Below are 55,704 nucleotides of genomic sequence, written 5' to 3'. Positions count from 1 at the left end.
TTCCATTATTTTGGGTCTTAGCTACACTTTTAGGAGTGGCTGGCTTGTGGATTAGTTTTTTTGTAGCTCCAGCTGATGCTGTTCAAGGCCAGGGTTATCGAATTATTTTTGTACATGTACCAGCCTCCTGGATGTCGATGTTCATTTATATGGTGATGGCCGCCTGGGCTGCGATCGGCTTAATTTTTAATACAAGACTGTCGGCAATGATGGCTCAGGCACTGGCACCCACGGGCGCCTTGATGGCTTTTCTCTCCCTTTGGACGGGTGCTTTTTGGGGTAAGCCGATGTGGGGCGCATGGTGGGTGTGGGACGCCCGTCTTACCTCGGAATTAATCTTATTGTTTCTTTTTTTGGGATTCATGGCTTTGCAGGCATCAATTGATGATGCAAGGCGTGCAGATAAAGCGGGCGCAATTTTGGCCTTAGTAGGTATTGTCAATGTGCCTATTATTTATTTTTCAGTAAAGTGGTGGAACACTTTGCATCAGGGGTCATCTGTTTCAATGACTAAGGCTCCAGCGATGGCGCATACGATGTTGTGGGGAATGCTCTTAATGGCACTCTGTTTTTGGATGTATTCGATTGCGATCGCCCTCATGCGAGTGCGCGTCATTATTTTGGAGCGTGAATCACATTCAGACTGGGTGAAGAATTTAAAGGTGCTCCAATCATGATTTGGGATTCAGTTGGCGATTTTTTTGCCATGGGTGGTTACGCCCTGTATGTCTGGAGTAGTTTTGGTATGTGCGCGCTCGTATTAATTGCTGAGTTAGTTGGCATTAGCATGCGTCACCAAGCAATTGTGAAGCGATTGCAATATGAAATTCGTGCTGAGAAATTTGATCAAGAAGGAATGAAGTGAAGCCACGACATAAGCGGGCGCTATTAATTTTAGGTGCCTTAGGCGCATTGGCAATTGCCGCCGTTCTGATATTAAATGCCCTCAACAGTAATATCGCCTTGTATGTCACTCCTAGTGAGGTGGCTGCTGGCAAGGCGCCGCAAGGTCAAGCCTTTCGGATTGGTGGTCTGGTAAAAGCAGGCTCATTAAGGCGTGATGAATTGGTAGTGCACTTTGTGATTACTGACCTGGTGAAAGAAATCCCTGTTTCTTATAAAGGCATCCTGCCTGATTTATTTAAAGAAGGTAAGGGAGCGGTTGTTCAGGGTAAGCTTGATGCGGATGGTCAGTTTGTGGCAACTGAAGTGCTGGCTAAACATGATGAGAATTACATGCCTCCAGAGGCAAAACATGCCTTAGAGCAAGCCCAGAAGAATGGAGCTAAATAATGTGGCAACTCACCATTCCTGAGATTGGTCATTTCGCCTTAATTCTTGCGCTCGGGGTTTCTCTCATTCAGGGAATTATTCCTTTGGTTGGCGCACAGCAAGGACGTCAAGAGTGGCTCATGCTCGCAAGGCCAGCCACTCAGATTTCATTTGCTTTATTGGCGATTGCATTTGGAGTGTTGACTTGGTCTTTTTATGTCAATGACTTCTCAGTGCTTTATGTGGCCGAGCATTCCAATGCTTTGTTACCTACCGTTTATCGAATTGGTGCGGTCTGGGGCGGTCACGAAGGTTCGCTTCTGCTGTGGATTTTCTTGCTGACTGGCTGGGCTTTTGCGGTTGCACAACTATCAAAAACCTTAGATGAGTTCATGATCGCGCGCGTACTGAGTGTATTGGGCCTGATTGCATCGGGTTTGCTATTGTTTGTATTAGCTACTTCAAACCCCTTTGAGCGTTTATTACCAGCAGCACAAGATGGACGTTCTTTAAATCCACTTTTGCAAGACCCTGGTTTGGTATTTCACCCACCCATGCTGTATATGGGCTATGTTGGTTTTTCTGTAGCCTTTGCCTTTGCAATTGCCTCTTTGCTCTCTGGAAAATTAGATGCAGCATGGGCGCGTTGGTCGCGCCCTTGGACCACTACAGCGTGGATCTTCCTAACCCTTGGAATTGCTTTAGGTTCTTGGTGGGCGTATTACGAATTGGGTTGGGGCGGTTGGTGGTTCTGGGATCCAGTGGAGAATGCCTCTTTTATGCCTTGGTTAATTGGCACCGCCTTACTCCATTCTTTAGCGGTCACTGAAAAGCGCGGCGGCTTTAAAAATTGGACTGTGTTATTGGCCATCATCGCGTTCTCAATGTCATTACTGGGAACTTTCTTGGTGCGCTCAGGAGTATTGACCTCAGTTCATGCCTTTGCTACGGACCCTCGTCGTGGCATCTTTATTTTGATTTTGCTTACTCTGGTAGTGGGCTCTTCTTTGCTGCTCTACGCGCTGCGCGCACCAAAGAGCACTCTTGGTGGTGCATTTGCATTAATGTCTCGCGAGACCTTTATTTTGTTAGGCAATGTCTTCTTGGTCGTTGCTTCCGGTTCAGTGTTGCTCGGAACGCTTTACCCCTTGCTAATTGATTCATTAAATTTAGGCAAGATTTCGGTTGGCCCTCCATACTTTAATGCGGTGTTTGTACCCATCATGATTCCGGTGTTATTCCTATTGGCAGTTGGTCCATGGGCGAATTGGAAGAGTACCAGCTTAAATCAGCTTGTAAAACGTTTGTGGGGCGCAGCGGTCGTAGCGTTTGTTGCGGCGATCTTGATTCCCCGCATGATGGGCGAATTCACCCTGTTGACTGGTTTGGGTTTCTTGCTGTCTTTTTGGATTATTGCTTCCGGTGTGTTGCAGATTGTTCGTCAAGTCAGGGTTGGTAAACCTACCGGTTCCTTTATTGGTATGCAGTTGGGTCACATTGGTATTGCTGTATTTGTGATTGGCGTCACGATGGTCGGTGCATATCAAGAGGAAAAAGATGTGCGTATGGCGCCGAATGATACTGTGATGGTTGGTGGTTATCAGATTCGTTTGATCGATGTGGGGCCAGCCCAAGGACCAAACTACCAAGCAACTCGCGGCAACTTTGAGGTAAGCCGTCATGGCAATGTAGAGCGAATTTTATCCCCTGAAAAACGGAACTATGACTCTTCGGCAATGCCGATGACTGAGGCGGCGATTGATGCTGGGTTCACGAGGGATATTTACGTTTCCTTGGGTGAGCCCTTAGATAATCATGCTTGGGCTGTCCGGGTGTACTACAAACCATTTGTTGACTGGATCTGGGGCGGTTGTTTATTAATGGCCCTAGGTGGATTGTTTGCGGTAATGGATAAGCGTTATCGCTTGCGTATCAAGAATTAATTTAAAAATAATCGATCAGGCATGAAGGCAAAGTTCATTATTCCCTTGATCCTATTTGTGGTTTTAATAGGGTTCTTACTGGTTGGATTAAATAGGGATCCGCATGAGGTCCCATCCCCATTAATTAATAAGCCAGCCCCTGCTTTTAATGTTCCTCAGCTGGCTAAGCCCACTGTATCTTTCTCTCCAGAGCAAATGAAGGGTCAGGTATGGATCTTGAATGTATGGGCCTCTTGGTGCATTGCTTGTAGAGAAGAGCATCCGATGTTGATAGAGCTTGGAAAAGCTAATGTGGCGCCATTAATTGGCTTGGATTACAAGGATAAGCGCCCTGATGCAATTGCAATGTTAGCGGAGCGAGGCAATCCATATCTACTTTCAGCCTTTGATGCAGATGGTCGTGTTGGCATTAATTATGGGGTTTATGGTGTGCCTGAAACCTACATCATCGACAAGGCAGGGGTGATTCGCTTCAAACAAATTGGACCAATTACTCCCGAGATATTGGAGAAGTTGATTTATCCAACCATCGCTAAATTGAAAAGCGAATAAGTAATGATCAAACAATTACTAATTTCGATCTTCATCTGCAGTGTAGCCAGCGCATCTCTAGCGAATGAAGCAGCTCCTCTGGCGCAAGATCCGATAGTCGAGCAGCGTCTGATTGCTATTTCAGAAGAAATGCGTTGTTTGGTATGTCAGAATGAATCGCTTGCCGGATCACGCTCTGATTTGGCGCAAGATTTGCGCAGGGAAATTCGTGAGCAAATACAACAGGGTAAATCGGATCAGCAGATCAGGGAATTTATGGTTGAGCGCTATGGTGACTTTGTGCTCTACCGCCCACCAGTCAAACCGCTCACTTGGGTGCTCTGGGTCGGGCCTTTTGTATTGTTGCTTGGTGGTTTGATTGCCCTTTTGTTATACGTACGTCGCAGAAAGACTGCGGCCCCTAAAATATCGCTTTCTGATGTTGATAACCAACGCATTGATGAACTATTGCGGGAAGAAAAATGATTCCTTTTTATATTGCCGCTGCAGCACTAACCTCCTTAGTTTTATTGTGGTTATTTCATCCCTATTTATGGAAATTAAAAAGTTCACGCGCTACTCGGCAGCAATTAAATGCTGCTATATATCGTGATGAGCTTTCAAAATTAGAGGCGGATCAAAAAGAGGGGCTGATCGATCAAGATACATACAGCCTGGCGCTTGCTGAGATTCGTCAGCGCCTGCATCAGGATACTGTCGAGGTAGAGAAAGTGTTGGTCTTACACTCGCCTAAAAAGACCATGATTGCAATTGGTTTATTTATTCCTTTATTTGCAGTCTTAATGTATTGGTGGCTTGGGAGTGCACAGCAAATAGCCCAAGTATCCAATCGGCCACAAATGAGTCAACAAGATGTTGAAAAAATGGTGTCAGCACTCTCTGTGAAGATGGAGCAAAACCCCGGCGATCTAAAAGGCTGGGTCATTTTGGCTCGCTCTTATAAAGCATTGGGACGTATTGGGGATTCTGAAAAAGCGTTTGAACGTGCAGGCGCTTACATTGATAATGATCCGCAATTATTAGCCGACTATGCTGATGTGGCTGCCAATAATGCGAATGGAAATTTTACTGGCAAGCCGCAAGCTTTGATTAATAAAGCCCTCAAACTTGATCCCAATAATATGATGGCGCTGTGGCTGGCAGGCGCGGCGGCTTTTAGTAAGAATGATTTTCGTGGGGCAGTTCAATTTTGGGAGCATCTAGTTCAGAGGTTCCCACCGAATTCTGAGGATGCAAAAATTATTGAGAGCTCGATTGCCGAGGCTCGCGATAAAGGACATTTACCGGGTGCTGCCAAGCAGGCTTCATCAAGCAGTCAAAGTGTGAGTGGAATCGTGGAGTTAAAGGCTGATCTGAAATCAAAAGTGAAGCCTGATTATGTTGTCATGGTAATTGCAAAGGCACCTGGCGTCAGAATGCCTGTTGCTATTATGCAGGCGCACGCTTCAGAGCTGCCCTTGCAATTTGTTTTAAATGATTCTTTGGCGATGACTCCTAGCGCTTTGATTTCCAATTTAAAAGAGGTCACGCTTGAGGTCAGGATCTCCAAGACTGGGCAGGCAATGCCAGAGCCAGGAGATCTTTATTCGACGACGCAGACTGTTAAAGTAGGGGCAAAGAATCTAAAAGTATTGGTAGACCAGATTCGACCGTAGAGATTTCTTTTTTAGAAATTCCCTAAGCGCAACTGCTACCCTCTCCCAACAAAAGGCATATTAGTTGCCATAATTGTCATTGAAAGAATATTGCTTTCTAGGGGTAGCTGAGCCATGTGCAAGACTGCTTCCCCTACATGATTGACATCCATGCGAGGCTCTACCTTGATGGAGTGATCTGCCTGCAAAATACCAGCTGCCATACGCTCAGTCATTTCAGTGGCGGCATTACCAATATCAATTTGCCCGCAGGCAATATTGAAAGGTCGCCCGTCTAAGGCAATGGATTTCGTTAAACCGCTGATAGCATGTTTGGTTGCAGTATAAGGAGCCGAGAAAGGGCGTGGTGCTGAAGCTGAAATCGATCCATTATTGATGATGCGGCCACCTTGGGGTGTTTGGTCTTTCATCATGCGAATTGCTGCTTGGGAGCATAAAAAGGCTCCCGTCAGATTGGCATTAACTACGCTAGTCCATTGCTCGTAGCTTAAATCTTCCATGGGAATGGCTGGGGCGCCCATGCCAGCGTTATTAAAAAGTACATCAATGCGCCCAAACTTCACTTTTAGGGATTCAAAAAGATGTTTTACATCCCCAGGCTTGCCAACATCACAGCCGACTGCTAAGCAGTTTTCGCTGTTACCGCCGATATCTGTAATGGCCTTTTCGAGCTTGTCTAGAGTGCGACCAGTAAGAACCACTTGATACCCTCCTTGAAGCAGTGCTTTGGCTGCAGCCTTACCAATTCCGGTGCCTGCGCCTGTGATGAGGGCAACTCTATTTTGTGCTGTAGTCATTGATATCGCCAGAAGAGCCTAAAAAGCATTATCTTATCTTGATTTTGTGACTCCTTTTGAATCGAGATCTGATCTGATGAAGCGGGCATAATTAAAAGAAAAAGAGACCTTATGAACATGATTCGACGCTATCGACGTAATCCTATTGCCATTGGAGTGGCGATCTTGGTATTGATTGGCTTATTGTTTAGTGCTTTGTGGATCATGATTCCACCACCACCCAAGAAGATTGAAATTGCTACGGGCTTTCCAACTGGGCTGTACTACCACTTTGGTGAACGGCTGAAGCAAGAATTAGCCAAGGAAAGTGTCGAGCTCAAAGTGCGCTCGACAGGCGGCACCTTAGATAATTTGAAACTTTTAAGTGACCCAAAGTCAAAAGTTGATTTTGCATTAATTCAGGGTGGGGTAGCAGACGTAGCCCACTACCCGCATTTAGTTTCTATTGCAGGCATGTTTTATGAGCCTATGTGGGTTTGGTATAGGCCATCGTCTTTCGCTCAGGAAAAAGGCGAATTAAGTGTCTTAAGTCAGCTAAAAGGAAAGCGTGTTTCTATAGGTAATATCGGGAGTGGTACTCTGGTATTGAGTAATGCATTGCTTCATGAGGGTGGGCTTGAAAAAAGTGATTTTCATGCGGAGATGCTAAACCCTGAAAAAGCCCTAGAGCAATTCAAGAGGGGGGAGCTCGATGTGGTGATGTTGGTTAGCGCTGCCGAGGCGCCCTTGCTGCAAGAGTTTTACAAAGTCCCAGGCATTCGTCTGATGAGCTTTGATCAGGCTGAGGCTTATTCAAGGCGCTTGCCTTATTTAGCCCGAGTCAATGTGCCTCGCGGCTTATTAAGTATTGAGCATGATCTTCCAAGTCGAGATATCACAGTGCTTGCTCCTACGGCTACTTTAGTGGGGCATGATGATATGAGTCCGGCTTTGGTCACGCTTTTGTTAAGCAATACCTACGATATTCTCAAAACATATTCGCATTTACAAAAAGCACATCAATTCCCTTCCGGTGAAAACTTGGATTTTCCATTACAGGCTGATGCAGAAATTTACCTCAATGATGGTCCCTCATTCTTGCATCGTCATTTGCCATTCTGGACTGCAGTTTGGGTGGGGCGTTTTGTCAAAATTGTTATTCCTCTTTTGGTTATTTTGATCCCCGTATTTACCTATGTGCCTGCAATCAAAAATTTTGCTTTACGTCTAAAGCTTTCTAGAGTGTACGAAGAGCTTAAGGCGGTTGAAAAAAATGCTAGCAATCTGAATATCGAAATTGAGAACTATCAAAAAATTGCTGACATTGAGCGTCGTGTTGACAATATCAAGGTATCTGCCTTAGATGCCAAAGAGCTCTATGACTTAAAGGGGCATGTTGCCAATGTCCGTGTCAGACTCAATTTATATAGCGCAGCGAATCAAACGCCTGCTATGTTTAAAAACGATGAATAGGCGCTTATTGAAGCCCTTACTGATTGCCCTAAAATAAGCCCATGACTATCGCAAACTTAGCGCCTCTCTTGACTCCAGTTGGCGAGATCATTCCCTCCTTAAAAAGCCAGGGCTATGTAATCATCGGCGCTGATAGTGTCGCGCAAATAACACATACCTCTCTAGCCGATCTCCAAAGTCTTGCAGTTACCTGGGAAGGTATGCCCCGTGACCCTTATTTACGAGATGGTGGGCGTTACCGTTATCGTCGCCATGGAAGTTATGAGGTTAAGAGTGGCGTTTTACAGAGGGTGCCACATCGAGCCCATTGGCAGTCTGTTTCTTATAATGCCCTGCATGGTGGGATAGAGCGGTGGTTCGATCCCATCTCGCCTGATGTCGAAAATAATTCGGCCTGGCAATCTCTATTATTGGGAATGGCTCATCTCTTGAGCAGTCTTAAGCCAGTAAATACGTGGTTTATCGAGGCCCATCAATTTCGGATAGATACAACCGATGGAATCGGTAGGCCAACTCCAGAGGGGGCTCATCGCGATGGCGTTGATTTTGTAGCAGTATTTTTGCTTGATCGAGTCAATATTAAGGGTGGCGAAACTCGTATCTTTGAATCTGCTGGATCAGCTGGCTTACGTTTTACCTTAACTGAACCTTGGTCTTTATTGTTAATGAATGACGAACGCATGATTCATGAGTCCACGCCAATTCAGCCAATTGGGGATTATGGACACCGAGACACCTTGGTGCTTACTTTTAGATCCAACGGTTTTCAAGATTCACCCAAGAGTAGCCAGCAATAAATACGATGCGTTTTCGCTCTATTGGGTATACCCCTTTTATGCTCCTGGCACAAACCTGTGGCTTGCTTGGTTTTGGGTGTTATGCAGTAGTTCTCATGCCCTTGCAAGTGGAATGGCAATTAAGTAATTTGCAGTCAGGTTTAATAGCAAGCGCCTTCTTTTTTGGTTATATGCTGATTGTTCCATTGGCTACCGCACTAACTGATCGGATTGATGCACGCAAGGTCTATCTGCTTGGCGCGCTATCAGCTAGTGCTGGCTTGCTTGGAATGGGTTTATTTGCAAGTGGCTTTAAAACAGGGCTCTGTTTTATGGTGTTAAATGGGGCTGGTCTAGCGGGCACCTATATGCCGGGATTGAAAATATTATCCGATCGTATTCAGGCTGGTGAACTAACGCGCCATATTGCCTTTTACACTGCGTTTTTTGGTATTGGTACAGGTATCTCTTATTTAGCATCCGGCTGGATCTTGCATGGACTGGGTTGGCGTTATGTCTTTGGCTTGATTGCTCTGGGCCCTCTAAGTGCTTTTTTGATCGTTCTTTGCTTTATACCTGCCCTTACCCATGAAAAATGGAATGGCCCCATACATATTCGTTTGCGCGATATTTTCCCGATTGCTAAATGGCGGGAGGTGTTAAAAGATAAAAATGCAGCTGGTTTTATATTTGGGTATACCGCCCACTGTATTGAACTCTTTGCATCTCGCAGTTGGATCGTAGCCTTTTTTGGATTTTGCGCTACTGTATCCGGTGATGGTTTTATTTTTGCTGCTACCACCTTGGCTGGTTTAGTCAATTTCTTTGGCGTTCCTTCCTCTATTCTTGGAAATGAAATGGCCTTACGTATGGGTCGGCAAAAATGGATCTGCCTAGTGATGCTTGGCAGCGCAGTGATGGGTATCGTTCTCGCCTTATCCACCGGCCAATCTTGGTGGGTGATTGTGGTGCTTGCAATAGCGCATACTGTTTTCATCATGGCTGATTCTGCAACACTGACTGCTGGCCTGGTGATTAGCGCTCAGGAAAATATCAAAGGCGCTGCAATGGGCCTGCACTCCCTGATGGGATTTGGTGGCGGTATGCTGGGGCCTGCACTATTTGGTTTTGTATTGGATCTGTCCGCCTCAAAACATTCACAAATCTCTTGGGTATGGGCTTATTTTTCGGTTGTGATTTGGGGTGTTTTATTTGTTCTCTATGAACGTCGTCATGGTTGGTCAGGTAGGTTGAAAACGAATTCATGAAAGATTCTTTTGCGCCCAGCTCTTGTTATCACTGCGGTGGATTGGTTTTACCGCAGGATGAATATAAGGCGCAATTCGGAGGTATTTCTAGGATTTTCTGTTGTGCTGGCTGCATGGCAATTGCGCAAACAATTCATGGGGAAGGTCTAGAAGTGTTTTATGCCAGGCGCGCACAAAGTAGTGAGAAGCCGGCTGAGTATTTAGCTCGTAACGAAATTCCTGCAAGCTTATTGGCATATGACGATCTCTCTTTACGGGGGCGTTATACCCGTCCAAGTGGTGAGTTAGGATTGCTTGAGACGACACTGCGCTTAGAAAAAATTCGCTGTGCTGCTTGTGTCTGGTTATGTGAGCAGCATTTACGTAGGATATTGGGGGTGCGTGATGTGCAAATTAATTACGTTACCCAAAAAGCAAAAGTGATTTATGAGTCAGACAAAACAAGTTTGGCGCGCTTGTTATTTGAGATAGAGCGTATTGGATACGAGGCATGGCCATTCGAACCTTCTCTCTCGCAAGAAAAGGCTAAAAAGGAAAAGCGTCAACTCCTCACTAGAGTCGGGGTAGCGCTATTGGGCATGATGCAGGTCATGATGTATGCCTGGCCAACTTATGTTAGTCAGGAGCGTATTCCAGCCGAATACGATCTGCTATTAGGTTGGACAAGCTGGGTTTTAACTGTGCCAGTGATGGTGTATTCAGCTGGCCCTATATTCCAATCGGCATGGCGCAGTGTTCATTCATTTGCGCGAACACACATGTTGGGTATGGATGTGCCAATCGCTTTAGCCTTGGCTCTCGCATTTTTGGCTGGAACAATTAACCTCTTGACGGGTTTGGGTCAAAGTTACTTTGATTCAATCACTATGTTTGTAGCATTTATCTTGGCAGCGCGTTATGTGGAGTTGTTGGCTCGGCAAGATGCCCAAGGCGGGGCAGAGGCCTTAGCAAAACAGTTGCCCGCTACTTGCGAGCGGACTTTGGCATATCCTGACTTAAAAACGATTGAAGTCGTTCCGGTTGTCAACTGCCATCCTGGAGAGGTACTACGTGTTTCTCCTGGTGAGATTATTCCAGCGGATGGAATTTTGTTGGAATCAGAAAGTGCTGTAGATGAATCATTATTAACTGGTGAATCTAAGCCGATTGATAAAAAAGTGGGGGATTGTTTGTATGCTGGCACCCACAACATCCTCAATCCAATCTTTATGAGAATTGATGCGGTGGGGCAATCTACTCGAATTGCAGGAATTGCCTCACTTCTTGATCAGGCATTGATTGCAAAGCCTTTAATGGTTAGCCTTGCTGAAAAGTGGGCTGCTTATTTTGTGTGTTTTTTGTTATTCAGTGCAGTGCTCTCCTCCTTAATTTGGCTATATATAGATCCAAGTCGTGCATGGACTGTATTGGTAGCGGTATTAGTAGCGAGTTGCCCATGTGCCTTGTCCTTGGCCGTTCCTACCGCCATGGCTGCAGCCCAAGGCGCAGTTACCCGCTTGGGCTTGCTGATTGTGAGGGGGCATGTCTTGGAAGGCTTGGTGAAGACAACTGACCTGGTGTTGGACAAGACGGGAACATTGACGATGGGTGAGCCAGAACTTACGCAAATTATGAATCTGCGCAATGACTATACCGAGCAAGATGCGCTCGCGCTTGCCAGTGCGATGGAAGTGGGTCAACGCCATCCTTTGGCTCTATCTTTATTGCGCGCCACCCAGCTACGTCGACTGAATCTACCAATTCTCAGAGATGAAATCACCAATCAATTGGGTAAGGGTTTAAGGTGTGGGGCTTATCGCTTGGGTAGCGCAGCATGGACTGGCGTCATGCAAGATCCTGCTGCAGGTCAATATGGGCAGGTGCACTTGGTTGATGAGCGAGGCCTGATTGCCAGCTTTGTTTTCTTGGATACCCCGAGAGCAGGGTTAAGTGATTTATTGAATGCTGCAAAATCGAGAAAAATTACTATTCACTTAATATCGGGCGATGACCTTGCCACCGTCGCTTGGTGGGCTGAGAAGCTCAACATTACAAGTTACCGTGGTGGATGTAGTCCTGAGGATAAGTATGACTTCATCAAGGCGCTGCAAACAGAAGGGCGCCTTGTTTGGGCTATTGGCGATGGCGTTAATGATGCTCCTTTGCTTGCTAAGGCGGATGTTTCGATCGCTGTTGGATCTGGTGCACCGCTTGCATCAGCAGGTGCTGACGCAATCTTGACAGCCAGTTCCTTGAGTCCTTTGGCTAAAACACTTTTATTGGCTGATAAAACGCAGTTCATCATTAAAGAGAATTTAATCTGGGCATTTGTTTATAACGCATTGGCTATTCCGGCGGCCATGATGGGGTGGGTCAATCCTTGGGTAGCTGGCATCGGCATGTCACTATCGTCTTTAGCGGTTACTTTAAATGCCTGGCGTTTAAGAAAGGCTTAGACTACTCACATGGAAAGTCTGTATTTGCTCATTCCCTTGTCTTTAGGTTTAGTGGCCTTTTCTGCCTGGTTACTACGCTGGTCAGTAAAAAGTGGTCAGTATGACGACGTCAATGGACCTGGCCAAGCTATTTTGATGGATGACGATACGCCTGATTTAAAGCAGGTAAAAGAGAACCCAGATCAATTACCCGACTAATCTCCTTGGCTTTGCTTAGATTGATTAGGGTTTTCCATCAAATTTGTATTAGTCCCATCCTGTTTGATATAGATCAAACCGGCTCCAAGACCTTGCTTTGATAATCAATCCAGTCTATTTGGATTATGTCGCTGTTTGGTCACAACAAAAGGAGAGACCATGGGAATTACCGTGGGGAGTAATCAAGATACCTTTAACTACAAGGTTGTCAGTCAATTTGCCATGGTTACCGTACTTTGGGGAATTGTTGGCATGCTGGTGGGGCTTATCATCGCAGCCCAACTCATCTGGCCAGAAATTACTTTTAACATCCCTTGGCTTAGTTTTGGACGTTTGCGCCCATTACATACCAATGCAGTGATTTTTGCGTTTGGTGGCTCAGGCTTATTTGCCGCGTCCTACTATATTGTTCAGCGAACCTGTCAAACGCGACTGTTCTGCGATAAATTGGCTGCCTTTACTTTTTGGGGTTGGCAAGCAGTCATCGTTTTAGCAGCAGTGACTTTGCCGCTGGGTATTACCTCCTCCAAAGAATATGCCGAGCTTGAATGGCCTATCGACTTATTGATTACCGTTGTGTGGGTTGCATATGCAATTGTTTTTTTTGGCACGATTATTCAACGCAAAACAAAACATATTTATGTATCGAATTGGTTCTTCGGTGCTTATATCTTGGTAATTGCCATTCTTCATATTTTTAATAATTTGGAGATGCCTGCAAGTCTTTGGAAATCCTATTCCGCATACTCGGGAGTGCAAGATGCGATGGTTGAGTGGTGGTATGGTCATAATGCAGTTGGTTTTATGTTGACTACGAGCTTCTTGGGGATGATGTATTACTTCATTCCAAAGGAAGCTGAGCGCCCCATCTACTCCTATCGTTTATCAGTTGTCCACTTTTGGGCCTTAACCTTTACATATATGTGGGCAGGCCCTCACCATCTGCAGCACACTTCATTGCCTGACTGGACCCAGTCTCTTGGTACTGTTTTCTCTTTGATTTTGTTGGCACCATCATGGGGTGGCATGATCAACGGCATCATGACTTTGTCGGGTGCCTGGTATAAATTACGTAGCGACCCTATCTTAAAGTTCTTAGTAGTGGCTTTGTCCTTCTACGGCATGTCTACGTTTGAAGGTTCAATGATGTCGATTAAGACCGTCAATAGTCTGTCTCACTACACAGACTGGACGATTGGTCACGTGCACTCTGGTGCACTGGGCTGGGTTGGCATGATCACAATTGGCTCTTTGTACTATTTAATTCCCCGCTTAGTGGGTCAAAAAGATATGTACAGCACCCGTTGGATTGAGTTGCATTTCTGGATCGCAACAATCGGTGTGGTTTTATATATTGCTGCAATGTGGATCGCAGGTGTCATGCAAGGTTTGATGTGGAGAGCTTTTGAGCCTGATGGAACTTTGACTTATAGCTTTGTTGAGTCTGTCAAAGCGACCTATCCCTTCTATGTCATTCGTTTAGTTGGGGGGCTTTGCTACTTCGCAGGCATGCTATTGATGGCTTACAACGTATTTAAAACCGTTCAAGGTAAAAAGTTCGTGAATCCTCCAATCCCATTAACCATTCAACACTAATCAGGAGAAGAAAATGTCTCAAGAAAATAAATTCTTTTCCCATGAAACCATTGAAAAGAATGTGGGTTGGTTAATCATTTGCACAATCATTGCTGTTTCTTTTGCTGGCTTAGTGCAAATTATCCCTTTGTTCTTCCAGCACTCCACTACAGAGCCAAGCCCAGGTGTAGTGCCTTACACTGCACTGCGTTTAGCTGGGCGTGATGTGTATCAGCGGGAAGGTTGCGTGAACTGCCACTCGCAGCAAATTCGTACTCTGCGATCTGAGGTTGAGCGTTATGGGCCTTACTCCTTGGCTGGTGAATCTGTATTTGATCATCCATTCTTGTGGGGTAGTAAGCGTACCGGTCCAGATTTGGCGCGTGTTGGAGGGCGCTACTCCGATGAGTGGCATCAAATTCATTTAAATAATCCGCGGGATGTAGTGCCCGAGTCCATCATGCCAAGCTACCCCTGGTTGGCCAAGAGTCCTGCTGATGCATCTAGTATTTCGTCACACATGCTGGCGATGCGTCGATTGGGTGTTCCTTATACCGATGATGAGATTGCCAATGCATCCAAGGAGCTGGAAGGCAAGACAGAGTTAGATGCTTTAATTGCCTACCTTCAGGGACTTGGAATTAATCGCCGTTACATCACTATAGATGAGGTGGTTGTTAAGTAGCTACTTAACAACTAAATAGTCATGCAAGACATAACCCCCTATTTATCCGCCGCTTCCACGGTTATTGGTTTGATTTTTTTTATAGGAATTGTGTGGTGGGCTTGGTCGTCTAAAAGACAGACGGCCAATCAAGAGTCTGCCGAACTTCCATTCGATATTCCAGATGAATTTAGTAAGGACGAATCATGAGTGACTTTCTTAGTAGTGGCTGGAGTACTTACATTGCCTTAGTGGCTCTATTAGGTATTTTTTGGTGTATTTGGCTCTTATTTTCTCAACGCAAAGTCAAGGTCGTTCATACGCCGGATGGCGAAGTGGCAGATACCGGCCACGTATGGGATGGAGATTTACGGGAGTTAAATAACCCATTGCCACGTTGGTGGATGTGGATGTTCTTGTTCTCCTGTATTTTTGGCTTGGTATATTTAGTACTCTTTCCAGGTCTAGGCTCTTTTCCTGGAATCATGGGCTATAGCACCCGTGGCTCTTTGATGCAGTCGATGGAAACATCGAATGAGGAGTTAAAGCCGGTGATGTCCAAGTACGTCAATATGGATATTGTTGACGTAGCTGCCGATCCAAAAGCCCTCGAAATGGGTCAGCGTTTATTCTTAAATTCATGTGCCCAGTGCCATGGTTCTGATGCCGGTGGAGCTAAAGGCTTTCCAAACCTCGCCGATGGTGACTGGCTTTATGGCGGTTCTCCAGAGAACATTAAGGCAACAATTACTTATGGCCGCGGAGGAGCAATGCCTGCATTTGGAGCGGTTCTCACTAGTGCACAAATTAAAGATGTTGCAAATTACATTCGTAGCCTCTCCGGTCTGCCTGTAGATGATTTAAAAGCAGCTAGGGGTGCTGAAGTGTTTAAGACATATTGCGTTGCTTGCCATGGCGCAGATGCTAAGGGCAATATTGTTATTGGCGCACCTAACTTAACCGATAAAACATGGTTATACGGTAGCTCTGAGAATACTATTACCGAAACACTGCTCAAAGGCAGAAATGGTGTGATGCCCGCTCAAGACAAAGTATTAAGTCCTGAAAAAATTCAACTCTTAACTGCTTATGTATGGAGTCTCTCTAACAATAAGCCCTCTCAATCAAAGCAATAAATGTTAGAAAATTCGCCGGTGGGGAAGCCCATTCCAATTGATGTAATAGAGGAATCTCTTTATGAGGTCCGGCGAAAGATTTACCCTCGTTCTGTTTCAGGCCTCTTTGCGCGTTGGCGTCTTATCCTAGTCATTGCTACCCAGTTACTCTTTTATGGATTACCTTGGGTAAGTTGGAATGGTCGTCAAGCTATTCTCTTTGATTTGGTGCAGCGTAAGTTTTATATCTTTGGCCTGGTGTTGTGGCCACAGGATATTATTTACCTGACTCTACTGTTGATTCTTTCAGCTCTTGCGCTCTTCCTATTTACGGCAATCGCAGGACGCCTGTTTTGTGGTTACGCATGTCCGCAAACGGTCTATACCGAAATTTTTATGTGGATCGAGCGCCAGGTTGAGGGCGATCGTTTTGCCCGCATCCGCCTAGATGGGGAGGAATGGCCATGGAGTTTCCGGAAGTGGCGTTTAAAGGTCACCAAGCATTTCCTCTGGCTTCTCATCGCTTTTTGGACTGGGTTTACTTTTATAGGGTACTTCACCCCAATCGATAGTTTGGGTGCGGCGCTTGTGCACCTGACGCTTGGACCTTGGCAGACTTTCTGGCTTTGTTTTTATGCTTTTGCAACTTGGGGCAATGCAGGCTTTATGCGCGAGCAGGTTTGTAAATATATGTGCCCCTATGCGCGCTTCCAGAGTGTGATGGTTGATAAGGATACGTTTTTAGTTACATACGATAAGGTACGCGGCGATCCGCGTGGGAGTCGCAGCAAGTCCGTAGATCATACTGCCTTAGGTTTGGGTGATTGTGTTGATTGCAGCATCTGCGTTCAGGTATGTCCCACGGGCATTGATATTCGGGATGGCTTGCAATATATGTGCATCGGATGCGGAGCTTGCATTGATGCCTGCAATCAGGTGATGGAAAAAGTCAACTATCCAAAAGGTTTAATTCGCTACACCACCGAGAATGCAGTTGAGTTTAAGGAGTCCAATCAAAGCGCAATTCGACATATTTTGCGACCACGTGTATTGATTTATACCGCCTTTATTGTGATATTAACGTCGGCGTTCATGTTTTCTCTCGTGACCCGTAATCCCTTGAGAGTCGATGTGATGCGTGATCGCGGAGCTTTGGCACGCGAGGTGGATGGTGCTCGCATTGAGAATGTCTATCGAATTCAGATGATGAATGCATCTGAGCATCCACTGAAGGTGAGCATGCAAGCCAAGGGGCTGGAGGATCTGATGATTCTCAATTCGCAAGGCAATGAAGTGAAAGAAATCATTGTTGAGCCAGCAAGCAACCAACTATTGCCGGTTAAAGTAAGCGCAAAGATTGGTCAAGATGCGCCGGGAACTTACCCAATTCAGTTTGATGTTAGTGCGCAAGAGCAGGATGGTGCAAAATTAATCATTCATACGCGTGATGAAAAATCTAGTTTTATTATTCCCCGTTAAGCCTTACAGCGAAAGATGGAGAGGTGAGCATGTCATATCAAGAGAGCAATAAACCCTGGTGGAAACAGCTTTGGCCTTGGCTATTAATTAGTGGACCAGCAATAGCTGTGATTGGCTGCGCAATTACTATTTGGTTGGCTTATAACCTTTACGCAGATGTTTCCTTGCATGAGGGGATCGTCAAGCAGGGTCTTAAAGTTGAGCAGGTTAGCAAGTGAAATACCGCATCCTCCTTTGGATTCTTTGGCCATCCTTTTTGGTTTCTGGTCTCGCAGAGGGATTTCTATTTAGCTTTGTCCAGCCCGACGATTTGGTATTTTTTGGTCATCATCCGAATATTTCTGATGAGGGTATTTATACCTTGGGATTTTTTGCTATTTGGATTTTCTGCGCGCTTTCAAGCGCCTTAACCACTTATATATTGCCTGGAATTGATACCGATAGTGCTGGAAAAGATCGAGGGCTCTTGTAGGGCTTACGGTATTTTTTTGAGGATACGGGCTCGTTCAGGATTTGGTATTCCGGCAAGTTCGTAGAGTCCGTCCACATCAATGAGTTTGATGTGACGCTGTTTGATTTGCACTAACCCCGATTCAGCAAAACGAGAAAGCATGCGGCTTACAGTCTCAATCTGAATTCCCAGATAGCTAGCAATTTCCACGCGACTCATTGGTAAATCAAATTCATGATTGAGGTAGCCTCGGGCAGCTAAACGTTGTGATAAATTGAGCAAAAAAGCTGCCAAGCGCTCTTCAGCGCGCATGGTTCCTAGGGAGAGTAGGTGGCGTTGGTCTTGTGTGAGTTCGCGACTCAGAATGCGGTGAAATTGCTGTTGCAGTGCCGGTATTTGGCGAGCCAGGTCCTCAAAAGCTTCGTAGCGAATAATGCAGACTTCGCTTTCCTCTACCGCAATTGCTTCGGATTGATACTGACCCTCACCAATGCCATCTAAGCCGATAATTTCACCCGGTAGATGAAATCCAATGACTTGTTGGCGTCCGTCTTCTAGAGCATATTCTGTTTTCAGAGTACCAAAGCGCACACTGTAAACTGAGCTGAGCGGATCACCATGGCGATATAGACTTTCCCCTTTTTTGAGGTGTACTCTTTCTTTGACGAGCGTATCAATTTTGCTGATATCACTTGCAGTAATTCCGACTGGTAAGCAAAACTGTCCCAATACACATACTGAGCATTTGCTGGCGGGATTATCAGAGTGATAGAAATTCATGATGGATCTAATTATCAGACAAGTTTATGCTATTAGGGTGAATCCTAACCTTTCATTAATGCATATTTCGACAGGTATTTATGCTCACTAGCAGTCTACTATTGGCGGTTTTCCTGGGTGCCCTCGTGAGTGGTTGGCATTGCGCCTTAATGTGCGGTGGGATTGCGGCAGCAATTGAGCGACCTATTCAGATTGCTAGGCCGCTCCAAACCCCCTCTCAACTGTTTTATCTTCAATTAATCATGCACTTAGGGCGTTTAACCACCTACGTCTTATTGGGCTCGATCGCTGCAGCGATTGGCGTGGCAGTATGGCAGCAAAATATCATTCCCCTACAGAGACCCTTATTTGCTTTCACTTCTGTCATTTTGATATTCATGGCCTATCGCTTGCTACAACAAAGACCGAGCAGATCTTTGCCGGGTAGTCGGTGGTTTAGTTCAACAGTGGCCGGTTATTGGGCTAAATATCTGGGGCATTTCGCTAGCGGTTCGTCTCGCTGGTTTAGCGGTATGTTGTGGGGTTTGGTTCCTTGCGGGCTGGTTTATAGCGTTCTGCCCTTGGCATTTTTATCTGGGGATGTATTGACTGGCGCCACTTTAATGCTAGCTTTTGGTTTGGGTACACTGCCTAACTTACTGCTCATCTCTAAATTTTCAGCGGTCTTAACTCAATTTGCTCAATATAGTTGGGTGCGTTATTTAGCGGCGAGTTTATTGTTCGCTGCAGGCGCTTTTGGTTTATATCGAGCTTGGGTACTTCCTGTGGCTTTATTAAAAGGTGGCTTCTGTATTACTTAGGGCTGCTTCAATACCATTTTTTAGGTTCGCAAATAAACAATTGGGCGCCAAAGACTCAATGAAGCCACTGCGCACTGATATACCATGAGGTTGATGTTCTAGGCCGCAAATAATCAGTTTGATTTGATTGGCTTTGCACAGACGGTTTAATTCAAGAATCGCCTCCATGCCTGATGAGTCAATATAGATCACATTCTTCAAATCTAGAATGAGCGCATCACTAGGTAAATTGTCTTCAATGGTTTCTACTAATTTGACCGCACCAAAAAAGATAGCGCCATAAATTCGATATGCGTCTATTTTTCCTTGTTGATTTTCTAATTCAGGAAAATCATGGGTATTCGTACGCTCGCAGCGAGAAAGGCTAGAGATGCGGTAAATGAAAGTGACAAACGCTAACAATAGACCTACTTGAACTGCTACTGTGAGATCAAGTATGACGGTTAAGAAAAATACGCTGAGCATAGTGAGGCGATAAGGCAGGCGAAATTGCCTGAGCTCAAAAAACTTTTTCCATTCGCCCATATTCCAGGCTACATACATCAAGATAGCGGCAAGACAGGCGAGGGGGATTTCTTTCGCTAATGGTGCTGCTAATAACACAATGATCAACAGGGTAAGAGAGTGCACGATACCAGCGATGGGGGTGGTGGCACCACTTTGTATATTGGTGACGGTGCGTGCAATGGTGCCGGTGGCCGGCATACCGCCAAAGAAGGGGCAAATCAAGTTGGCGATGCCTTGCGCCATTAACTCTTGATTGGAGTTGTGCCGGTCATGTATGAGGCCGTCTGCAACCCTGGCACACAGCAGGGATTCAATTGCGCCAAGTAATGCAAGAGTGAGTGCGGGTGTAATGACAAATTGTGAAGTACTCCAGTTGATCGGAATCCACTCAAAGCTTGGTAAGCCAGATGGAATACCGCCAAAGCGACTTCCTATAGTGTCAACCGGCAAACTAAATGCGGCAGTGATGATGGTGGCAAAGATCATCGCAATGACAGTTCCTGGAATATGCCCTAACCATCCTAAACGGCTCTGAAATACCCGCCAAATCACCAAAATAGCAAGACTGGCCAGCGCAAGTGTTAATGCAAAAGGATTTAATGTATCGGCAGCAGCATACAGGGCATGGATTGCATTAAAAAATTCAGCGGGCATCTTGGCAATTGATAAACCAAAGAACTCTTTGATCTGAGATAAACCAATTAAGAATGCAATGCCATTAGTAAAACCAATAATCACCGCAATCGGTATAAAGCGAACCAATGTACCGAGACGAAACACACCCATCAAAAATAAAAAAATACCCGACATGGCCGTGGCCAGCAAGAGGTTGGAGACGCCATAGCGATCGACAATGCCATAGACAATCACAATAAAGGCCCCGGCTGGGCCGCCAATTTGCACGCGACTGCCACCCAGTAGGGCAATGAATCCACCTGCAATAATGGCTGTAAAAATGCCTGCTTCAGGTTTTAGTCCGCTGGCAATCGCAAAAGCCATTGCTAGCGGAAGTGCCACTACGCCAACAGTTAAGCCAGCAAAAACATCTTTTAAAAAGAGCGCTCGATCATAGCCCTTAAAGGAGTTGACTATTTTTGGGTAAAAGAACATGAATGACGGATGAGAAAGAGGCTCTTTATTAGCCCATTCGATTACCCAGGTGATATGCAATCAGAGCTGCTAATGCAGAAACGCAACTGCCCCAAACCATATCAATGATGGCCAGCCTGGTTGAAAAATCTCGTATCACGGCCAAGCAGGTTAAGTCGTAAGTCATGTAACAGAAGAAGCCAAACAGGGCGCCATATTGCAAGGCGGATAACCAAGACTGTTTTGAGAGGGCCGGAATGATGACAAAAATACTTGCGCCCAACGCATACAGAATATAAAAGGCGAGGCCAGCAAATAGTTTGGGCTCACCAGACATGAGGGTGCCCATGTCATCTCGATAGAGATTTTTAGCTATTCCCAAAAGCCAAATTAAATCAATGGCAACTAGGCTCACTAGGAAGGAAAAATAAACCGTAAGGTATGTCAGCACTTTCGATTTCCTTTGCGCAATAAAGGGGACATAATTAACATTATGAGGTATGGATGTGTTTCATAGTTGAATTTACAGGAGGTTTATATGTTTAAGCATTTATTGGTACCGGTAGATGGTTCAGATGTAAGCAAAAAAGCACTCAAAAAAGTAGCTGCCTTAGCAAAAAGTGATGGCGCATTAATTACCTTGGTATATGTTTCAGATCCCACGCCTCCCTTGGTTTATTCCGATAGCACCATGGGCTACAGCATTACCCAGAAGGAGCACTTAAGCGCTTGCGATGCTTTTGCTAAAGAGGTTTTTAAAAAGGCTAGCGCTCAATTGGGTGCCGAGATAAATGCTAAATCAGTACACATCTCGAATTCAAATTTAGCAGAAGGCATTTTGGATGGCGCCAAGAAAGCAAAAGCAGATGTGATCGTCATGGCATCCCATAAGCGTACCGGCATTACAGGATTCCTCTTGGGCAGTGAAACACATGAGGTCATCGTACACTCCAAGCTACCAGTCTTGGTTTTAGGGTAGGGCAGAATAGTTCTTAATGGGGGTGCCCAGCAGCAGAATTTCTCGTGTGAGGCCGCTACTATCTCCATCTCGCATTGACCAGAGATCGAGCTGCATGCGAGGAGAGTAAGGGTCAACATATACCCCATCTTTTCTTAATTCAAAATGTAGGTGTGGCCCAGTTGATCTTCCAGTGGTTCCAACGGAGCCGATTTCAACGCCACGCCTCACTTCATTGCCCATCTCTAGTTCTGGATTAAAACTGCTCAGATGGGCATAGTAAGTGTGATAGCCGCCGGCATGTTCCAGAACAATCAAATTGCCATACGCACCGCTATACCCAAGGTGAACCACTTTGCCATTTGCTACGCTAAATACAGGCGTACCAATTGGAGCGGCGTAATCAATCCCCATATGAGCACGATAGCGCTGACCAGGTGGATTACCCATTTTGGTTTTGCTTGAGGCAACAACAGTTGATTTAGTTGATTTGGATGATTTTCTACTGCCAGTTACTGGAACTTGTCCTACACCTCTAGAGATCCTTCGATAGCTTAAGGGGTTTGTCCAGAAAGAGCGTTCCAGAGCTTCACCGGTGGCGGTATAAAAACCACCTGGAATGTCGCCGCGTTCCAGCCAGTAGGCACTTGAAAATACTTCACCATTGGATGGGTCAATAATTTCAGCCGCCCAAATTTGCGCCCAATGTTCACGATCACCAAAATCAACAATTAATCTCACAACACTGTTGGTATTTTCAAGAGAATTACTATCCTCAGGGTAAATTTGTTTTATTAAAGAATTTAGTTCCCAAACAAGTTCAACAGGCAGTTTGTCGCCCACCTTTCGAGGGTCATATAAAACATCGCGTAAGGAGATATCTATTTCGGTGAAACGCTTTGCTTCATCTTTGAGATAGTCTTGCTCAATTAGATAGCCACCGGCAGCAAGCGGAGTAAAAGTCCAAATCTCGGTTTTGCTATCTTGGATAGGGCCATTCATGATGCTCAGAGAGTCAAAGCGATTGCGAGTGCCAAATGCCACTGCATAAGGAATGCAGTTACCACGCATATGATCAAAAAAAGTTTTGGTTTGCTCTTTAAAAAACTCAGAAAATGGTTTGTCGGTAATGCCAACCTTAGCGGGTAAATTATCTTCAAAGAAGCTTCTAGCTAGGCAGCCGCGTTCAATTCGATAATCCAAATTCCCATCGATATCGCCCGTTAAGGAGTTGGCGCTTTTGCGCTGGAATAATTCGGGATTGAGGCTCATGCTCATGGCTGGGGCGCGCGACGATAAGTCCTTGAGACCCATTTGCTTAGTGCTTTGACTATGGGTGCGCTTATGAACCTGTGGTTTTTTATTATCTATCGTGGTTTGAGCCAGTGCACGATTAAAAACACCTATACCAATGAATTGAATTAGGGCAAATGTACATGCTACTAAAAGCTGTAACCCTCTTTTCTTGAGGATGAATGGATGTTGAGCTATTTTCTTCACGTTGCCATTATCTAATAATGTGAGCTGCCGTCCTGATATTTGTTCTGCGCCGTAATGGGGGATATGCGGGCTGCTTAACCCTCATGCATGTGGTGTTAAGAGAGGTCTTTTAAATGCAGGGTGCGCAAATGAGGCGCTAGTCGATAGGTTGCCAGTACCACAAGAATAGTGATGAATCCCCCAAAAGCAATTGAGGGAACCAAGCCCATTAAGCTAGCCGCAATTCCAGACTCTAGAGCACCCAATTCATTCGATGAGCCGATAAAGATGCCATTGATTGCGCTGACTCGCCCACGAATATGATCTGGTGTAGTTAATTGCATGATGCTGGTTCTAATAACCACCGAATACGAGTCACAACATCCTGAAATAAAGAGGAAAAAAGCGCAAAGCCAGAGAGTGCTTGAAAAGCCAAAGGCAATGATGGCTAGCCCGAAACCTAAAACAGAAATAAAGAGTTGTTTACCAGAGTCCGATAGTGGTGGGCGGCGTGCTAAATAGATTCCAACAATGGCGGCGCCGGCAGCAGGTGCTGCACGTAAGATGCCCAGTATTTCGGGGCCACCATTGAGCACTTCCTTAACAAAAGCCGGCAGAATGGAAACCGCTCCTCCAAATAAGACTGCAAACATATCCAGCGCCATGATACTTAGAATAAGTTCATGTTTGCGAACATAATGAAAGCCTTCTAAGAAACTCTTAACGAAGTGCGTGGTGGGGCGATCTGCTTTTTCTCTGTGAGCCTGGATAAAGCTCACCCCATATAAGCCAATAAATCCGCAGAATGCTGCCAGCCCATAGGTCCACTGTAAGCCTGCAAACCCGATCATTAGGCCACCTAGGCCGGGTCCTGCAACCACGCAAAACTGAAAGGCTGAGGTGGAATAGGCGGTATAGCGTGATAGATGCTCCCTGGGAATAATTTGTCCAAACAGAGCATGAAAAGAGGGTCGCAATAAAGCGCGCCCGATACCAATAAAGGCAACTGCGGTATAGATTAAGGGCACTGGGTTGGTAAACCAATTTAAAGCAATTGCCACTAAAAAAAGGGCAACCCCAATATGTACTAGGCAAGCAATTGCTGAGATTGCTTTACGGGAGTAGTGATCAACCGCATGACCGGCATAGAGGGCGAATGCGAAATAAGGAACAAGCTCCGCTAGGCCAATCAACCCAAGTGACACCACGCTATTGGTAATGTTGTAAAGATGCCAGCCTACCGCCACCATTAAAACTTGGTAACTCAGCGTTGCACCTACGCGATAAAGCAATAGGGTTCTAAAGGCTTTGCCTGTATGCATTAATGGATGTTATTTTTCATTTAAAACAACATTAATAAAGGCGAAACTAGTGCGTTGATGAGCCAAAGGAAAAAATGACTTAAGGGCTCCATCCATAGGCCTCCAATGATGCCGGTAAAGGCCAGACCCATCACAATAAAAAATCCCCAGGGCTCAATTCTTCCAAGGGCGATGGATTGTCTGGCTGGTAATAGGCCGGCCAGAATGCGACCGCCATCTAAGGGTGGAATGGGGAATAAATTGAAGACCAACAGACCAATGTTCCACATCACCCCGGCTTGTGCCATCTTGGTAAAGAAAGGCTCCTGAATATCCATCAGTTTGAGTAAAACCCAAATAATCGCCCAAACGAGCGCTTGAATAAAATTAGCCCCTGGTCCAGCCAAGGCGACCCAAATTGAATCGATTTTGGGGTTTCGTAAGCGATCAAAGCGCACTGGAACCGGTTTGGCGTAACCAAACAAAAATGGTGAACCCGTTAAAATGAGGAGCAGAGGTAGCAAAATAGTACCAACTGGATCGATGTGCTTGGCAGGATTGAGGGTAACGCGCCCTAGTACGTAAGCAGTGTTATCCCCCAATTTGCGGGCAGCATAACCATGGGCTGCCTCGTGGATGGTGATGGCGAAAATCAAAGGAATCGCATTTATTGCGATAGCTTGGATAGAATAGTCAGTAATCATGGCAATATGATATCCATAGGAGCAAAAAGTGACTGAAGATAAGAAAACTGATACAAAAACCCCGGTGCGCACTGTAGCGGCCAAGCCTCCCCTCCGCCCAGCGGCGCCCAAAGGCCCGCAAGGTGCCGGTGGACGGCCTCAGGCTGGTTTTGGGGGTGGAAAAGGCATGATGCGTAAGGCTGGCCGCGGGCGATAGTGGATAATTAACCCATTGATTAATGGAATGACAGAGGATTGAATATGAATGAATGGCAACACGAGCCTAAAGAAGTAATCAACAAAAAAATCATTACCTTGGTTGTGATGTTGGCTATTGCTACTAGTTTGGCTATCTTATTTGCATTGGTTGCGGCGCATATTGGCTACGTGTTTGGTTAAGCTAATTAGCTGATGTTGAGTCAACGCCAGCCCGCTGTCTTTGTGGGCCATGGCAGCCCAATGTATGCACTTGAACCCAACCGCTACACTGCGGCTTGGACTACATTAGGAAAATCCCTAAAGCGCCCTGATGCGATTTTGGTAGTGTCTGCTCATTGGGTAACTCGAGGTGTTTGGGTTACCGCCATGAGTAAACCTAAAACAATTCATGATTTTGGCGGTTTTCCGCAAGCCTTGTTCGATGTTCAGTATCCTGCGCCAGGATGCCCTGCGCTGGCTGACCGAGTGCAAGAACTTTTGAATATTCCTGTCACGCTTGAAGAGAATGAGTGGGGGCTAGACCATGGTGCATGGTCTGTCCTGAAGTATCTTTATCCCCATGCTGATATACCAGTTGTGCAATTGAGTTTAGATGGATCTAAGTCGGCTAGTGAGCATTACGAGCTTGCAAAGCAACTCCGGCCACTGCGCGATGAAAATATTTTGATGCTGAGTAGCGGCAATGTTGTGCATAATTTGCGCACTATTGATTGGCATGATGATGCCAAAGTGTATCCGTGGGCCAATCAATTTAACCAATTTTTTATTTCACGCATGCATTCCAGAGAGCACGCACCATTGGTTGCGTGGGAGGATTTTGGTGATGCCGCCCATCTTTCCATTCCAACACCGGAACACTATTGGCCAGCCTTGTATACCTTGGCTCTACAGGATGAGCATGAGCAAGCTCAGATTCTGATTGATGGGATTGAGATGAGCTCTATTGGTATGTTGAGTTTTATTGTTAAATAAAACCTAAAACCCCCAGTAAGCCGCCAAGCGCAATGAGATAGAGTGGGTGCCAGCGAGTGAAGAGAGTGAGAGCTACCGCGAGCGCTGTTAATGCATAAGCAGCCATGCTCTGATCAATCTGTAAAGCTAGCTCCCAAGAAGAGGAAAGCACCAAACCAACTGCGAGAGAGCCTGCAGCAAATTGAATGGTTCTTTGGGCGCGTAAGTCTTGCATGTTATTGAGGTAGCGCTGCAGGAAAAAAATCATGATCGATGACGGCCAGCAGATGGCCAGGGTGGCGACTAATGCCCCCAGCAAGCCGCTCACTTTCCATCCAATCAGCGCAACAATCAGGCCATTTGGCCCTGGCGCAGCCTGGGCAATAGCAAAAAAATCAGAAAAGGTTTGTACATCTATCCAGTGTTCTTGCTCTACTGTAATCTTTAACAGAACTGGGAGTAGGGCATTAATTCCTCCAAAAGCTACAAGAGAGAATGCAGACAGTTTTAGGAAAAGACTAATTAGTGGACTAATCATGCTTTGTTTTCCGCCATGCGATTAATAGTGCAAATGGGGCGGTAATCAGAACTACCCAACCCAGTGCTAAATGAAAGTAGATCGCAATAATCATGGTTAGGGCTACGGCCACGAGCATTGGTGGATAACGAAATTCAGTGCGAAGCATCTTCAGGCCGGTGCTGGCAATGAGCCCCACTCCTACTGCAGAAATGCCGCGCAGCAAGCCTTGGACTGCAGGCATAAAGCTGTAGCTCTCATACAGCATGCCCAGAAGAACTACGATGATGATGGGTGCGAACATCAGGCCAGTCACCGCTGCAACAGCACCACGCACACCCGCAAATTTACTGCCAACACAAACCGCTAAATTCATAATATTCGGGCCGGGCGCAATTTGACAGATGCCTAGCATCGCACTGAACTCTTCAGGGCTAAGCCATTTTTCTTTTTCTACGATAGTGCGCCTTGCCCAGGGTAAGACGCCCCCAAACCCAGAAAGGCCAATTCTACAAAATCCAGTAAAGAGTTCGGAGGGGCTCAGTTTTTTTTGATGGCTATCCATGCTAACTAAGGAGAGTAAGGATAAGGAATAGGTTTATTTTCTAGCCAGGCCTCGAGGGTTTCTGTAATACCCTTGGAGAAGGTTTGAAAAATAGGCTCAGCAACAAATCCAAGATGGGGTGTCGCCAAGAGATTGGCGGTGTTTCGTAAGGGATCGTTGCAAGCTAGTGGCTCTATATCAAACACATCAATAGCCGCTTGACCAGGTCTGCCCTTGGCCAGCGCTGCTGGGAGATCTTGCATCTTGATTAATGCTGAGCGCGAGGTGTTTACCAAAATAGAGTCGGGTCGCATCCAGGATAGTTGTTGTGCACCCAATAAGTCCTGGGTTTTGGGGCTGGATACCAAATGCAAGCTAACTACCTTTGATGTTCTTAATAACTCCTCTAGGCTGACGTAACTCGCATTTTCTGCTTGGGCTCTTTCATGGGTCATATTCGGACTCCATGTAACTACTTCCATACCAAAGGCCATACCTACTTTTGCAACTCGACTACCAATAGCGCCAAGTCCTATGATGCCTAAACGCTCACCAGCAAGTATGGGTAGCACAGAATGCTCGTTGCGCCACGCGCCTGTTTTTATTAGATTATTTTGATCAATTAAGCGCTTAGATGCACCCAAAATTAAAGACCAAGTTAATTCGGTGGTGGTTTCTTTTGATGGGCCTCCTGGGGTACAGCCAATCGGAATATTGCTGGAAATCAATGCATCTGAGGCAAGCGTCCCATTGCGCATACCGGTAAACATCAGGAATTTCAATTTTGGTAAGCGGGCAATGAACTCGCTATCAAATGGGGTGCGGTCACGAACAATGACTATGGCATCCGCATTTTCTGTGGCTTGATATAAAGCTTCGCCACGCAATGGCTCATGGTGGATGATGACGTTCGCCAGCTTGTCGATTTTTTCCCAAGATGAGTAGCGACGGAGCGCAAACTCATAATCCCCGAGGATAACGATATTGGGTAGTATGCTCATAGGAATTTGACTGTGATTGATTTCTGTGATCCTTCATTCTAATTCTACTGTTGAGATTCAATTTAAAGTAGTGCAATAAATTCTTAAGAAGCGCAAAATGAAGCTGTTTAAGAAAATAAAGGTATCTTTATGGACTCAATTACACCTAAGTCAATTTTTGATCAACGGCGTGAATTAATTAAAGCTGCCGCAGCCGGTAGTTTTGGTCTGAGTTTGGCCTCATGGTTTTCGCGGGAAGCGCTCGCTATGGCGCCTGAAAAACTCGCGGCCACTGCAAACCCCCTCTATTCCAGCAAAGTTGATGTGACGCCATATAAGTCAGCGACCACCTACAACAACTTTTATGAATTTGGGACAGATAAAACCGATCCAGCTGCTTATGCCTCCAGTTTGCAGACGCGTCCTTGGACTATCACCATTGACGGTCTAGTTAAAAAGCCCCAGACCTTGGATATTGATGCCCTATTAAAGCTAGCCCCCATGGAGGAACGTATTTATCGCATGCGTTGTGTTGAGGGTTGGTCGATGGTGATTCCTTGGGACGGTTATTCCTTATCTAAATTATTGAGCAAAGTCGAGCCACTTGGATCAGCTAAGTATGTGGAGTTCATTTCACTTGCTGATAGTAAGCAGATGCCCGGAGTAAAGAGTTCTATCATTGAGTGGCCATATCGTGAAGGCCTGCGGCTAGATGAGGCAATGAACCCACTGACTTTACTAACGTTTGGCATGTATGGCGAGTTATTGCCTAAGCAAAATGGCGCACCCGTTCGCATAGTAGTGCCCTGGAAATATGGTTTTAAAAGTGCAAAGTCAATTATCAAAATTCGCTTAACCGAAGAGATGCCCAAGACCAGTTGGAATATGTTTGATGCCCATGAATATGGTTTCTACTCTAATGTGAATCCTACGGTAGATCATCCTCGCTGGAGCCAGGCTACTGAACGTCGTATTGGTGATTCGAAAGGTGTATTTGCCCCCAAGATTAAAACCGAGATGTTTAACGGATATGGTGATCAAGTTGCCAGTATGTACAGCGGCATGGATTTAAAAAAATACTATTAAGCACTGCTAAATCTCCTGGTTTCAATTTGATGAAGATGCTTCTTTTTCTGTTTGCTTTACTCCCATTGGGCCGTCTAGTGTGGTTGGGTATGAGTGATGGTTTAGGCGCTAATCCAATTGAATTCATCACGCGGTCTACAGGTACTTGGGCACTCGTATTGCTTTGTATCACCTTGACCATGACACCTTTACGACTGATCACCGGTTCGACCTTTTGGATCAAGCAAAGACGCATGCTTGGATTGTTTTGCTTCTTCTACGCTAGCCTGCATTTCTTAATCTGGTTGGCTTTGGATCAAGGTTTTGACCTGGATGCCATGCTCCACGATGTAGTGAGGCGACCTTTCATCACAATGGGATTTTTAAGTTACCTGCTTTTAGTTCCACTGGCACTGACATCAAACCATTGGGCGCAAAAGAAATTAGGTCGACGATGGGCTTTATTGCATCGATTGATTTATTTCATTGTCGGCACTGTGATCTTGCACTATTGGTGGCACAAGGCCGGGAAAAATGATGTCAATATAGTGGAGATATACGCGACTATCTTGGCGCTATTGTTGTTGTGCAGAATCCCATCCATCAAAACCAAAGTTCAAAGCCTATTTAGATGAAGCTCACTTTGATTAAAACAGCATATGTGCTCTCATTGGTCCTGAGCTGCATCAGCATTTCCCCAAGTTATGCGCAAATGGCTGAACAAGCTGAGCCTGTGAAAACCATTGCTACGCTTGATGTGCCGCGCTATATGGGTACTTGGTATGAGATTGCTAAATTTCCAAATTGGTTTCAGAAAAAATGCGTTGCTAATACCAAGGCGATTTATACGCCAAAGGATGGTGCGGGCATTCAAGTGCTCAATAGCTGTAAAACTGCTGGCGGTGAGATAACTCAGGCAGAAGGCTTGGCCCGTCAAATCGGCCCGATAGACTCCCCAAAACTAGAGGTACGCTTTGCACCATCATGGCTAGGTTTTCTACCTTTTGTTTGGGGTGATTATTGGGTGATTGATATTGATCCCCAGTACCAGGTGGCTGCAGTGAGCGATCCCAAGCGCGAGTATCTCTGGGTGCTCTCCAGAAATCCCCAGCTTGATAATAAGGTTTATCAAGAGCTATTACAGCGCTTGGAAAAGCAGCACTTTGATATCAGCAAGTTAGAACTAACAAAACAATAAGCTGTGCTTTTTAGTTTAGGTTCTATGCCCTGGGTTTGGTAAGGGAACCATGATTGATTGACCGGGCGTTGAGCATCCCTGATCGCAACAGCGGCCAGGTTGTTTATTTTTGGTAATGGCGCGTTCCTCATTGCTCGTGAGCACGCCCCTATCTAGAAGCCGCTCAACTAATTCGACTTTATTTCCAATGGGGTATTGGCGATAAATTTCTTTTTTCATCGCTGCAGGTGAACCGCCGCCATGCAAGCTAATGACAGAGTACCAACCTCCTTGATAGGAGGCAGTCAAATCCTCTATAAATCTAGCGACCTCAACGCGCTTATCGTAAGGGACTACTGGGTTAGCGCGCAATACTTCAGCTAAGGTTGCAGCGGTAGCGGGGTTGTGATCCTCATCCGGTCCTGGTAGGGCTACGATTAAGCCACCCGAAACTTCATGTGCAAGCCGGTGCATGTCATATATCTGAGTTGCTAATAATAATTTGCCGATATTAGAAAACACAGGTTCAGGCATAAATGATTTGCTGTAAGGGTCTTGAGTCCCATAGACGCTAGCTGCTACGCCACAGGCATAAAAACCTTCAGTAATCTTAATTAACTCAACCATGGGGTCGCGTAAGTTAGATTTCTCCTCTGGATCAAAACCATTGGCCTCGCACATCAATGCGCCGGCCCCAATTAGCAGATCACCAAAGCCGGCTCTTGCTGCAATACAGCTATGGCGATGATGGGTTGCATAGTTATAAGTTAATGCACTGGAGTGCTCCCACTCACCTGCATAAAAAACTCGGTCCCAGGGAACAAATACCTTATCGAAAATAACCACACCAGTGGATTGGCCGTAGTTACTTGAGAAGAGTGGTTTTCCATGCTCTACTTTTTCGCCAGGTCGTCCAGCAGGGCGAGCTACGATAGTGATTCCCTTGGCGTCGACTGGAATAGCGCAACAAATGGCAAAGGCAGCATCTTCTTTGCCCATATTGCGGCCAGGCATGACTAAGAACTCATGCATATATGGCGCCCCAGTAACGATGGCTTTTGTACCGGAGATCACTACACCTTTAGCATCTTGAGAAACGATATGAACATAGGTATCAGGGTTGGCTTGTTCGTGTGGTTTACGCGAACGATCACCTTTTGCATCAGTCATTGCAATGCCCAGTGATAAATCTTTTTTATGAACGTGAGAGAGATATTCTGCAAATTTGGCACGATGTTCATTGCTACCATGTGCATCATCAATGCGAGCAGATACTTGAGCAATGGCATTTAATGCATCATGTGCCAGATAGCGTTGGGCACACCCAGTTTCTTGGCATAGGACTCGAATAGCCTCCAATTTATTTAAAAGGTCACCTGCAGACTCATTAATGTGTAGCATTCGCGGAACAGTTTTACCATTGGATTTGGCAAGCATCAGTGGGGCGAGTGCGGGGTTATGCACCATGTCATAAGTTACTCCCAGAGCTTGGATGCCTGGGCTCAAAGACGGTTCATCGGCTACTGATTCGATGAGTCGGCCATCTACGTAAACGACTGGCTTTAAAGCGCGCAATGACTCTTGATAATCTTTGCTGGTCATGAATGGTATGGTGGTTTGAGTCATGGCGCCTCCTCAGAATGGTGCGAAATATATTGGATGTATGGAATAAATGATACACATTAATTAAACGCTGTTCAATAAATAAGACACATGTATAATTTAAGTATGGAACAGCTTGTAATTTCACCACGCAATCTCCGCCAGCAAGCTCTGGCAGATGCGAAGCGTCAGCATATCTTGAATGCTGCTAAGGCGGTATTCATGGAATTTGGCTTAGACGCAGTCAGCATGCGCGAGATTGCTAAGCGGGCTGGTTACACAGCTGGCGCGATATATAGCTACTTTGCAAGCAAAGAAGATATTTATGCCGCCTTATTGACCGACTCATTGGAGCGTCTAAATGATTGCGTGAGTCAGTCTACTCAAGGCGCATCAATTGATCAGAAGGTTGATGCTAAAAACACAATATTAGAGTTACGAAAAAGCGCTTTAGCTTTTTACCAATTTTATAGAGACAATCCTCGCGACTTGGATCTAGGTTTTTATCTTTTTCAAGGCCTTCAGCCAAGGGGTTTAAGCGGCACCTGGGACCAAGCGCTAAATAAGCGCTTACGAGATGCTATGCACCCCCAGGAAATTGCTTTGACGAAATTGGGATTTGGTAAAAAAGAGATTGATACAGAGCTCACTGCAATCTTTGCCCACATTGTTGGGGTCTTGCTGCTAAACCATACCGGCCGTATCCGGATGTTTGGTAAAGGTGCTGATGAGTTGATTAATCATTATCTTGACCAGCTTGCATTGCGCTTACCAAAAAATAAATAAAGGTAATCTCATGTTTAATCAAGACACAAGCGCTCTCATTTTGATTGACTATCAAACACGACTCTTGCCTAGCATTCAGGATGGGGAAAATGCAGTTGCATGTGCAGTATTTTTAGCGCAAGTAGCAAAGCATCTAGATATTCTTGTTTTTGGAACCGAGCAAAATCCAGTAGGCCTTGGTCATAATGATGAGCGCGTTAAGGTACATTGCGACCAAACTTTTCTAAAGCTTTCTTTTGATGCCTCTGCTGATGGCTTGGCTAAATGTATTCAGGCAAAAAGTCCACAGATAAATCAGTTAATTTTGGGTGGATGTGAGACCCATGTGTGCCTCATGCAATCAGCTTTAGGTTTACAAGAGAAGGGTTTTGAGGTGGGTGTTGTGGCTGAGGCATGTGGCAGTCGTAAAGATGGTGATAAGGAATTAGCGCTTGAGCGCTTAAAGCAGCATGGGATTCAAATACTGAGTCCCGAAATCATTGCATTCGAATGGCTACGCTCTTCCGACCATCCCCAGTTCAAAAAAATTTTGCAATTAATTAAAAATCGTAGCTGATTAAATTTAGAAGTTAAACGAAAGTTTGCCGTAAACCGACCAGTTATATTCTTGGTAGGTTTGAACTACTTGCTTACTTGCACCTATGGCAATTAAAAAATCTTTATTAAAGCGGTGCGTCACCATTGCATCAATCGGTACAAACCATCCACCACCAGCAGTGTTGTAGTACACGCCGTTTTCATCCCAAAGACGTATCTGTGTGTTTGGTGTGATATTAAATCCAAGGGTGGGGTAGAGACCCAATCTTCGCAGTGGAGGGGGTTGATTAGATAGTGGTGTGCCACTTGCTGCAAATCCGTATAAATAGCGCATCAGAGGGGAAAAGTCGTTCAAGAGTGCATGACTCCCCTCCACCGATTGAAAGACCTGTCCTACCTGCGGTCCAAGAGTCCACTGACCATTGTTTCCAAATGGAAATATGATTCGTCCACCTAGGGTGCCTCCCCAGTTCTCCAAAAATCCAGGGTGATTGCCCCAAACAGTCAGCATAGTATTGCCCGCCGAATAGCTTCGAGATGACTGATTTATTTCGGATGGACCATAATTTGCTACATACGCGGTATCAAGACGCAAAGTACCGCGCCAGCTATCGAGCGCTGCTGGTTGGTAGTAACGTAATCTGAGTGTATTGCTGTAATCACCTGAACCTTGGTAGTCGTGATAACCCCAGAATTCCAGAATATGCTGGCTAGAGAAGGGGCTTGGATCAGACTGTAGGCCTAAAAAGTCATTAGTTGGCTTGCCATCATCTGCCCAACTTGGAAATGCAGACAAGCAAAGCAATAAGCAGAAGAAGGACGGCAATATTTTCATATAGGCTTTAATATTAAATTATTAGAAACCCTAAAGAGAGAATATGGAACACACTGTCTTAGTTACTGGCGCTACCGCTGGATTTGGTGAGGCCACAGCCCGCCGGTTTTTGGCTCATGGCCACAAGGTCATTGCTTTAGGAAGAAGGGTCGAGCGCCTAGAAGCACTCAAGGTATCACTTCCTGCAGAGCAGCAAAACAAATTATTGACCTTAGCCGCCGACGTATGCGACAGCACAGCGATCGAAAAATTGGCTGCTAGCTTGCCTACAGATTTTGCCAACGCGACCATCTTAGTCAACAATGCCGGCCTGGCTTTAGGTCTAGAGCCCGCACATCAAGCTCATCTATCGGATTGGGATCGGATGATTGATACCAACATTAAAGGCTTGGTTCATATGACGCGCGCATTTTTACCCGGCATGGTTGAGCGCAAGTGTGGGCATGTGATTAATTTGGGCTCAGTAGCAGCAAACTACCCTTATCCTGGTGGTAATGTGTATGGTGGTACAAAGGCATTTGTGAAGCAATTTAGCTTGAACTTGCGTGCTGATTTGGTTGGTACTCCGGTTCGTGTTACGTGCATAGAGCCTGGTATGTGCTCTGGTACTGAATTCTCCAATGTGCGCTTTAAAGGAGATGATGCCAAAGCAGAAACGGTTTATACCGGAGTGAAAGCCTTAAGCGCGGACGATGTTGCTGAAGCTATTTTTTGGTCTGCCACTTTGCCTAGTCATATGAACATTAACGTATTAGAGGTGATGCCAGTGCAACAAGCCTTCAACCCATTTAATGTTTATCGTACAAAGGCCTAAGCTCTCTTAAGGTTTAGGCTTCCATTGATAAAACTTGGGGTAGTGGCGTAGTACAGCTGCCCCGTCAAAATCCCAAGATTTACAAGTACCTAAATAGAGTGGTGGTTTATTCTCATCGGCATCAAACAGCGCGCCAGGTACCGCCTGAAAGGCTGCTGTCGCCATGCTGGCAAGTAACTCTCTCAAGTGTGTGCAGCCCTTGATGCCGCCTAGGTGAAGCTCAATCATTTTTCTCCAGCCCTTGCCAAGTCTTGCGCCAATCAGGCTATCCATAGGGGGAATTACTTCCGGACATTCGGGATGGGGGTGGCTATCCATGGCAACTTCAATCGCCTGAATAACCAATTCCTGATTTACAGTTAGTCGAATCCACATATCGTGGATTGCTTGGCCCGGCTCCCACTGAATGGTGCCGGTGTTAAATACATGTGATTTGGTATCAACTAAATGTGCTTCGATATCCCATAGGCCATCTTCACGTGCATAGCCATTTAAGCTGATTGTGCGCTGATGCAGTGGGGAGCGAGGTGAGGGGGTGGGAAGCATTCGATCTTTCAGCATTCAATAGAGGATTGGTTTAACAGCAAACTGGCTTCAATGATAATCAGATAATCTCCAATTGAAACCCCTGTAGTATCCTTCCCGGTATATGGCAAAACCAATTTCTTTAGAAAAAATTCTATTTAGCCAAGGCTTTGGAACGAGACGCTACTGCAGTGACTTGGTCTATGCAGATTTAGTGAAGGTCAATGGAGAGTTGGCGCAAGACCCTGAGGAGCGTTTATCAACTGAAGGTTTGATATTAAATGTCGAGGGTCGGGATTGGGAGTTTCATGAAAAAGCCTATATCGCTTTTAATAAGCCCCCTGACTATGAGTGCTCACATAAGGCAACTCACCACCCTAGTGTGTATGGTTTATTGCCAAGGCCTTTTGTCGAGCGTGGCTTGCAATGTGTAGGAAGGCTGGATTACGACACAACAGGTCTTTTGTTAATTTCAGATGATGGGCAATTTATTCATAAGATGACCAGTCCGAAGAAAAATATCGGCAAGGTGTATGAAATTGCCACTCCAGAACCCATAACGCAAAAGCAAATAGATCACTTGCTCAATGGCGTGGTGTTGGATGATGATCCTAAGCCATGTTTTGCGACAGCTTGTCGACAGCTCGATGAGCGAAAGCTGGCTATGACTATAGTAGAAGGGCGCTATCACCAGGTGAAGCGGATGATGGCAGCCGTTGGGAATCATGTGGCCAAACTTCATCGCACCGAGATCGGTCAATACAGCATGCCAGGTGATTTGGCCCAAGGGGAGTGGCGCTGGCTTTACCCGGACGATTTGCTTAGGCTGGCTAAAAGCGTAGATGCTTAAAGCTAGCCTTACCGCTTAATGCTCTTCTTCGCCATCCTCAGATGTCATGCTCATTAAGATAGTGGCTAACAGACCATAAACCACTTCAGTTGAGATCATGCCATCTTCATCTAGCTCGTCAATCAGATCATTTAAACAATCTTCGGTAGGTTCGTTGAGCAGTGTCATGGCGCATTCACACCCATAGTCGAAGTCTTCGTCGTTTTGGGTTTGATTGTCGTTTGTCATGTTTATCCTCTGTAGAAGCTTGAGCATAGCAAAGAAAAAAGATGCCGGGTTTCATTCTGCTAAGTGTGGATATTGATCCTTAAAATATGCTGCACAGCAATATTTTTCGGGATACTTTTTATTTCGCTATTTCAGTAGAGGCAGAGAGCTAAATCTGTTTTAATAAAGCCTTTAATACTATTCTGGGAGCAACATGAGTTCCAATACTCTGGCTAAGAAAAAACTTCCCTTTTATCGGGTTCTTTACTTTCAGGTGATATTTGCAGTGATCACCGGCGTACTGCTCGGACACTTTTATCCTGAATTGGGTGTGGCGATGAAGCCTTGGGGCGATGCCTTTATCAAGGCAATCAAAATGCTCATTTCCCCGATTATTTTCTGTACTGTCGTGCTCGGAATTGCTGGCATGGAAGACATGAAGAAGGTCGGAAAAACTGGTGGCCTGGCCCTCTTGTACTTCGAAATCGTCAGTAGCCTTGCCTTGATCATCGGTTTAATGGTGGTCAACATTCTCCGGCCTGGCGTTGGAATGAACATTGATCCAGCAAGCATTGATACCAAAGGTATTGCTGCCTATACAGGCCCTGGAAAGTTGGGCACTACTACTGACTTTTTAATCAACATCATTCCTAATACCGCTGTTGAGGCTTTTGCCAAAGGCGAGATTTTGCAGGTATTGTTCATTGCCGTTTTATTCGGCTTTGCCTTGCATCGCTTTGGTGGGCGCGGCACGCTGGTATTTGATATGGTGGAAAAAACATCCCATGTGCTGTTTGACATGATTGGTTTCATCATGAAGTTTGCCCCAATAGGTGCTTTTGGTGCAATGGCATTTACGATTGGTAAATACGGCATTGTTTCCCTCTTCTCCTTGGGTAAATTAATGGGGTCTTTTTATCTGACCTGCTTATTGTTTATCTTTATTGTTTTAGGCCTTATTGCTCGCTTTAATGGATTTAGTATCTTTAAATTCGTGCGTTACATTAAAGAAGAGCTTCTCATCGTATTGGGAACTTCCTCTTCAGAATCTGTCTTGCCACGCATGATGGAAAAAATGGAAAACCTCGGTGCTAATAAAGCTTGTGTTGGCTTAGTCATTCCAACGGGTTATTCCTTTAACCTTGATGGCACTTCGATCTACCTGACGATGGCAGCGGTATTTATTGCCCAAGCAACGGATACACCGATGTCGCTGACTCAACAGCTCACCATGCTTTTGGTATTGCTCTTGACTTCAAAAGGCGCAGCAGGGGTAACTGGTAGTGGCTTTATTGTCTTGGCCGCTACTTTATCTGCCGTTGGAAATCTACCCGTTGCTGGTTTGGCATTGATTCTGGGTATCGATCGCTTTATGTCTGAAGCGCGTGCTTTAACTAACTTGGTTGGTAACGGTGTGGCCACGATTGTGGTTGCCAACTGGACTGGCGAGTTAGATAAAAATATTCTCAAGAATCGCCTGGACAATCCATCCTGGGTTGCTGCGCAAGACCCTGAGGTGATTCTAGATAAACAGCAAGACAAAATGGCAAGCTAATTGAGAAATACATTCTTCTGATTTAAAAAACCACTCTTCGGGGTGGTTTTTTATTGCCTCGAGCTAGCAGATTTGTAGTTCTGGCATGGATTGAATGCTCAGTAGTTGGCGTGCACTTTCGGGGGTGGCATCGAGCCAGGCATTAAACAGTTCCGGGCGCAAAGGTACAACAGTGCGTTTTTCCTCCTCTGGCTTGTGAAGGCGCTGCATCACTGGATGGTCGTTGGCATTAATGGTGAGCTTGGAAAAAGACACAATCAACTCGCCTGTATCTGGCTCAGTCCAGGTATCCCAAATCGAAGCAATCGCCATTGGCTCACCATTGACTTGCTTAATACCTGTGCGGACCGCTTTACCAGTTTCATAGCAAGGCTCATAAAATTGATCTGCCAGAGCAAGGGCGTAATGTCGATTCTTCCAGGCGGCACGATAGGATGGTTTCTCATCCACGGTTTCTGCGCGTGCGTTATAGGTATGTCTACCAAAATTTTCTTCTTTAGCCCATGAGGGTAGAAATCCAAATCGCGCCATCCCAATAGCGGAACGATTGGTTTGATGGCTGCGTAGAATGATTGGGCCGGGATAGGTAGGAAAGACGTCGTGTACTTGCGTCTTGGGCAATTCCAAATCAAAAGTAGTTTTGACCCAGTCTGCGTTGGCGGTGGTGAGATATTGAACGCACATCGCTAAAACCTGCAGATGATTGATGAGGGGTGCCTAGTTGGTTTCGCCATATAGTCCTGTTACTATAAGGCATCTATATTAAAAAGAATGAAAATATGACTTCTATCAACATTCGTTTTATTGCGGCATCTTTGTTAGCTGCAGCATGCATAGCCAGCGCTCATGGACAGGTACCACCCATTAATGCAGCTGCTTCTGTAAATGGCCTGATTATTACCAATGACATGGTTGAGCAGGGTATTAAGACTGCGCTGGCCCAAGGCCAAAAGGATTCACCTGATTTGCGTAATGCAGTTTTGAGTAGGTTGATTGAAGTTTCGCTGCTTGCCCAGCAAGCCGATAAAGATGGTTTAGCCAACTCTGATAAAGCCAATAGTCAGCTTGCATTAATGCGTCAGAATTATTTAGCTGAATTAGAGCTATCAAATTACCTTGCCCAGCACCCTGTTACCGATGAGGATGTTAAGGCTGAGTACGACCGCGAGATTGCATCGCTCGGCCCACGTGGTGAGATTGTTCAGTACAAAGTATCGGATATCGCAGTTGCTACTGAGGCTGAAGCCGAGGCAGCTTTAGCCAGAATTAAAAAAGGGGAGCCCTTTGCAAAAGTGGCCAGTAGCGTTTCATTAGCCCCCAACAAGAAAGATGGCGGAGCGATAGGCTGGATCCAAGCCGGGCAAACCTTACCGCAAATTGCGAGTGTACTGACCACACTCTCCAAAGGCCAGGTATCACCTGAGCCTATCAAAATGCCAGAAGGATATTACTTGGTTAAATTGGAAGATAAAAAAACCAGCAAGCCACCTACATTTGAAGCGGCCAAAACAGCGATTCGAGCTGGCCTCATCCAGAAAAGACAGTATGACTATTTAACCCAAATTCGTCAGAATGCCAATATCGTAGTTCAGTAGACAGCTGCAGTATTTAAAAGCCCCGTTGCTGGGGCTTTTTTTATTAGGCCTCTAGGATGACAAATTCACCTAAAGAAATACGCTCTCGAAATTGAGAGAAGGAGAAGTAGGCTTTAATGGTTGAGGTGCTGATTACTTCAATCTTGCCATCGGGCGTAAGGATGGCAGGATACTCACCCTCCATGAAAAATAATGGCTGATTTCCTTCATCTGTGGACGCCGCAAGCTCCCGAGCTTTCATAAACAGGCTTTTAGTAATTTTGATACGCATACCGTATCTTAAGTTCCTGAATATCGTCAGAAATTCTGATGTGCACACTTTTTAAATGGTATGCACCAAATTGGAACTTATTGATTGCAGATGCCCAATTATTCCGCAGGCATTACCGTAACGGCTACATTCATTTTGTGATCGGCGCCACCATGAATAACGCCTTTAATCGGTGAAACGTCACCATAGTCCCTACCTTGGGCTAAGTTCACATAATCTTCACCCGGGGAATCAATACCCCAGCGATTATTAGTTGGGTCAAGATCGCACCAAAACCCCGAAGTAAGTTGGCCCTGATCATTTAAACGAGGAATGTAAACAGCTGCCCAAGCATGCGAGGCGTCCCCACCAATTAAGCGCGGTTGACCGGGCGGTGGATTGGTAAGGATATAGCCACTGATGTATTTGGCGGGTAGACCAAGATTGCGCAAGCTGGCAATCAGTATGTGCGAAAAATCTTGGCATACCCCCTCACGCTTTTTGAGTGCTTCATGAGCTGGAGTATCAATATCAGTACTTTTGCTCACGTAATGAAATTCGCTATGGATGCGTCGCATCAGGTCGATAGCTGCTTCCAAAATAGGTCTGTTAGGAGTGAAATTTACTCTTGCGAATTCGGCAAACTCAGATCTGATAGGGGCAAAAGGGGAGGCAAATAAAAACTCTGAAGCAGCATCCCAACGGGTGCCCGTGTGGTACCTAAAGTATTCTCGTACCGCTTCCCAGCTTGGTGTCTTGTTTGGGTCTGGTGCTTGGGTCTGGCGGGGTAATGTTTCGACCAGGGATTGAACAGAGATGGTTAATTCACGATGTCGATTTTGGAGAGAAAAAAAATCACATACATTGCCGTAGTTATCAATACTTTGATCTTGCCAGGCCGGTGATGGATCAATATGAATATTTGATTTCAGGATTTTCTGAGTACTTGTTTCAGCAGGTTTTAGATGGGCAAGATGTTGCGCAATCTCGACGTTGGGATCGTAGCTATAGTGGGTATCGTGGGTAATTTCGAGCAACATAATATGGGCTAGGTTTGTACTCGATAGTGATTCTGATGAATCAAATTAAAGTAACGCGCACTAATTTCATCCGACACATTCCAGGCAGCATTAGCGCAGTTTTGCAGGCAATCGCGTAAGTTGTAGAAATTTCCCTGTGAATCAAGCGTGCAAAGCGCATCCAGTGAATAATTTTGGAAATTAGTGACGCTACTGGTTAGTTCATCTGGATGATTGCGTTCAGTACCTGCTAGCTTGGAAAGTCTAGCTCGCAATGCTTTAGTCACCCAAGCCAATGAGCGGGGGTTCTCATCATCGAGTACCAGGAGGCTGACGAGGGGTTCAATTTCACGACTTTGTTGATGTTGGGCGTGGAAAGTAATGGTGCTATCAAATAAAGCCAGTAGGGCCATATAGCCAGAGCTATCGGCATTGGGATTATTTAGTAAGCCCGATGTGATTGCTTTGTCCAAGGCATTTGTTAAGAAAGACAAACGTTCAATATAGCGGCCGATAGTTAAAAGCTGCCAGCCATCATCACGCGTCATGCGATCAGTTTGTGCCCCAGTAATGGCGGCTAGCGAGCTATTTGCGCGATTTAATGCTTCTATTGCCAGGGAGGACGAGAAATCCTGAAAGGCGGTTGCTTTATGGCAATCTGCTTGAAATTGATCGATGCAGGCATTGATGCTACCCCACTGTTCGGTTGAAAGTCGCTCCCTTACATTAGAGGCTGTCCGTTTCATGGCTTGAAGATTAAAGCCAACGCTAGTGGCATGTTGCCAATGCCCAAGGCAATCAATCAGGGTACGCTCGAAGATACGGTGGTGTGCATCGCCATGCTCGAAATTGCTTGGCACACCGTCAGGCACCAGGCCGTATTGGGTGCATAAGCTACCCAACCAAACCCAAAGATGTTTAGAAGGGAGGTAGTCAGCATTGACGCTTTCAAGATAGAACTTAGCTAAACGCAAAAGATTCTCGCTTCTTTCGGTATAGCGGCCAAACCAGTAAAGATTTTCTGCGGCGCGACTAGTGACAATGCGTTTGCGAGAAATTGGCGCTTTGTGCAGTGTTTGTGGTGCGAGAGGCTCTTGAGCTGTTTGGTGGTGGCTTTGCACCCAAACATCGGCGCTGCTGCCACCGCGCTGCATCGACGCAATACCTGGGTCCGATGAGGCGATGCGTGCCAAGCCTCCTGGTAGAACTTGCCAACTATCAGAGCCATTACTCAGTGCAAACACTCTGAGCATGTAAGAGTGGGGCTCAATTAAAGACGCATTATTCAGGTTGAAGGCATTGAGCCATACCGGCATTTGCGCCAGGGGAATATAGCGTTGCACTGTGTGTTCATCGGGTTGACGGGTAATGCGCCCAACCCATTCATCTAGCTGCGCTTGGTTTAGCGAAGCGCCTAGGGTTGCTTCATATTGTTCATGACCTGGAGCGCCGGAGTAGGTCGGTTTAATAGCACTCATTCCCAGGTTCGGAATCGCGGCCTCTAGTGCGGCTCTTTCTCCGCACCACCACGTATCCATCGCAGGTAATTGGATTTTCTCGCCCAGCAGGCGCTCACTGATGCCGGGAAGGAAGCCCAATAAAGCGGGTGACTCTAAAAAGGCTGAACCTGGCGCATTAGCAAGGATGACATTGCCAGCCCGGATCACTTGAAGTAATCCTGGAACGCCAAGTGTAGAGTCGGCACGCAACTCCAGTGGATCTAAGAATTCATCATCAAGACGTTTTAAGAGAATATGAACCGGCTCTAAACCTTTCACTGTTTTTAAGAAAAGGTGACGATCTCTCACTGTCAAGTCCCCACCTTCAACCAAAGTAAGGCCAAGATAGCGTGCAAGATAAGCATGCTCGAAATAAGTCTCGTTATATGGCCCTGGTGTTAAGAGGGCAATATGCGCATTGGAACCAGCTGGACTCTGGGATTTAAGTGAATCAATGAGGTCTCTGTAAACGTTCGCTAAAGGCGCCACTTGTATGGCTTGATAGGCCTTAGGAAATTGTCTTGCAATGAGATTTCGATTTTCGAGTAGATAGCCTAAACCGGATGGTGCTTGTGTGCGCTGAGACAGCACTGACCAGCTGCCATCTGGCGCTCTAGCTAAATCAAAGGCAATAATGTGCAGGTGTCTACTACTCGGCGGGCTTACACCATGCATCGAGCGTATATAAGCGGGATGGCCATGCACTAAGGCAGGAGGAATCAAACCCTCCTTAAGTAAGGTTTGAGGGCCATAGACATCCGACATGATTGCCTCAAGTAAGCGTGCTCTTTGCAGTACTCCTGATTCAATCTCTTGCCAGGCTTGGGTATTAATAATCAGCGGAAAGAGGTCTACGGACCAAGGGCGTTGAGGACCGAATTCATCGGCATATACGTTGTACGTGATCCCGTTTTCACGTACTTGACGATTTAGCTCTTGAGTACGCTGATCTAAGTCTGCCAAACCCGTAGGCTCGAGTTGCTCAAAAAACGTCTTCCAATGCGAAGCTAGTTCACCTGAACTATTTCGAAGTTCCTCGTAGTGACCCGGCTCAGCCCTGGGCGCAAGGTCACGCACCTCATCGATGAGTGAGGCGGTATAAATGTGCGGTAGTTCAGGCTGAGGATAGTCCACGGCCTATTGTCTCACTGTCGCATATCCAGCGTAAATGGAAACTCACGACTAACAGCCAGCTCAATATTTGCGCTCAAATCTGCGATTGTTCCCGGTGTATGTCCCATGCGGAAGAAGCGCGATAATCTGCGGCTTTCGGCTTCATAGGCATTAATAGGGAAAGTGTCGTAATTCAGGCCGCCTGGATGAGCAACATGGTACTGGCACCCTCCAACAGAGCGTTTCATCCAAGTATCAATAACGTCAAATGTTAGAGGTGCATGTACCCCAATACTTGGATGCAGGCTGGAGGGTGGATTCCATGCCTTATAGCGAACGCCTGCTACATACTCACCAGCAATGCCGGTTGGCTGTAGCGGTAGTGGCTTGCCATTACAGGTAACGGTGTAGCGACTTTGATTGAGGCCGGTCACACACACTTCAATACGCTCGAGTGAGGAATCTACATAACGAGCTGTACCTCCAGGAGCACCTTCTTCGCCCATCACATGCCAAGGCTCTAAGGCATTGCGTAGGGTAATTTCAGTACCCATGGTTTGTACTTGACCAATCAATGGAAAGCGGAACTCAAAATGCGGTGCAAACCATTCTGTTTTGAATGCGTAGCCGAGTTGCTGCATTTCTTCAATGACATCGGCAAAGTCCATCTTGATGAAGGTTGGTAATAGGCAGCGATCATGCAGCTCAGTCCCCCAGCGAGTTGCTGGCGCTTGGTAAGGTTCATTCCAGAAGCGGGCAATCAAGGCACGAATCAGGAGTTGCTGTACGATACTCATATGGGCATGAGGCGGCATCTCAAAAGCACGTAATTCCAGCAAACCGAGTCGGCCAGTTTGGCTATCTGGTGAATACATTTTGTCGATACAGAACTCACTGCGATGGGTATTGCCTGTAACATCAATCAAGATATTACGTAAGGTGCGATCGACCAACCACGGCGGCATGCTGTCACCATACTTTTTACGATTTTCATGTATTTGCTTTAAAGCAATTTCGAGCTCGTAGAGTTGATCATTGCGCGCCTCATCTACACGCGGCGCTTGGCTCGTTGGCCCAATAAACATGCCGCTAAATAGATAGCTCAAGCTAGGGTGGTTATGCCAATACAGAATCAGGCTGGCCAATAATTCAGGTCGGCGTAAGAAAGGGCTGTCACTTGGGGTGGCGCCACCCATTACAAAGTGATTCCCTCCGCCAGTGCCAGTGTGGCGGCCATCGGTCATAAATTTCTCAGCCGAAAGGCGGGATTCAAAGGCAGCTTTATATAAGAATTCGGTATGCTCAACCAATTCATTCCAGTTATGCGCCGGATGGATGTTCACCTCAATGACGCCTGGATCAGGTGTAACTTGTAAGAGTTTTAATCTAGGGTCGCGCGGAGGAGGGTAGCCCTCGAGCACAATCTGAAACTGCAATTGCTCTGCGGTGGCTTCAATTGCATGCAAAAGATTGAGATAGTCTTCAAGCCTAGCTAGTGGCGGCATAAAGACATAAAGCGCACCATTTTTGCCGCCATGTTCATTTTCTGCTTTAGGCCCATTGGAGCGCATAGGGTCACGTGTTTCAACACACAAGGCCGTTCTAGTGATCCAGCTAGCAGATTCTTGTCTTTGGGGGAGGCGTACCTCTTGAGAGGTGCTCCAAACACTCTTGCTGGAAGTTGCGCTGTCTTTGCCTAGCGGGCGATATTGCTGCTCAATAGTTGCGGCAGATGGCAGCGCCACCTTTGGCGCAAAAGGGTCTTCCTCAATCAGGTAAGGGTAGTCAGCCTTGCTGGTCCAAGGTAAAGAATCGAGTGGCAGGCGATAGCCCATGGGAGAATCGCCCGGCAATAGATAGAGTCGGTCCTCCCGGTATAGCCATGGTCCTGTTTTCCATTTGGTATCAAAATAATTTTGACCATGTGCCGCCTCGATTGGCAGCACATAACCAATGACAGAGTCTAGTTTTTGAGTGAAGACGCGTTTCAATCTGGTGCGCTCCATCTCATCATCGAGATTAGAGTGAAATGGATCTACGTTGACCGGTAATTTTGATTCACGCCAGAGGTAATAGAAGGTGTCTTCATATGCCGGCTCAATAAACCGATCAGGTAAACCTAAATTGCCAGACAGTGTGCGAATAAATAAATCTGCATCCTTGCTTGTATAGGTAATCGGGCTACGTTCATCCGCAAAGAGTTTGGGGTTCTTCCAAATCGGCTCGCCATCTGCTCTCCAATAGATCGAAAGAGCCCAACGCGGAAGTTGTTCGCCTGGGTACCATTTGCCTTGACCAAAATGGAGAAAGCCGCCATCGCCGTATTCTGCGCGGAGCTTCTCGACCAAGTCGGTTGCATAGCCGCGTTTGGTTGGTCCAAGAGCATCTACATTCCATTCGCGCTCATCGCGACCGTTCACTGAAACAAAGGTTGGCTCTCCACCCATCGTAAGGCGAACATCATCGGCAAATAATTGCTTATCGACTTTGTGCCCTAACTCAACAATGGCTTCCCATTGATCTTCGGTATAGGGTTTAGTAACCCGGGGAGATTCGTAGATGCGAGTGACATCCATTGTGTGCGTAAATTCAACTTCGCACTCATCTACGCCACCTTCAATCGGGGCGGCTCCAGAAGGCTCTGGTGTGCAGGCTACGGGAATATGACCTTCGCCAGCCATCAGTCCGGAAGTTGGATCCAGGCCAATCCAGCCTGCCCCTGGTAGGTAGACTTCACACCAAGCATGTAGGTCGGTGAAGTCGACTTCAGTGCCACTAGGGCCATCCAAAGATTTGACATCGGGTGTGAGTTGAATCAGGTAGCCAGAGACAAAGCGTGCTGCTAAACCACATAGTCGTAGCAAGTTAACCATCAACCATGCAGAATCTCGGCATGAGCCACTGCGCAGCGTTAAGGTTTCGTCTGGAGTTTGTACACCCGGCTCCATCCGAATTAAATAGTTAATATCTTTTTGAACTTGCTGATTCAGTTTGACCAAGAAATCAATCGTGCGCATTTCACTACGATCAATTGTCTTGAAATATTTGTTCAAATCAGAATTGCGCATTTTCAGTAGATAAGGACGCAACTCTCTTCTGAGTTCTGAGTTGTATTTAAACGGATAGTTTTCAGCATCCGGCTCTAAGAAAAAATCAAAGGGGTTATAGACCGCCATCTCCGTCACCAAATCGACTGTGACCTTGAAGTGGTTGGTTGCTTCTGGGAAAACCAGGCGCGCTTGGTAATTGGCGTAAGGATCTTGCTGCCAATTTACAAAGTGCCCCGCAGGCTCCACTTTTAATGAATAAGAAAGAATATGGCTGCGGCAATGGGGTGCAGGACGCAAGCGGATGACCTGGGGGCCCAATTTAACGGGGCGGTCATATTTATATTCGGTGACGTGATGGAGGGCAGCGTGAATAGACATAGTGAAAGTCTATGGGGAGGACGTTACATTTACAAGATGCTAGGCACAGTAATAGTGCGTAATAGGGATTTACGCCCACAAATGGGTAATCCCTATGAAAAAGAGGGCATTTGTCCTCTTTTTAATGCTGTGGTCAGTGAACTATCTTAGTCCTGCATTAAGCGGCGCACTTTAATAAAGCCCAAGAGTGATAACAAGGCGCAAGTCGATAAGTAGTAGCCAACGTACTCAAGACCGTATTGGGTTGCCAGAGAAGTTGCCAAGTAAGGCGCTAGCGATGCCCCCAGGATTCCTGCCAATGTGAAGGTGAGTGAGGCTCCGGTATAGCGAACAGCTGTAGGAAAGACTTCTGCGAGAGCAGCACCCAGTGGGCCATAGGTAAAGCCCATCAACAGTAAGCCGATCGATAAAAAGACGATGGTTAAAAAGAGGCTGCCGGTAGAAAAGAGTGGCGCAAAGACTAGGCCGAACAAGAAGATGATTGCAGTAGCCCCAATCAATATATTGCCGCGGCCATATTTATCTGCCAGCAAGCCTGCAATTGGAATACCAATGGCAAAGAAAAGAACCCCTACCATTTGAGCTAACAAGAAGGTTGAGCGAGAGTAGTGCAAGACAGAGGTACCCCAACTGAGGCAAAAAACTGTCATCAGGTAAAAAATGACGAAGGTCGTAGTAGCGGCAATCGTGCCAAAAAATAAGATACGGGTATTTTTAAAGATGACATCATGCATTGGCATCTTAACGCGCTCGTTCTTCTGCATAGCATCAATGAAGTCTGGAGTCTCTTCGATCTTCAAGCGTACATAGAGGCCAACGAAAACCAGTATGGCACTGGCAACAAAAGGAATGCGCCAGCCAAAGTTAAAGAACTGCTCATCACTTAAGGTATTGCTGAGCAATAAGAATGTCCCGGTCGACAGTAAAAAGCCGATGGGTGCCCCCAGTTGCGGAAACATGCCATACCAGGCGCGTTTTCCAGGAGGGGCATTTTCTGTGGCAAGTAAGACTGCGCCGCCCCATTCACCACCAAGGCCGAGGCCCTGACCAAAACGAAACAGTGCGAGGAGTATTGGGGCCATGATGCCAATACTGGCGTAGGTTGGCAGCAGACCGATCGCAACAGTTGATGGTCCCATGGTCATCAACGCTGCTACTAAAGTGGCTTTGCGCCCAATACGATCACCAAAGTGACCAAATAGGGCGGCGCCAACCGGTCTTGCAAAAAACGCTAGAGCGAAAGTAGCAAGGGACTGTAAGGTTGCTGATGTGGGGTCACTTGAAGGAAAAAATAGCTTCGGGAACACTAACACCGCAGCAGTGGCGTATATATAAAAGTCGAAGAATTCGATGGTGGTGCCAATTAAGCTAGCCAGTAGAACGCGTGTTGTAGAATTTTTAGCTTGTCTCATTATTTATAGCTTTCTAGGGGTAATTAATTAAAACTGCCTATATCCTACCTTGTCTCTATTTTTTTGCAGCTAGGAATTGACCTAGGTGCTGGTTTTAATGAGATCCCCCCATTTCAGGGTCCGTGGCGTTAATATGCGGGGATGGATGATTTAATGAACAGCCCGCAATCAGATTCAGTCGAAAAACAAGCGGCCGGCAAAAAAAGTACGCTAGTGAGCGTTGCCGTTAATCTTGCGTTAACGGTGGGCCAGGTATTTACGGGTTTGATTTCTGGCTCACAGGGTTTAATTGCCGATGGTATTCATTCCCTAACCGATTTGGTCGCCGACTTTGTAGTGCTACTTGCTAATCACCATAGCAGTAAAGATGCCGATGAGGATCATCGTTATGGACATCAGCGCTATGAAACCGCAGCATCACTTTTCTTGGGTGTATCACTTCTTTTTGTTGGCGTGGGCATGCTCTGGTCGGCGGGTCAAAAAATTGTGAGCCCTACAGCGGTTGGCCAAATTGAGATTTTGGCTTTATATGTTGCTTTAGGTGCTCTTGTTGCCAAAGAACTCTTGTTTCGATACATGCTGATTGTGGCTGAGCGTGCACGCTCCTCTATGTTGGTTGCTAATGCTTGGCATGCTCGATCAGATGCTGCCTCTTCATTGGTGGTTGCCTTAGGTATTGTTGGCGCTTTGCTAGGTTATCCAATTTTAGATTCTGTGGGCGCCCTAGTGGTTGGCCTCATGATTGCGAGGACTGGTTGGAACTTTAGCTGGGAGGCGCTTCATGACTTAATGGATAGAGCGGTTTCTCTGGAGGAGCATCAGAAGATTGAAAAGATTATTCAATCAACACCTGGAGTGAAGGGATGTCACGACCTCAGGACGCGCAAGATGGGCGATCTCATTTTGGTTGATGTTCACATTGAAGTTGATGGTAATGAGACTGTCCAAGTTGGACATGATATTGCCCAGGAGGCTGCCAACCGAGTGTTAGCTAGCCTACCAATTCTGAATGTGATGACCCACGTGGATCCGGTATAAAGCGCGTTTATTCGTTGACGTAACGTGCAATATAGATGTGCTTGCCTTTAGGCTGGAGTTTGATCCAAACAAAGTGGCCTGAGCCTGGAGCGACATCGATCGCTTCATTATTTAGATTCCACATGGCATCGAGAGTGATATCGTGGTTTCCTTCTGGCTCAAGAATTTCTAGCTTATCGCCAACAGCGAAGCGATTTTTAACATCCACCTTAGCGCGGCCGCTTGCCTGGTCGTACTCAAGCACTTCGCCGACATACATACTTCTGCCCGATAAAGAGTGGCCTCTTAAATAGTGTTGATACTCGCTATCGTGATGCCTTTGGTAGAAGCCATCGGTATATCCACGGTTCGCTAAGCCTTCCAATTGACCCAGTAGAGCTGGATTGAAGGGTTTGCCTGCGGCGGCATCATCTATGGCTGCGCGATAGGACTGGCAAGTACGTGCTACGTAGTAAGGGGATTTGGTGCGACCTTCAATTTTGAATGAGTGCACACCCATCTTAGTTAATCGCTCAATATGTTCGATGGCACGTAAGTCTTTTGAGTTCATGATGTAAGTGCCGTGCTCATCTTCTTCGATAGGCATTAATTCATTTGGTCTGCCTGCTTCTTCAATCAGATAGACATCACCTGAAGCATCTTCTTCTGCGGGCTTTACTTTGTAATCCCAGCGACAGGCATTAGTGCAAGCACCTTGATTGGCATCCCTATGCGACATGTACCCAGAAAGAAGGCAGCGTCCAGAGTAGGCCATGCACAAAGCGCCGTGAACAAACACTTCCAATTCCATTTCAGGGCAGTCTTGACGAATGGCTTCAATTTCATCAAAAGACAGTTCACGCGAGAGAATGACTCGAGTGACACCCACTTTATGCCAAAATTTTGCCGCTGCACCATTCACGGTATTGGCCTGGACAGATAAATGAATGGGCATATCAGGCCATGCTTCGCGCGCCATCATAATTAGGCCTGGATCCGACATGATGAGCGCATCCGGTTTTAGCTCAACTACCGGGCTCATATCGTTAATGTAGGTACGCGTTTTTGAGCCATGCGGCATTACATTGGAGACTAAATAAAATTTCTTCCCCAAGGCATGCGCGGTATCTATACCTTCTTTGAGAACATCATTCTTTCCAAAGTCATTGTTGCGAACGCGTAATGAGTAGCGTGGTTGTCCAGCATAAATTGCATCTGCGCCGAAATTAAACGCGGTATGCAGCATATCTAGGCTGCCAGCTGGGGCTAAAAGTTCAGGTGTTTTGTTCATTGACCCATTTTAGAGGCTTGTACAAGACTTCGCCGGAGAAGCTCACGTAGTTCGGTTTCTGTCCTTAAAATCACCATTTACGCAAATACGCGTTCAAAATACAGTTTCTATTTTTAGCACCTTTTCATGAAACAACACCCCGCTACAGCCATGCTTGGCATCTCCTTGGTAATCATGTTGATTGCCTTGGATCAAACCGTCGTTGGCACGGCTTTGCCCAGTATTGTGGCTGATTTAAAGGGCTATAGTTTGTACCCTTGGATTGCCGCCGTTTATCTTTTAACCAATGCTATTTTTATTCCAATTATTGGACGCTTGGGGGATATTCATGGCCGCAAGCCATTCTTAATTGGGGCCATTGCGCTTTTCTCTATTGCGTCCATGCTTTGCGGTATAGCTGGTTCAATGATGCAGTTGGTTTTTGCTCGGGCCTTACAAGGGGCTGGCGGTGGCATGTTAGTAGGGTCCGCATTTGCATCCGTACCAGATTTATTTCCCGATCTAAAAGAGCGTGTACGTTGGCAGGTGATGCTGTCTTCTGCTTTTGGTATTGCGTCAGCTGTTGGTCCCGCACTTGGCGGAGTGCTGACGGAGCATTTTGGTTGGCGTAGTGTCTTTTATGTCAATCTGCCAATTGGCATTCTTGCCTTAGTAATGGTGTGGCGCTATTTGCCTTTAATCATTCACCACCAGGAAGAGAGGTCGGGCCTAGATTGGTTAGGAGTGGCTTTACTAGTGGCAACCTTATTTGCCTTACTACTGACATCAGAGCTTGGGGCTTCATTGGGTTTTCTCAATCCAACACTTTGGGCTTTAATGGCTGCTTCATTGATTTTTGCTTACCTGTTTTATCGACATCAGATTCAAAGCCAACAACCTATTTTGCCCCCACATCTTTTGGAGCATGCCACAGTGCAGCTGTTATCGATTCTGTCCTTCTTAAGTGGCTTAATGTTGTTCATTCTGGTTTTCTACATGCCCCTTTTATTGCAGGCTGGCCTCTCTTTATCGCCTAAAACAGCAGGGGGGATGGTGACGCCGATTTTGTTTGGCATCACTGTCGGGAGCATTATTAATGGCCGGGTGATTATGCGGATTAAACGCACGCGCTATGTGTATTGTGCGGGTGTGGCGTGCTTACTGGGAGGTCTTTTTATGCTGACTCAAGCAGGTCAGGAAACGGCCTCCATCTATTTGCTCACTGCCTTCTCATTGTGCGGCTTTGGTTTTGGTTTTCAGATTCCAAATCTGACTCTGCAAATGCAATCTGCAGTGGCTAGAGCTGACTTGGGCTCTTCATCGGCCCTGGTGCAGACGCTTAGAACGGTTGGCAGCATGTTCGGCGCTAGTATTGGGGGTTTGGTGGTAAACCTGTCTTTTAATCATGCGATTAGTGCCCATTTAAATCAGTTGGGAATCAGCGACTCTCGAGTATCCAGTCTCTTTCAAACCCCGCAAATATTGATTCGGGTTAGCGATCAATTACAACTTCAAGCACTCGCGGCTAGCCTTCATTTAAATGCGGCTGAACTGATTGAACAGGGGCGTCTCTATTTGATTAATGGAATTCATCACGCATTGTGGTTGGCCAGCGGTATTGCTATTGTCGCCATCTATGTAGGTCTAAAGCTACCCAATATTACCAACCCACATGCCAATGTCAGCGATACCTTAGCGGAAACGCCGGATGATTATTTGTAAGCTAGCAGCCCAATTGTGCTGCTAGCTCATTCAAATCTTTAGCATGATAGGTAGTGAACTCCTCGCGCTGTAGATCTTCCCTGACAACCTGAGGCCCAAACTCCATCGGCCGCTCTATAAAGGCAGTTTGTAAGCCACAGGCTTGTGCAGACACGAGGTCATCTTTATGGGCAGCTACTAACATGACCTGATCTGGAGTCACATCAAAAATATCAGCCACCCCCAGGTATGTTTCTGGATCGGGCTTGTAATGCCGAAAGACTTCAGCCGAAAGAATCAGATCCCATGGCAAGCCTGCATTTTTCGCCATCTCGGCCAACAGTCCTAAGTTTCCATTTGAGAGGGTGACAATAATGAATTTACTTTTCAGTCTAGTAAGGCCTGCCACCGTATCAGCCCAGGGAGTAAGGCGATGCCAAACCAGGTTTAAATCCCGTATTTGGGGTTCAGAAAGAGCGTTAACCTGAAAGTCTTTCAGAATGTCATTGAGAATCAGGCGATGCAAATCATCAATCTTGGTCCAAGGCAATTCCCCTGAACGAACGCGGGCCATGGCTGGCTTGTAACCTGTTCTCCAGGCGGTCGCAAATGCATCAGGATCTACAGGCAGCTTGAGTTTTCTAACCTCAGCGGCAATTGATCCATGCCAATCCACCACTGTGCCAAAAACATCAAATGCCAGTACCTTTACTTGCTTAGTCATTCCAATAATTCCTATATGGTCACCCTTAGTGGTGCAGGATAAAGTATCTTAATTAAATATACGCACCAATTTAGTGAATATATTAGTGCAAACCCTTGCTAATCGATTAATAATGAAACAGCAAAATTTACTTTGATAGATCTATCAAATAAAAACAGGAGGTTTTATGAGTTCAGTAGCGATGGGTGCTTCAGAGGGTGCGAATAATCCCTTGAAGTCCAAATGGGTGCAGTTAGCCCTAGGCGTCATTTGCATGATGGCGATTTCAAGCCCTCAATATGTGTGGGCACTCTTTACAAAACCAATCATGGGTCAGCTGGGAGTCAGCTTAACTGAGCTACAGATTACCTTTTCGATCTTGATTGTGTTGCAAACTTTTTTCTCGCCCTTTCAAGGTTATTTGGTTGATAAGTTTGGTCCTCGCCTGTTGTTGTCGATCGGTACTGTATTGACCGGTTTAAGCTGGGTGCTATCTGCTAATGTTGCTACAGTTTCTGATCTCTACTTAACTTATGGTGTATTGGGTGGATTGGGAACCGGTATTGTTTATGTTGGCGTCGTTGGTTTGATGGTGCGCTGGTTTCCGCAAAATCGCGGCTTTGCTGTAGGTATGGTTGCTGCAGGTTACGGTATTGGTGCCTTATTGACCACCTTCCCAATCTCTAATAGCCTCGCTGAATCTGGCCTGCAAGGCACCCTCACATTCTTTGGCTACATCATTGGCGCAGTTGGTTTATTGGCTGCGCAAGGCATTCGTGTACCGCATGCTGATCGTGTGCAAACTGCTGGCCAGATTGAGGCAGCAGCGGCTGGTGTGTCACCCATGGCAATGCTCAAGACCCCTATTTTTTGGTTGCTCTTTTTGATGATGTCGATGATGTCCACCTCTGGTTTGATGGTGATCTCTCAGATGGGTGCATTTGCCAAGGACTTTGGTGTAACTGGTGCAATGGTTTTTGGCATGGCAGCTTTACCTTTGGCTTTGAGTATTGATCGTATTACCAATGGTTTAACGCGCCCACTCTTTGGCTGGGTATCTGATCGTATTGGTCGTGAATACACTATGACAATTGCATTTGGTCTAGAAGCAGCGGCTATGTTTGTATGGGTGATGACGCGCTCTGACCCGCTTATTTTTGTATTGATGTCTGGTGTAGTCTTCTTTGGTTGGGGTGAGATTTTTTCTTTATTCCCATCTACGCTCACAGATACCTTTGGTCAAAAGCACGCTACAACCAACTATGGATTTTTATACATGGCGCAGGGCGTAGGTTCCATTATTGGTGGTCCTATTGCCGCCTACATTCACAGTCAAACTGAAAGTTGGCTGCCAGTGTTTGCAATCATGATTGCCTTAGATGCAACGGCTGCATTACTCGCCTTCTTTGTATTGCGTCCAATGCGCGCAAAGTATTTGCAAGCTAAGGTTGCATAAAAGCAATGCATCAGTAGTTAAGACATAGTGCAATAGAAAAAGGCTGCCATTGGCAGCCTTTTTTGTTGCAGCATCAGGGCTTAGAAGGAGCTCACTGCACCATCGCTACGCGGATCCCAGCCGCCTCGTAAAGTGCCAGAGGGCTCTCGAATGATGCAACCGGCGTGTCCTACGGTTTCATCAAAGGCATCGAGCATCTCAATCTCATGGCCTAAGGCATGTAATTCTTTAGCAACCCATGGACTAAAGCGCGATTCAAGCTTGAGGCTATCGCTGGTTTGTCCCCAGGTGCGACCTAACAACCAACGAGGGCGGCTAATCGCATCTTGCGGGTCAAGACCATAAGTAGCGGTGCGTGTAAAGACTGCACATTGTGTTTGGGGTTGGCCATCTCCACCCATCGTGCCGTAGACCATAGAGCGACCATCTTTGAATAACGCCATAGCGGGGTTGAGCGTATGAAATGGTTTGCGATAAGGCTCAAGGTGATTGAGTGTTTTTGGATCTAGGGAGAAACTGCAGCCGCGGTTCTGCCAATTAACACCAGATGTAGGTAGAACAATACCGGCACCAAACTCATGGTAAATGCTTTGAATAAATGAAACACAGTTACCCTGCCCATCAATGACTCCCATCCAGATGGTGTCAGCCGGACCTTTGCCTTGACCCCATGGCAGTGCTCTTTCAGGATCAATATTTTTGGCTAGTTTTTTGAGGAAGGCGGGCGCTAAGAAATTTTGCGCATTGCGCTTCATATAGGCAGGATCAGTAACAAATTGATCGCGAATTTTGAAGGCTTGTTTGGTAGCCTCAACGCAATGATGGACGTACTCGGCGCTATCCACTTT

59 protein-coding genes (2 of these 59 only partly in view) are annotated in these 55,704 nt (G+C 46.1%); 36 read left to right on the top strand and 23 right to left on the bottom strand.

Annotated features, from left to right (window positions below; genetic code table 11):
• The 7 genes in view from ccmC to ccmI are tightly spaced (at most 21 nt apart) and all read left to right on the top strand, a layout consistent with a single transcriptional unit that may run on beyond the window.
• On the top strand, positions 1 to 677 hold the 3' portion of the coding sequence (gene ccmC, locus M2125_RS06040) for a heme ABC transporter permease CcmC (RefSeq protein ID WP_280742700.1). The gene continues 85 nt to the left of window position 1, outside the view; 677 of the gene's 762 nt are visible here — the last part of the coding sequence; its start codon lies off the left edge, out of view; the stop codon is at positions 675 to 677.
• The gene (ccmD, locus tag M2125_RS06035) at positions 674 to 865 is read left to right on the top strand and encodes a heme exporter protein CcmD (protein WP_076023476.1); all 192 of its coding nucleotides are present in this window, start codon (positions 674 to 676) and stop codon (positions 863 to 865) included. Before ccmC ends, ccmD begins: the two co-directional genes overlap by 4 nt.
• A complete protein-coding gene (gene ccmE, locus M2125_RS06030; RefSeq protein ID WP_076023477.1) occupies positions 862 to 1,293 on the top strand; it encodes a cytochrome c maturation protein CcmE in 432 nt (143 codons plus the stop codon). Before ccmD ends, ccmE begins: the two co-directional genes overlap by 4 nt.
• On the top strand, positions 1,293 to 3,215 hold the full coding sequence (locus M2125_RS06025; RefSeq protein ID WP_280742699.1) for a heme lyase CcmF/NrfE family subunit: 1,923 nt from the start codon (positions 1,293 to 1,295) through the stop codon (positions 3,213 to 3,215). The genes ccmE and M2125_RS06025 overlap by 1 nt, the downstream gene beginning before the upstream one ends.
• A gap of 21 nt (positions 3,216 to 3,236) precedes the next feature.
• Positions 3,237 to 3,767 (top strand): DsbE family thiol:disulfide interchange protein, encoded by a 531-nt coding sequence (locus M2125_RS06020; protein WP_076023479.1) that lies wholly within the window; start codon positions 3,237 to 3,239, stop codon positions 3,765 to 3,767.
• Between the two features lie 3 nt (positions 3,768 to 3,770).
• The gene (locus M2125_RS06015; protein WP_076023480.1) at positions 3,771 to 4,232 is read left to right on the top strand and encodes a cytochrome c-type biogenesis protein; all 462 of its coding nucleotides are present in this window, start codon (positions 3,771 to 3,773) and stop codon (positions 4,230 to 4,232) included.
• The gene (gene ccmI, locus M2125_RS06010; RefSeq protein WP_280742698.1) at positions 4,229 to 5,422 is read left to right on the top strand and encodes a c-type cytochrome biogenesis protein CcmI; all 1,194 of its coding nucleotides are present in this window, start codon (positions 4,229 to 4,231) and stop codon (positions 5,420 to 5,422) included. Before M2125_RS06015 ends, ccmI begins: the two co-directional genes overlap by 4 nt.
• Before the next feature lie 35 nt (positions 5,423 to 5,457).
• Here ccmI and M2125_RS06005 read toward each other — a convergent pair whose 3' ends face one another.
• Positions 5,458 to 6,219 carry an SDR family oxidoreductase gene (locus M2125_RS06005; protein ID WP_076023482.1) on the bottom strand — a complete coding sequence of 254 codons (762 nt, stop codon included), beginning with the start codon at positions 6,217 to 6,219 and terminating at the stop codon, positions 5,458 to 5,460.
• Positions 6,220 to 6,330: 111 nt separating this feature from the next.
• Here M2125_RS06005 and M2125_RS06000 point away from each other — a divergent pair, with 111 nt between their 5' ends.
• From M2125_RS06000 to M2125_RS05945, 12 genes are all read left to right on the top strand, one after another.
• Positions 6,331 to 7,671, top strand: coding sequence for a TAXI family TRAP transporter solute-binding subunit (locus M2125_RS06000; RefSeq protein ID WP_280742697.1), 1,341 nt, complete (start codon positions 6,331 to 6,333; stop codon positions 7,669 to 7,671).
• A gap of 41 nt (positions 7,672 to 7,712) precedes the next feature.
• Entirely contained in the window at positions 7,713 to 8,468 is a 756-nt protein-coding gene (locus M2125_RS05995; RefSeq protein WP_076023484.1) for a 2OG-Fe dioxygenase family protein, read from the top strand.
• A gap of 5 nt (positions 8,469 to 8,473) precedes the next feature.
• Entirely contained in the window at positions 8,474 to 9,715 is a 1,242-nt protein-coding gene (locus tag M2125_RS05990) for an MFS transporter (RefSeq protein ID WP_076023485.1), read from the top strand.
• The gene (locus M2125_RS05985) at positions 9,712 to 12,150 is read left to right on the top strand and encodes a heavy metal translocating P-type ATPase (RefSeq protein WP_076023486.1); all 2,439 of its coding nucleotides are present in this window, start codon (positions 9,712 to 9,714) and stop codon (positions 12,148 to 12,150) included. The genes M2125_RS05990 and M2125_RS05985 overlap by 4 nt, the downstream gene beginning before the upstream one ends.
• 9 nt (positions 12,151 to 12,159) lie before the next feature.
• The gene (gene ccoS, locus M2125_RS05980; protein ID WP_076023487.1) at positions 12,160 to 12,348 is read left to right on the top strand and encodes a cbb3-type cytochrome oxidase assembly protein CcoS; all 189 of its coding nucleotides are present in this window, start codon (positions 12,160 to 12,162) and stop codon (positions 12,346 to 12,348) included.
• A gap of 159 nt (positions 12,349 to 12,507) precedes the next feature.
• Complete coding sequence (gene ccoN, locus M2125_RS05975) at positions 12,508 to 13,944, top strand: cytochrome-c oxidase, cbb3-type subunit I (protein ID WP_076023488.1); 1,437 nt, start codon at positions 12,508 to 12,510, stop codon at positions 13,942 to 13,944.
• 13 nt (positions 13,945 to 13,957) lie between these two features.
• Positions 13,958 to 14,608, top strand: coding sequence for a cytochrome-c oxidase, cbb3-type subunit II (gene ccoO, locus M2125_RS05970; RefSeq protein WP_076023489.1), 651 nt, complete (start codon positions 13,958 to 13,960; stop codon positions 14,606 to 14,608).
• Positions 14,609 to 14,629: 21 nt separating this feature from the next.
• Positions 14,630 to 14,797, top strand: a complete 168-nt coding sequence (locus tag M2125_RS05965; RefSeq protein WP_076023490.1) for a cbb3-type cytochrome oxidase subunit 3 — start codon at positions 14,630 to 14,632, stop codon at positions 14,795 to 14,797.
• The gene (ccoP, locus tag M2125_RS05960; protein ID WP_076023491.1) at positions 14,794 to 15,723 is read left to right on the top strand and encodes a cytochrome-c oxidase, cbb3-type subunit III; all 930 of its coding nucleotides are present in this window, start codon (positions 14,794 to 14,796) and stop codon (positions 15,721 to 15,723) included. Before M2125_RS05965 ends, ccoP begins: the two co-directional genes overlap by 4 nt.
• Positions 15,724 to 17,181, top strand: coding sequence for a cytochrome c oxidase accessory protein CcoG (gene ccoG, locus M2125_RS05955; RefSeq protein ID WP_076023492.1), 1,458 nt, complete (start codon positions 15,724 to 15,726; stop codon positions 17,179 to 17,181).
• 29 nt (positions 17,182 to 17,210) lie between these two features.
• Positions 17,211 to 17,399 carry a FixH family protein gene (locus tag M2125_RS05950; RefSeq protein ID WP_076023493.1) on the top strand — a complete coding sequence of 63 codons (189 nt, stop codon included), beginning with the start codon at positions 17,211 to 17,213 and terminating at the stop codon, positions 17,397 to 17,399.
• Positions 17,396 to 17,653, top strand: a complete 258-nt coding sequence (locus M2125_RS05945) for a hypothetical protein (RefSeq protein WP_076023494.1) — start codon at positions 17,396 to 17,398, stop codon at positions 17,651 to 17,653. Before M2125_RS05950 ends, M2125_RS05945 begins: the two co-directional genes overlap by 4 nt.
• 3 nt (positions 17,654 to 17,656) lie before the next feature.
• Here M2125_RS05945 and M2125_RS05940 read toward each other — a convergent pair whose 3' ends face one another.
• The gene (locus M2125_RS05940; protein WP_076023495.1) at positions 17,657 to 18,412 is read right to left on the bottom strand and encodes a helix-turn-helix domain-containing protein; all 756 of its coding nucleotides are present in this window, start codon (positions 18,410 to 18,412) and stop codon (positions 17,657 to 17,659) included.
• An 80-nt stretch (positions 18,413 to 18,492) separates the two neighbouring features.
• Between M2125_RS05940 and M2125_RS05935 the strand changes: the two genes are divergently transcribed.
• Complete coding sequence (locus M2125_RS05935) at positions 18,493 to 19,212, top strand: sulfite exporter TauE/SafE family protein (protein ID WP_076023496.1); 720 nt, start codon at positions 18,493 to 18,495, stop codon at positions 19,210 to 19,212.
• Here M2125_RS05935 and M2125_RS05930 read toward each other — a convergent pair.
• Complete coding sequence (locus M2125_RS05930; protein WP_076023497.1) at positions 19,186 to 20,829, bottom strand: SulP family inorganic anion transporter; 1,644 nt, start codon at positions 20,827 to 20,829, stop codon at positions 19,186 to 19,188. The genes M2125_RS05935 and M2125_RS05930 overlap by 27 nt on opposite strands.
• Before the next feature lie 28 nt (positions 20,830 to 20,857).
• Entirely contained in the window at positions 20,858 to 21,259 is a 402-nt protein-coding gene (locus M2125_RS05925) for a DUF2177 family protein (protein ID WP_076023498.1), read from the bottom strand.
• Positions 21,260 to 21,346: 87 nt separating this feature from the next.
• On the opposite strand from M2125_RS05925, the gene M2125_RS05920 reads away from it, so the two are divergent.
• Positions 21,347 to 21,787: a universal stress protein gene (locus M2125_RS05920; protein ID WP_076023499.1), complete on the top strand. Its 441-nt coding sequence runs from the start codon at positions 21,347 to 21,349 to the stop codon at positions 21,785 to 21,787.
• Here the strand turns inward: M2125_RS05920 and M2125_RS05915 are convergent.
• The 3 genes from M2125_RS05915 to M2125_RS05905 form a co-directional block, all read right to left on the bottom strand.
• Positions 21,779 to 23,266, bottom strand: coding sequence for a M23 family metallopeptidase (locus M2125_RS05915; RefSeq protein ID WP_280742696.1), 1,488 nt, complete (start codon positions 23,264 to 23,266; stop codon positions 21,779 to 21,781). The two genes, M2125_RS05920 and M2125_RS05915, sit on opposite strands and share 9 nt — an antisense overlap.
• Before the next feature lie 95 nt (positions 23,267 to 23,361).
• On the bottom strand, positions 23,362 to 24,567 hold the full coding sequence (locus M2125_RS05910) for an MFS transporter (protein ID WP_076023501.1): 1,206 nt from the start codon (positions 24,565 to 24,567) through the stop codon (positions 23,362 to 23,364).
• A gap of 20 nt (positions 24,568 to 24,587) precedes the next feature.
• Positions 24,588 to 25,250, bottom strand: coding sequence for a site-2 protease family protein (locus M2125_RS05905; protein ID WP_076023502.1), 663 nt, complete (start codon positions 25,248 to 25,250; stop codon positions 24,588 to 24,590).
• Positions 25,251 to 25,278: 28 nt separating this feature from the next.
• On the opposite strand from M2125_RS05905, the gene M2125_RS05900 reads away from it, so the two are divergent.
• The 3 genes from M2125_RS05900 to ygiD are packed head-to-tail and all read left to right on the top strand — an operon-like array spanning position 25,279 to position 26,420.
• Entirely contained in the window at positions 25,279 to 25,446 is a 168-nt protein-coding gene (locus tag M2125_RS05900; RefSeq protein WP_158025475.1) for a hypothetical protein, read from the top strand.
• 44 nt (positions 25,447 to 25,490) lie between these two features.
• Positions 25,491 to 25,628 carry a hypothetical protein gene (locus M2125_RS05895; RefSeq protein WP_198929280.1) on the top strand — a complete coding sequence of 46 codons (138 nt, stop codon included), beginning with the start codon at positions 25,491 to 25,493 and terminating at the stop codon, positions 25,626 to 25,628.
• Positions 25,629 to 25,640: 12 nt separating this feature from the next.
• A complete protein-coding gene (gene ygiD / locus M2125_RS05890) occupies positions 25,641 to 26,420 on the top strand; it encodes a 4,5-DOPA-extradiol-dioxygenase (RefSeq protein ID WP_076023503.1) in 780 nt (259 codons plus the stop codon).
• Here the strand turns inward: ygiD and M2125_RS05885 are convergent.
• From M2125_RS05885 to M2125_RS05875, 3 genes are read right to left on the bottom strand one after another with little or no spacing between them, the layout of a single operon-like run.
• Complete coding sequence (locus M2125_RS05885; protein WP_076023504.1) at positions 26,413 to 26,937, bottom strand: chromate transporter; 525 nt, start codon at positions 26,935 to 26,937, stop codon at positions 26,413 to 26,415. The two genes, ygiD and M2125_RS05885, sit on opposite strands and share 8 nt — an antisense overlap.
• A complete protein-coding gene (locus tag M2125_RS05880) occupies positions 26,930 to 27,481 on the bottom strand; it encodes a chromate transporter (protein ID WP_076023505.1) in 552 nt (183 codons plus the stop codon). The genes M2125_RS05885 and M2125_RS05880 overlap by 8 nt, the downstream gene beginning before the upstream one ends.
• 5 nt (positions 27,482 to 27,486) lie before the next feature.
• On the bottom strand, positions 27,487 to 28,461 hold the full coding sequence (locus M2125_RS05875; protein WP_280742695.1) for a D-2-hydroxyacid dehydrogenase family protein: 975 nt from the start codon (positions 28,459 to 28,461) through the stop codon (positions 27,487 to 27,489).
• A gap of 129 nt (positions 28,462 to 28,590) precedes the next feature.
• On the opposite strand from M2125_RS05875, the gene msrP reads away from it, so the two are divergent.
• Genes msrP through M2125_RS05860 form a run of 3 tightly spaced genes read left to right on the top strand, consistent with a single transcriptional unit; the run spans position 28,591 to position 30,703 of the window.
• The gene (gene msrP / locus M2125_RS05870; RefSeq protein WP_076023507.1) at positions 28,591 to 29,526 is read left to right on the top strand and encodes a protein-methionine-sulfoxide reductase catalytic subunit MsrP; all 936 of its coding nucleotides are present in this window, start codon (positions 28,591 to 28,593) and stop codon (positions 29,524 to 29,526) included.
• Positions 29,527 to 29,555: 29 nt separating this feature from the next.
• Positions 29,556 to 30,140: a protein-methionine-sulfoxide reductase heme-binding subunit MsrQ gene (locus M2125_RS05865; protein WP_280742694.1), complete on the top strand. Its 585-nt coding sequence runs from the start codon at positions 29,556 to 29,558 to the stop codon at positions 30,138 to 30,140.
• Entirely contained in the window at positions 30,137 to 30,703 is a 567-nt protein-coding gene (locus tag M2125_RS05860; protein WP_280742693.1) for a lipocalin family protein, read from the top strand. The genes M2125_RS05865 and M2125_RS05860 overlap by 4 nt, the downstream gene beginning before the upstream one ends.
• Positions 30,704 to 30,718: 15 nt before the next feature.
• On the opposite strand, the gene M2125_RS05855 is transcribed toward M2125_RS05860, so the two are convergent.
• Positions 30,719 to 32,308, bottom strand: coding sequence for a 4-hydroxyphenylacetate 3-hydroxylase family protein (locus M2125_RS05855; RefSeq protein WP_280742692.1), 1,590 nt, complete (start codon positions 32,306 to 32,308; stop codon positions 30,719 to 30,721).
• A 102-nt stretch (positions 32,309 to 32,410) separates the two neighbouring features.
• On the opposite strand from M2125_RS05855, the gene M2125_RS05850 reads away from it, so the two are divergent.
• Together M2125_RS05850 and M2125_RS05845 are read left to right on the top strand one after the other, a co-directional pair.
• Positions 32,411 to 33,070, top strand: coding sequence for a TetR/AcrR family transcriptional regulator (locus M2125_RS05850; RefSeq protein WP_280741883.1), 660 nt, complete (start codon positions 32,411 to 32,413; stop codon positions 33,068 to 33,070).
• 10 nt (positions 33,071 to 33,080) lie between these two features.
• The gene (locus tag M2125_RS05845; RefSeq protein ID WP_280741882.1) at positions 33,081 to 33,626 is read left to right on the top strand and encodes an isochorismatase family protein; all 546 of its coding nucleotides are present in this window, start codon (positions 33,081 to 33,083) and stop codon (positions 33,624 to 33,626) included.
• 6 nt (positions 33,627 to 33,632) lie between these two features.
• Here M2125_RS05845 and M2125_RS05840 read toward each other — a convergent pair whose 3' ends face one another.
• The gene (locus M2125_RS05840) at positions 33,633 to 34,442 is read right to left on the bottom strand and encodes a hypothetical protein (RefSeq protein ID WP_280741881.1); all 810 of its coding nucleotides are present in this window, start codon (positions 34,440 to 34,442) and stop codon (positions 33,633 to 33,635) included.
• Positions 34,443 to 34,485: 43 nt separating this feature from the next.
• On the opposite strand from M2125_RS05840, the gene M2125_RS05835 reads away from it, so the two are divergent.
• Positions 34,486 to 35,256 carry an SDR family oxidoreductase gene (locus tag M2125_RS05835; protein ID WP_076023511.1) on the top strand — a complete coding sequence of 257 codons (771 nt, stop codon included), beginning with the start codon at positions 34,486 to 34,488 and terminating at the stop codon, positions 35,254 to 35,256.
• Positions 35,257 to 35,262: 6 nt separating this feature from the next.
• On the opposite strand, the gene M2125_RS05830 is transcribed toward M2125_RS05835, so the two are convergent.
• Positions 35,263 to 35,802 (bottom strand): DUF2889 domain-containing protein, encoded by a 540-nt coding sequence (locus M2125_RS05830; protein ID WP_280742691.1) that lies wholly within the window; start codon positions 35,800 to 35,802, stop codon positions 35,263 to 35,265.
• Between the two features lie 103 nt (positions 35,803 to 35,905).
• Between M2125_RS05830 and M2125_RS05825 the strand changes: the two genes are divergently transcribed.
• Positions 35,906 to 36,631, top strand: coding sequence for a pseudouridine synthase (locus tag M2125_RS05825; protein ID WP_076023512.1), 726 nt, complete (start codon positions 35,906 to 35,908; stop codon positions 36,629 to 36,631).
• Positions 36,632 to 36,646: 15 nt separating this feature from the next.
• Here M2125_RS05825 and M2125_RS05820 read toward each other — a convergent pair whose 3' ends face one another.
• Positions 36,647 to 36,859, bottom strand: a complete 213-nt coding sequence (locus tag M2125_RS05820) for a hypothetical protein (protein ID WP_076023828.1) — start codon at positions 36,857 to 36,859, stop codon at positions 36,647 to 36,649.
• A 193-nt stretch (positions 36,860 to 37,052) separates the two neighbouring features.
• Between M2125_RS05820 and M2125_RS05815 the strand changes: the two genes are divergently transcribed.
• The gene (locus M2125_RS05815) at positions 37,053 to 38,393 is read left to right on the top strand and encodes a dicarboxylate/amino acid:cation symporter (protein ID WP_280742690.1); all 1,341 of its coding nucleotides are present in this window, start codon (positions 37,053 to 37,055) and stop codon (positions 38,391 to 38,393) included.
• A 63-nt stretch (positions 38,394 to 38,456) separates the two neighbouring features.
• On the opposite strand, the gene M2125_RS05810 is transcribed toward M2125_RS05815, so the two are convergent.
• A complete protein-coding gene (locus tag M2125_RS05810; protein ID WP_280742689.1) occupies positions 38,457 to 39,077 on the bottom strand; it encodes an SOS response-associated peptidase in 621 nt (206 codons plus the stop codon).
• Positions 39,078 to 39,172: 95 nt separating this feature from the next.
• Between M2125_RS05810 and M2125_RS05805 the strand changes: the two genes are divergently transcribed.
• Positions 39,173 to 39,988 carry a foldase protein PrsA gene (locus M2125_RS05805; protein ID WP_076023515.1) on the top strand — a complete coding sequence of 272 codons (816 nt, stop codon included), beginning with the start codon at positions 39,173 to 39,175 and terminating at the stop codon, positions 39,986 to 39,988.
• A 43-nt stretch (positions 39,989 to 40,031) separates the two neighbouring features.
• Here the strand turns inward: M2125_RS05805 and M2125_RS05800 are convergent, their stop codons facing one another.
• The 5 genes from M2125_RS05800 to M2125_RS05780 form a co-directional block, all read right to left on the bottom strand.
• Positions 40,032 to 40,259: a hypothetical protein gene (locus M2125_RS05800; protein ID WP_076023516.1), complete on the bottom strand. Its 228-nt coding sequence runs from the start codon at positions 40,257 to 40,259 to the stop codon at positions 40,032 to 40,034.
• A 98-nt stretch (positions 40,260 to 40,357) separates the two neighbouring features.
• Positions 40,358 to 41,278: a transglutaminase family protein gene (locus tag M2125_RS05795; RefSeq protein WP_280741876.1), complete on the bottom strand. Its 921-nt coding sequence runs from the start codon at positions 41,276 to 41,278 to the stop codon at positions 40,358 to 40,360.
• 8 nt (positions 41,279 to 41,286) lie between these two features.
• Positions 41,287 to 43,890 carry a circularly permuted type 2 ATP-grasp protein gene (locus tag M2125_RS05790; protein WP_280742688.1) on the bottom strand — a complete coding sequence of 868 codons (2,604 nt, stop codon included), beginning with the start codon at positions 43,888 to 43,890 and terminating at the stop codon, positions 41,287 to 41,289.
• A gap of 11 nt (positions 43,891 to 43,901) precedes the next feature.
• Entirely contained in the window at positions 43,902 to 47,297 is a 3,396-nt protein-coding gene (locus tag M2125_RS05785; RefSeq protein ID WP_277542327.1) for a transglutaminase family protein, read from the bottom strand.
• Positions 47,298 to 47,443: 146 nt separating this feature from the next.
• A complete protein-coding gene (locus M2125_RS05780) occupies positions 47,444 to 48,709 on the bottom strand; it encodes an MFS transporter (RefSeq protein WP_280742687.1) in 1,266 nt (421 codons plus the stop codon).
• A 153-nt stretch (positions 48,710 to 48,862) separates the two neighbouring features.
• Here M2125_RS05780 and M2125_RS05775 point away from each other — a divergent pair, with 153 nt between their 5' ends.
• On the top strand, positions 48,863 to 49,747 hold the full coding sequence (locus M2125_RS05775) for a cation diffusion facilitator family transporter (protein ID WP_233126631.1): 885 nt from the start codon (positions 48,863 to 48,865) through the stop codon (positions 49,745 to 49,747).
• A 7-nt stretch (positions 49,748 to 49,754) separates the two neighbouring features.
• On the opposite strand, the gene M2125_RS05770 is transcribed toward M2125_RS05775, so the two are convergent.
• Positions 49,755 to 51,017, bottom strand: coding sequence for a peptidase U32 family protein (locus M2125_RS05770; RefSeq protein ID WP_076023521.1), 1,263 nt, complete (start codon positions 51,015 to 51,017; stop codon positions 49,755 to 49,757).
• A 126-nt stretch (positions 51,018 to 51,143) separates the two neighbouring features.
• On the opposite strand from M2125_RS05770, the gene M2125_RS05765 reads away from it, so the two are divergent.
• The gene (locus M2125_RS05765) at positions 51,144 to 52,718 is read left to right on the top strand and encodes an MFS transporter (protein ID WP_280742686.1); all 1,575 of its coding nucleotides are present in this window, start codon (positions 51,144 to 51,146) and stop codon (positions 52,716 to 52,718) included.
• A gap of 1 nt (position 52,719) precedes the next feature.
• Here M2125_RS05765 and M2125_RS05760 read toward each other — a convergent pair whose 3' ends face one another.
• Positions 52,720 to 53,421 (bottom strand): haloacid dehalogenase type II, encoded by a 702-nt coding sequence (locus tag M2125_RS05760; RefSeq protein ID WP_076023523.1) that lies wholly within the window; start codon positions 53,419 to 53,421, stop codon positions 52,720 to 52,722.
• Between the two features lie 166 nt (positions 53,422 to 53,587).
• Between M2125_RS05760 and oxlT the strand changes: the two genes are divergently transcribed.
• A complete protein-coding gene (oxlT, locus tag M2125_RS05755) occupies positions 53,588 to 54,856 on the top strand; it encodes an oxalate/formate MFS antiporter (RefSeq protein WP_076023524.1) in 1,269 nt (422 codons plus the stop codon).
• An 80-nt stretch (positions 54,857 to 54,936) separates the two neighbouring features.
• Here oxlT and M2125_RS05750 read toward each other — a convergent pair whose 3' ends face one another.
• Positions 54,937 to 55,704, bottom strand: partial view of a gamma-glutamyltransferase family protein gene (locus M2125_RS05750; RefSeq protein ID WP_076023525.1) — the end only. Its footprint extends 831 nt past the window's final position; 768 of the gene's 1,599 nt are visible here — the last part of the coding sequence; its start codon lies beyond the right edge, outside the window; its stop codon occupies positions 54,937 to 54,939.

The organism is Polynucleobacter sphagniphilus, from assembly GCF_029892205.1.
In the GTDB taxonomy this organism is placed as follows: Bacteria; Pseudomonadota; Gammaproteobacteria; order Burkholderiales; family Burkholderiaceae; genus Polynucleobacter; species Polynucleobacter sphagniphilus.
This window is presented reverse-complemented; position numbering and strand designations above follow the sequence as displayed.

Bases quoted from the DNA above. Each gene is read 5' to 3' on its own strand.
- ccmD (WP_076023476.1), top strand. From the start codon at position 674: ATGATTTGGGATTCAGTTGGCGATTTTTTTGCCATGGGTGGTTACGCC.
- M2125_RS06025 (WP_280742699.1), top strand. From the start codon at position 1,293: ATGTGGCAACTCACCATTCCTGAGATTGGTCATTTCGCCTTAATTCTT.
- M2125_RS06020 (WP_076023479.1), top strand. From the start codon at position 3,237: ATGAAGGCAAAGTTCATTATTCCCTTGATCCTATTTGTGGTTTTAATA.
- M2125_RS06015 (WP_076023480.1), top strand. From the start codon at position 3,771: ATGATCAAACAATTACTAATTTCGATCTTCATCTGCAGTGTAGCCAGC.
- ccmI (WP_280742698.1), top strand. From the start codon at position 4,229: ATGATTCCTTTTTATATTGCCGCTGCAGCACTAACCTCCTTAGTTTTA.
- M2125_RS06005 (WP_076023482.1), bottom strand. From the start codon at position 6,219: ATGACTACAGCACAAAATAGAGTTGCCCTCATCACAGGCGCAGGCACC.
- M2125_RS06000 (WP_280742697.1), top strand. From the start codon at position 6,331: ATGAACATGATTCGACGCTATCGACGTAATCCTATTGCCATTGGAGTG.
- M2125_RS05995 (WP_076023484.1), top strand. From the start codon at position 7,713: ATGACTATCGCAAACTTAGCGCCTCTCTTGACTCCAGTTGGCGAGATC.
- M2125_RS05990 (WP_076023485.1), top strand. From the start codon at position 8,474: ATGCGTTTTCGCTCTATTGGGTATACCCCTTTTATGCTCCTGGCACAA.
- M2125_RS05985 (WP_076023486.1), top strand. From the start codon at position 9,712: ATGAAAGATTCTTTTGCGCCCAGCTCTTGTTATCACTGCGGTGGATTG.
- ccoS (WP_076023487.1), top strand. From the start codon at position 12,160: ATGGAAAGTCTGTATTTGCTCATTCCCTTGTCTTTAGGTTTAGTGGCC.
- ccoN (WP_076023488.1), top strand. From the start codon at position 12,508: ATGGGAATTACCGTGGGGAGTAATCAAGATACCTTTAACTACAAGGTT.
- ccoO (WP_076023489.1), top strand. From the start codon at position 13,958: ATGTCTCAAGAAAATAAATTCTTTTCCCATGAAACCATTGAAAAGAAT.
- M2125_RS05965 (WP_076023490.1), top strand. From the start codon at position 14,630: ATGCAAGACATAACCCCCTATTTATCCGCCGCTTCCACGGTTATTGGT.
- ccoP (WP_076023491.1), top strand. From the start codon at position 14,794: ATGAGTGACTTTCTTAGTAGTGGCTGGAGTACTTACATTGCCTTAGTG.
- ccoG (WP_076023492.1), top strand. From the start codon at position 15,724: ATGTTAGAAAATTCGCCGGTGGGGAAGCCCATTCCAATTGATGTAATA.
- M2125_RS05950 (WP_076023493.1), top strand. From the start codon at position 17,211: ATGTCATATCAAGAGAGCAATAAACCCTGGTGGAAACAGCTTTGGCCT.
- M2125_RS05940 (WP_076023495.1), bottom strand. From the start codon at position 18,412: ATGAATTTCTATCACTCTGATAATCCCGCCAGCAAATGCTCAGTATGT.
- M2125_RS05935 (WP_076023496.1), top strand. From the start codon at position 18,493: ATGCTCACTAGCAGTCTACTATTGGCGGTTTTCCTGGGTGCCCTCGTG.
- M2125_RS05930 (WP_076023497.1), bottom strand. From the start codon at position 20,829: ATGTTCTTTTACCCAAAAATAGTCAACTCCTTTAAGGGCTATGATCGA.
- M2125_RS05920 (WP_076023499.1), top strand. From the start codon at position 21,347: ATGTTTAAGCATTTATTGGTACCGGTAGATGGTTCAGATGTAAGCAAA.
- M2125_RS05910 (WP_076023501.1), bottom strand. From the start codon at position 24,567: ATGCATACAGGCAAAGCCTTTAGAACCCTATTGCTTTATCGCGTAGGT.
- M2125_RS05905 (WP_076023502.1), bottom strand. From the start codon at position 25,250: ATGATTACTGACTATTCTATCCAAGCTATCGCAATAAATGCGATTCCT.
- M2125_RS05895 (WP_198929280.1), top strand. From the start codon at position 25,491: ATGAATGAATGGCAACACGAGCCTAAAGAAGTAATCAACAAAAAAATC.
- ygiD (WP_076023503.1), top strand. From the start codon at position 25,641: ATGTTGAGTCAACGCCAGCCCGCTGTCTTTGTGGGCCATGGCAGCCCA.
- M2125_RS05885 (WP_076023504.1), bottom strand. From the start codon at position 26,937: ATGATTAGTCCACTAATTAGTCTTTTCCTAAAACTGTCTGCATTCTCT.
- M2125_RS05880 (WP_076023505.1), bottom strand. From the start codon at position 27,481: ATGGATAGCCATCAAAAAAAACTGAGCCCCTCCGAACTCTTTACTGGA.
- M2125_RS05875 (WP_280742695.1), bottom strand. From the start codon at position 28,461: ATGAGCATACTACCCAATATCGTTATCCTCGGGGATTATGAGTTTGCG.
- msrP (WP_076023507.1), top strand. From the start codon at position 28,591: ATGGACTCAATTACACCTAAGTCAATTTTTGATCAACGGCGTGAATTA.
- M2125_RS05865 (WP_280742694.1), top strand. From the start codon at position 29,556: ATGAAGATGCTTCTTTTTCTGTTTGCTTTACTCCCATTGGGCCGTCTA.
- M2125_RS05860 (WP_280742693.1), top strand. From the start codon at position 30,137: ATGAAGCTCACTTTGATTAAAACAGCATATGTGCTCTCATTGGTCCTG.
- M2125_RS05855 (WP_280742692.1), bottom strand. From the start codon at position 32,308: ATGACTCAAACCACCATACCATTCATGACCAGCAAAGATTATCAAGAG.
- M2125_RS05850 (WP_280741883.1), top strand. From the start codon at position 32,411: ATGGAACAGCTTGTAATTTCACCACGCAATCTCCGCCAGCAAGCTCTG.
- M2125_RS05845 (WP_280741882.1), top strand. From the start codon at position 33,081: ATGTTTAATCAAGACACAAGCGCTCTCATTTTGATTGACTATCAAACA.
- M2125_RS05840 (WP_280741881.1), bottom strand. From the start codon at position 34,442: ATGAAAATATTGCCGTCCTTCTTCTGCTTATTGCTTTGCTTGTCTGCA.
- M2125_RS05835 (WP_076023511.1), top strand. From the start codon at position 34,486: ATGGAACACACTGTCTTAGTTACTGGCGCTACCGCTGGATTTGGTGAG.
- M2125_RS05830 (WP_280742691.1), bottom strand. From the start codon at position 35,802: ATGCTTCCCACCCCCTCACCTCGCTCCCCACTGCATCAGCGCACAATC.
- M2125_RS05825 (WP_076023512.1), top strand. From the start codon at position 35,906: ATGGCAAAACCAATTTCTTTAGAAAAAATTCTATTTAGCCAAGGCTTT.
- M2125_RS05820 (WP_076023828.1), bottom strand. From the start codon at position 36,859: ATGACAAACGACAATCAAACCCAAAACGACGAAGACTTCGACTATGGG.
- M2125_RS05815 (WP_280742690.1), top strand. From the start codon at position 37,053: ATGAGTTCCAATACTCTGGCTAAGAAAAAACTTCCCTTTTATCGGGTT.
- M2125_RS05810 (WP_280742689.1), bottom strand. From the start codon at position 39,077: ATGTGCGTTCAATATCTCACCACCGCCAACGCAGACTGGGTCAAAACT.
- M2125_RS05805 (WP_076023515.1), top strand. From the start codon at position 39,173: ATGACTTCTATCAACATTCGTTTTATTGCGGCATCTTTGTTAGCTGCA.
- M2125_RS05800 (WP_076023516.1), bottom strand. From the start codon at position 40,259: ATGCGTATCAAAATTACTAAAAGCCTGTTTATGAAAGCTCGGGAGCTT.
- M2125_RS05795 (WP_280741876.1), bottom strand. From the start codon at position 41,278: ATGTTGCTCGAAATTACCCACGATACCCACTATAGCTACGATCCCAAC.
- M2125_RS05785 (WP_277542327.1), bottom strand. From the start codon at position 47,297: ATGTCTATTCACGCTGCCCTCCATCACGTCACCGAATATAAATATGAC.
- M2125_RS05780 (WP_280742687.1), bottom strand. From the start codon at position 48,709: ATGAGACAAGCTAAAAATTCTACAACACGCGTTCTACTGGCTAGCTTA.
- M2125_RS05775 (WP_233126631.1), top strand. From the start codon at position 48,863: ATGAACAGCCCGCAATCAGATTCAGTCGAAAAACAAGCGGCCGGCAAA.
- M2125_RS05770 (WP_076023521.1), bottom strand. From the start codon at position 51,017: ATGAACAAAACACCTGAACTTTTAGCCCCAGCTGGCAGCCTAGATATG.
- M2125_RS05765 (WP_280742686.1), top strand. From the start codon at position 51,144: ATGAAACAACACCCCGCTACAGCCATGCTTGGCATCTCCTTGGTAATC.
- M2125_RS05760 (WP_076023523.1), bottom strand. From the start codon at position 53,421: ATGACTAAGCAAGTAAAGGTACTGGCATTTGATGTTTTTGGCACAGTG.
- oxlT (WP_076023524.1), top strand. From the start codon at position 53,588: ATGAGTTCAGTAGCGATGGGTGCTTCAGAGGGTGCGAATAATCCCTTG.